The following is a 55,441-nucleotide window of genomic DNA, read 5'->3' on the forward strand; positions in this document are numbered from 1 at the left end:
CCGACCTGCTGCGGCTCGACCCGCGCGCGGGGGCCGGCGCGGTGCCGGCGGCGCTCGGCGGCGGGCTGCGCGGCGCGCGCGACGCCAAGCCGGCCGGCACTGCCGGCTCCTGGACGCTGCCGGGCGGCAGCGCGGCGACGACCAGCAGCGACGGCGCCGAGGTGACGCTCACGTTGGCGCCGACCGCCGCCCTCGCGCGGCGTCTCGCCCGCTAGGCGACCGCGCGCTGCGCGGAGACGGCGGCGCCGCGCACCGCCAGCAGGCGGCCGAGGTCGGCCGCCTGGCAGCGGATCTCGGGCACCGCGGTCGTCTCCCACAGCTGGCCGCGCCGCAGCGCGCCGAGCGTGAAGAGTCGGGTGGAGGGGTGGCCGTCGCAGTCGCGCAGCTCGCCGTCGGGCCCGCAGTCGAGTCCCAGCCCGAGCGGCCCGGCGCGGCCGAGCCTGTCCTCGATCAGGCTGGAGAGCAGCGGGTCGCCGTCGGCGCCGGGCGCCGGGTCGGGGCCGGTGCAGTTGACGACGGCGCCGACCTGCAGCTGCTCGACGCCGGTCTCGGTGCGGTAGGCGACCTCGATCGCGTCGTCGGAGAGCGGCTCGATCCGCTGCAGCGAGCCCGCGCGCAGCGACAGCCGGCCGCTGTCGCGCAGCTCGCGCACGCGCGCGGCGACGCCGGGCGCCATGCGGTGGCGGTGGATCTCCCAGCGGCGCGCGTGGCGGGCGAGGAAGCGCGCCTGCTCGCCGAGCGGCAGCGCTTGCCACAGCGCCTGCGTGTGCGGTCGCACGCCGTCGATCGCGGAGCGCCAGTCGCCGCCGGCGGCGACTTCGGCGAGCGCGGCCGCCTCGACGTGCGCCGCGAGGCGGTCGGCGGTCAGCGGGCCCAGCGGCGGGCGGAACTGCGTCACGTGCGCGGGCGGGGTGGAGCGGTGGGCGCGCGGCAGCACACCGCGGCGCGAGAGCGCGATCAGCTCCGGCGATTCGTCGTGCTCGCCGCCGAGCGTGACCGCGACGTCGACCATCGTCAGCCCGCTGCCGACGATCAGCACCCGCTCGTGGCGCGCGAGCGCGGCGATCCGCGCGTGGTCCCAGGGGTCGGCGACGTAGCCGGGGTGGTCGAGCAGGCCGTCGGCGGCGCCCGGGGGAGTGCGCGGCCGGTTGACGCCGACCGCGACGACGACGGCGTCGGCCGTCAGCTCGCCGCTGGCACGCGTCACGACCGTCGCCGGGCGCTCGTCTCTGCCGTCGACGATCCGCAGCGCCTCGTCGTCGCGGCGCTGGAAGGTCACGACTCCCGGAAGCCGGGCGGCGGCTCCGGCCAGCAGCTCGCGCAGGTACGCGCCGTAGGCGAGCCGCGGCGCGAACGTGCCGGCATGGGCGGTCGCGTCGCGCGCGTGCAGCCAGTCGAGGAAGTCGCGCGGCGCGTCCGGCAGCGCGCTCATCCCGGCGGCGGTGACGTTCAGCAGGTGACGCGGATCAGGGGTCGAGAAGGCGACGCCGGGCCCGAAGTCGCGCGTCCGCTCCAGCAACGTCAGCTCCAACGGCCCGCCCTGCCACGCGCGCAGCAGTTGGACGGCGGTCGCCGAGCCGGCGAACCCCGCACCGATGACGACGACGCGGTACGGGGTGGAGGGAGCGAGCACGACCCAAAGTAGATCAAATGGATCGGCTAGGGGCACTCTTGGTCACCCCGCGCGCCGTCGCCAGCGGCCCAAGAACGACGAAAGCCCCGCCGTGGCGGGGCCTTCGTGGAAGGTGGCCCAGCTAGGACTCGAACCTAGGACCAACAGATTATGAGTCTGCTGCTCTAACCAACTGAGCTACTGGGCCCTGCAGGAAGCGACGCTACCAGAGCGGGCCGGCGCCGACACTGTTCAACTGTCCTCGGAGCTGGAGCCAGCCTCCGCGGCGCGGCGCGCCTCGTTCTCGCGCACCGCTCTGTCGGCCGCTCTGTGGCCGACGAACGGCACCAGCGCGCAGTAGACGAGCTGGGGGAGCATCTCGATCAGCTCCTCCGCCGAGTTGCGCAGCAGGCGCGTGTAGATGATCTCGTAGATCCCGCCGACGACTATGTCGGCCGCCAGCTCCGGCACGACGACGTCTCTCGGCGCCTGCTCTCTGCCCGGCTCCAGGAAGTCGACGAAGACGCGCATCGCCGCATCGCGCCGACCGCGCGCCTCCGGGCCCGCGGCGACGACCTCGACGATGCACATGCGTGCGAACGCCGGCTCGTCGACGAGATAGTTGACGAACGCCTCCAGACCGTCGTGGACGCGGCTGGTCCACTCTCTGCCGGCGTGCTCGTACGCGTGCCCGACGCCCGTGAGCATCTGCTCGACGACGGTGTCGTAGGCGGCGAGGAAGCACTCCTCCTTGTCGGTGAAGTGCTCGTAGAAGGTGCGGCGCGAGAGACGGGCGCGGGCGATGATGTCCGCGACGGTCGTGTTGGCGTAGCCCTGCTCGGCGACCGCCTCGGCGACCGCGAGCAGCATCCGCTCCCGCTGGTTGTGGACGATGAAGCGGCGCGGAAGCCCGTGACGGCCGCGCGGAAGGCGCTGCGGTGATCGATCTGAGGCTGCGGCCACCTGGCGACCATAGACACGCTCTGAAAACATCTATGTCCTGCCCGTTCGTCCGAGGTCGGGTGCGACGGCCAGCAGCGGGCCGGCGGCGGGCGCGATCCGCCGCGCCGCGGCCGCTCGCGCGGCGGCGGCGCGGGTGACGCCGATGAACGGCACCAGCCACACGTACAGCACGTCTGGGACCAGCTCCGGCAGCGTCGCCGCCTGGCGGTTGAGGATCCGCGCGTAGATCACCTCGTAGATCCCGCCGACGACGACCTCCGTCATCACGTGCGGGACGGCCGGCCGGTCGTCGTCGCTGCGACTCTCCTCGAGGAAGAGGGCGAAGCGGCGCATCGCCTCATCCCGGCGCGCGAGCGCGCGCGGCCCGGCCGCGAGCACCTCGACGACGCACAGCCACGCCAGATCCGGCTCCGCCGCTGCGAAGCCGAGGAAGGCGGCGAAGCCGGCCTCGAGCGCGGCGCGACGCGAGCTGGTCGGCAGCGTTGCGGTCCGCACGCGCGCCATCACCCGCTCGACGGTCGCGTCGTACGCCGCAAGGAAGCACTCCTCCTTGTTCGCGAAGTGCTCGTAGAAGCTGTTGCGCGAGACGCCCGCGCCCGCGACCACCTTGCTGACCGATGCCGCGCGATAGCCGTCCTCGGCGACGACATGCGCCATCGCCGCGATCAGTCGCTCGCGACGCGATTGCGCCGTAAAGCGGAGCGGAGGTGACGGCACCGCCGGCAGGGGATCGAGCTGTGGTCCCACGAGGCCGACAGTAGCCGCTGTGCAGCGCGTTGACAACAGAAGACGGAGACGTTTATAGTTTTTCTGCGCATCGGCGGCACGGGGCCATGCAAAGCGACACGACGGAGTCGTGCGGGCGTACGACACCTCGGTACCTCTCGTCCGAGCGCTGTGCGCCCGCAGGGTTCCCTCCCCCGGGAACACCCGGTGTGAGGCTACGTGCCAGCCTCACGCTCGACGCGGCCGGGGCGTGCGGATGGGATCCGCCCCGGCCGCGTCATTTAACTGACAGCGCCCCGACCAGCGGGGCGCCGTGCCAACTCTCCTGACCGTCGGGTCGGGCTCAGACGCGCGCGATCTCGCGGGCGAGCCCGGCATCCCCGACGGCCGACCGCTCCGGCAGATCGGTGCGTCGCAGCATTCCGATCAGACGGCCCTCGTCGGTCACCGGTGCGCTGTCAAGGTCGCCCTCGACGAGCGTCGTCCACACATCGCTGAGCGGCGCGTTGGCGTCGACGACGGAGACGCGGTGGGCGAGCAGCCCGATCCGCACCGAGTCGGGGTCGCGGCGCTCGGCGACGACGCGGACCACGTCGCGCTCGGACAACATGCCGACGACGTTGCGGTCGTCTCCGCAGATCGGGAGCGCCTCGACCCCGAACGCGGCAAGCTTTCTCGCGCCTTCGAGCACCGTCTCGTACTCGCTGACGCACTCACCGATGCCGGTGACGAACTCCCGTGCCGTCTTGCACATACTGCTCCTCCTGTATTGCGCCCCCCAATTGCACTTGCACGAACTTGGCGGTGTCACAGCAGGTTCTGAACGCAAAGGTCCCCACCTTTGCCTGCTGGCACACCCGCCAAACGGCGGACCGGCCGGTTGACGCGACCTCCTCCAGGAATCGTGCGGATGGGAGAGATCAGCTTGTCAGTCAAGACGCTCACGTTCAAGTGGCAACCGTCTCGAACTGTTCAGTGGTGAGATGGGCGCGCCCAGGCGCCACGGGCTCGCCGGCCCGCGAAGACGGCGCGCCCGCGCTTACACGGGCTGCTTGGAGAAGATCTGCAGCTCGCTGATCGCCGCGTGGTCTGACCCGGCGGGCAGCCCGGTGACCCAGATCAGCACGAACCGCGCGGTCGTCCCGGCCGGCAGCTCGATCGTCGTCTTGCCGGGCGAGTTGGTCTTCGTCGCGACGTGCGACCAGCCGGCGGCGGTGATCGACTTCGGCGGACCGCTTCTGGCCGTGTAGACCTCGAACGACATCCCCGGCGTCGGGGTGCTCAGCACCAGCTTGGTCAGTCTCTCCGCGCCGGCCAGGTCGACGTAGACGCCGAGCTGGGGATGAGCCGCGGGATCCTCGAAGACGGGCGTTCTCCACGACGTCGAGGTCGAGCCGTCGACGATCGCGCCGGCGTCACCGAGATCCTCGTCGCCGCTCGCGTACGGGGCGTAGGGGACGGCGACCGCGCCGAGCGCGATGTTGGTCTCTCTCAGTCTCGGCTGCGCCGGTCTTCTCTCGGTCGCTCTCTCGTCGCCGCTGTCGTCGGTGACGCTGCCGTCATCGCTGTCGACGTCCTCGTCGGAGTCGTCGGGCGGCGGCGGGTTCGGCGTCGAGGTGTCGACGTCGTCGGAGTAGTCCGGGACGGTGTTGTCGACGGGCGGGGTGGAGGTGCCACCTCCGCCGGAGCCGATCCCGCCACCTCCGCCACCGCCGCCGGTTCTGTCGGCGCTGCTGTCGGGAAGCGTCAGGTCGTCGCTCGTGTCGGGCAGCGTTGTGTCAGCGGGCGGAGGCGTCTCGACCGAGGGGGTCGTGACCGGCGGCGGCTGCTGCGCGACCGTCGTCGCCGGCGGCGGCGGCTGCTTGCCGTCCTGCAGCAACGTGAAGCCGGCGGCCGAGGCGGCGCCGACGAGCACGGTCAGCGTGGTGGCGATGCCGACGACCGGCTTCAGCGTCGAGCGACGCGAGGTCTGCGGCAGCTCAGCCCCGCATTCGAGGCACCAGCGCTGGTTCTCCTGGGCGGGCGCCGAACAGCTCGGGCAGGGGCGCTCGGGCGAGGACTCCATCGGTCACACGCTACCCGATCGCTCCGGCGTGTTCGCCACCAGCGTGTGAACGCCGCCCACGCGTGCGGCCACGGCGCATGCGCGCGCAGTCGTGGGATAAGCTCCTGCACATGTTGACGTTTGCGATGTCCACCGCCACCAGTTACACGATCGCGCTGCTGATCACCTTCCTCGGGATCGGCGTCGTCGCGAACGTCCTGATCGTCTACGCCGTCGCGCAGGTCGCCGGCGAGCGCGCGCAGAACGCAGAGCTGCGCAACGCCCCGATCGAGGGCTGACCGCCTCATCGCATCGGCCGGCGGCGTCGCCGCCGGCCTTTCTCGCAGCTCAGAAGGGCAGCGTGCCGGCCACGTCGGACAGCCGCGGGGCGTTCGCGTCGCGCTCGGAGACGATCGGCTCGACACCGGCCGGCCACTCGATCCCGACCTCGGGATCGTCATAGGCGATGCCGGACTCCGTCGCCGCGTCGTAGTAGTTCGAGCACTTGTAGGCGACGTCGGCGACCTCGCTCGTGACGATGAAGCCGTGCGCGAAGCCGACCGGCACGAACAGCTGGCGCATCGTCTCGTCGTCGAGCACGACCGCCTCCCACTCGCCGAAGGTCGGCGACGCTCTGCGCAGGTCGACGACGACGTCGACGATCGAGCCGCGCGAGCAGCGGATCAGCTTCGCCTGGCCGGGGGAGGTCTGGAAGTGCATGCCGCGCAGCGTGCCGCGGTGCGAGCGCGAGTGGTTGTCCTGCACGAACTCGACGTCGACGCCGGCCGCCGCCCACGCGTCGGCGCGGAACGTTTCCGCGAAGAAGCCGCGGTGGTCGCCGAAGACGCGCGGCTCCAGCAGCCGCAGGCCGGAGAGCTTTGTGGGAATCGTCTGCATCGGCCGGCCAGCTTAGAGACTGTCGTCCTGGACCGGCGCCGCGGGAGCGCGCGCGGAGAGGTCGGTGAGCGCACATCGTGCAGGAGCGGCCCGGCGTGCGTCGAAACCTTCGCTGCCTATGAAGCGAGCCACCGCCACGACTCCCACAGCGCCGCCGCCACCGCACGGCCACCAAGCGCTCTCCGACTACATCACCGCCCGCTTCGACGAGTTCTCGCGCTCTCAGAAGGATGTCGCGCAGTACATCGTCGACCACCTCGACGAAGCCGCCTTCCAGACGGCCGAGGAGCTGGCCCGCCGCGCGTCCACGTCGTCGAGCACCGTCGTGCGCTTCTCGCAGGCGCTCGGCTTCGAGGGCTTCCCGGAGCTGCAGCAGGCGGCGCGCGACGAGTACCGTCGCCGTCCTGCCGGCGCCGGCAGCGTGCCGGCGGCCGACGCGGCCGCCGCCGCGCCGCTCTTCTCGCTCGACCAGACCGAGTACGAGACGGCGCTCGCGACCGACCACGTCAACGTCGAGGAGACCGCGCGCAAGCTCTCGCGCAGCGAGGTCGAGGCGGCGATCGAGGCGATCGCGACCGCCGGCAAGGTGCTGATCGCCGGCACCGACCAGATGGCCTTCTTCGCCAGCTATCTGCGGCACCTGCTGTCGCTGCTCGACATCCGTGCCGAGGTCGTCGCCAGCCCCTCTCAGGAGGCGCTCGGCCGGCTCTCGCGGATCGATGAGACGACGCTCGTGATCGGCCTCTCCGCCGGTCGCCCGCATCCGCTGATCGCGCGCACGATGAAGCTCGCGCGTCATCGCAGAGCGCCGACGATCGCGATCACCGACGCGACGCTCTCCGAGGTCGCTCGGCTGGCGCGGGTGCGGCTCTACTACTCCTCCAACAGCCCCGCCTACGTGCGCTCGCACACGGCGCTGCTGTCGTTGATCCAGGCGCTGGCGTACGGCGTCTACTCGCGCGATGCGCAGCAGTACGACATGCGCATCAAGGCCTACCGGCTGAAGTAGTCCTCACGTCGCCGGGCCTGCGCAGGCTCGCGCTCAGCGCTCGGCGACGTACAGACCCTGCAGCCCGCGGCCGAGCCGTCCGCGGACGTCGAACAGCACGCTCTCCGCCAGGCCCGCCCCAGCGGAGCCGATCCGCGTCTTCGCGTCGAGGCCGACCCACTCGCCGTCGGGCAGCCGCTCGACGTAGACGGTCAGGTCCGGGTTGATGAAGAGGTGGCTGCTCCACGGCACCGCCGCGCTGATGCCGTTGCCGAAGTCGGCGGCGGAGACGAGCCGCTGCAGCGGGCTGGTCGGCTCACCCGCGACCAGCGGCGCGCGCAGGCGGAACCAGGCGACCGCCGGGCCGACCTCGTCGAAGAGGCCGCGCGCCATCCGCACCTCCATGCCGTCGCGCGCGAACATCGTCGGCCCTTGCTCGAACAGCGCCATCCGCACGGGGTCGCTCTGCTCCGGCCCCGGCACCCGCGGCGCGGGGTCGATCCCCTCCGGCGCCGCGACGCCGGCCGTGCGAACCCGCAGCGCGACGGCGCGGCAGACGACCGTCTCGCCGGCGTGCAGCAGCGCCTCGACGAGCTGGACGCGGCCGCCCGGGCGCGCGATCCGCGTCTCCACCCGCAGCTCGGTCAGCGGCACCGGCCGTATGAACTCGTAGGTCAGGCGGACGACGGCCATCGGCACGTCGCTGGGAATGAGCTCCAGCGCGCCCGCGAGCAGGCCGCCGGGAGCACCGCCGTGCTGCGCGCCGGGATCCCACGGACCGCGTGCCAGCTCGGTCGGCTGGTAGCGGCCGTCGCCCCGTGGCAGGAAGATCGCTGCGTCGGACACGGCCGGCGATGCTAGCGGTGCTCCACGGCGGTGCGTCGAGGCAGTCCGCGTTGGACGCTGGCGGAATGCCTCTGGCCGAGGGTCGCAGCTATATTCCGAGCAATGCGCGACGAAGCAACGTTCACTGTCAAGGCCGGCCTCGCCGAGATGCTCAAGGGCGGCGTGATCATGGATGTGGTCACCCCCGAGCAGGCGAGAATCGCCGAGGCCGCAGGCGCCTGCGCCGTGATGGCGCTGGAGCGCGTCCCGGCCGACATCCGGCGCGACGGCGGCGTCGCTCGCATGTCCGATCCCGAGATGATCAAGGGCATCCAGGAGGCCGTCACCATCCCCGTGATGGCGAAGGCCCGCATCGGCCACTTCGCCGAGGCGCAGGTGCTCGAGTCGCTCGAGATCGACTACATCGACGAGTCGGAGGTGCTGACGCCCGCCGACGAGACGCACCACATCGACAAGTGGGCGTTCAAGGTCCCGTTCGTCTGCGGCGCGACCAACCTCGGCGAGGCGCTGCGGCGGATCGGCGAGGGTGCGGCGATGATCCGCTCCAAGGGCGAGGCCGGCACCGGCGACATCGTCGAGGCCGTGCGCCACATGCGCAAGATCAAGGGTGAGATCAAGCGCCTCCAGGGACTCGACGACGCCGAGCTGGCGACCGCCGCCAAGGACCTGCAGTCGCCGCTGGACCTCGTCCGCTCGGTCGCCGCCAACGGCAAGCTGCCCGTCGTGCTGTTCTGCGCCGGCGGCATCGCGACCCCGGCCGATGCCTCGCTGATGATGCAGCTGGGCGCCGAGGGCACCTTCGTCGGCTCCGGCATCTTCAAGTCGGAGAACCCGGAGCACCGTGCCCGCGCGATCGTCGAGGCGACGACGCACTTCGCCGACGCCGAACGCGTCGCGGCGGCGTCGACCGGTCTCGGCCAGGCGATGTTCAGCCTCGAGACCTCGAAGCTCGAGTCCGAGCAGCTCCTGTCGCAGCGCGGTTGGTAGAGGACCGCTTGAGCGCCCTCGTCGGCGTCCTGGCGCTGCAGGGCGACTTCGCGGCGCACGCCGCGATGCTGCGCGGTCTCGGCGCCGAGGTGCGCGAGGTCCGCGTCCCGGCGGACCTCGATGACCTCGACGGTCTCGTGATCCCGGGCGGCGAGTCGACGACGATGACGCTCGGGATCGAGCGCGAGGGCCTCGGCGATCCGCTGCGGGCCTTCGCCGCCTCCGGCGCACCGGTGTTCGGCACCTGCGCTGGACTGATCATGCTCGACCGCGACCACCTCGGGATCATGGACGTGCTCGCGACCCGCAACGCCTTCGGCCGCCAGGTCCACTCGTTCGAGGAGGACCTGGAGATCGCGGGCGTCGACGGCCCGCCGGTGCGGGCGATCTTCATCCGCGCGCCGTGGGTGGCGGAGCGCGGCGAGCAGGTCGAGGTGCTCGCCGCTGTCGACGGCCACCCCGTCGCCGTTCAGCAGGGGAGCCTGCTGGCGATCTCATTCCACCCGGAGCTGAGCGGCGAGACGCGCCTGCACGAGCGCTTCCTCGCGCTGATCAGATCGGCTGGCGATCGCGGTCGCGCGCGTAGCGCCTGAACGAAGCCTCGAACGCGTCCCAGTCCCAATCGAGCGGGGGAGGCTTGGGGCCGCGGCCTCCGCCGCCTCCGCCACCGCCTCCCTCGTCCTCGTCGGTCCCGGGGGAGTCGCCGCGGCCGAGCCAGCCGGCGGCGCAGACCAGTTCGCTGGCGACCGTCAGCGCCAGCACGCCGGCGACGACTGAGCCGGAGACGAGCGCCAGCGCCGCGATGCCGTAGCAGAGCAGTCCGATCGCGACCATCGCCCCGCGTACGCGCAGATCGACCGCTCTGGCCGGTGGCGGCGCGAGGTATGCGAGCAGCAGCGACCCGATCAGCACCAGCGCGAGGGTCAGCTTGAGAGCCGTCGCCATGGACTATGTGTACCCGTTTCGCAAACGGGGTGCACAGTCGGATGGCGCGTGCGCGCGCCCTCGGCTCACAGGAAGTCCAGCTCGATCGGCCCCATCGGCTCACCGCCCGAGACGGCGATCCGGCACCGTTCGACCAGCTCCCGCTCCAGCTCGAGGTCGCAGCTGCGGCGGTGGAAGCGCGGCAGCTCCTCCTCGGCGCGGTCGAGCAGCAGGTCGGCGCGCGCGCCGCCGCCGCTGAGCGCGCCGAGCACGAAGGTGCGCACCCGCAGCCAGGGATGCTCGCCGAGCAGCAGGCGGCCGCGCACGTCGTCGATCCGCGCCGAGATCGCGCGCGCGTCGACGCCGCACGCCCGCTCCAGCTCGGCGATCCCGAGCTGCGCGTGGATCCAGCCGACGACGTGGCCGTGGCGCAGCGCGTCGGCGCTCGCGCGCAGCAGGTGGCTCTCGGCCTCCGCCAGCCTGCCTTGGCGCCGCAGCGTCTCGCCGATCCCCAAGTGGCAGGCGACCTCGCCGTCGGCGTTGCGGTGGTCGCGGCGGGCCGCCATCGCGTGGAAGCGCGCGAGCGCGTCGTCGAGCTCGCCGAGCGCGAGCTGGGCGCGGGCGACCGCGCGATCGGCCGTCACGGCGACCCATGGATGTACGCCGCCGCCGCGACGGGCGCGGCGGGCGGCGGCCGCGGCGACCTCGTAGGCGCCCTCGAAGTCGCCCGCGAGGCGCAGCGACTCTGACAGGATCACGCGCCCCCACAGCGGCAGCGCCTCCTGCGGCCGCTGGTCGGGGCTGCGGTTGGCCTCCTCCAGCTCTTCCAGCGCCCCCGCGTAGTCGCCGGCACGGCGGAGCTGCTCGGCGCGCAGCCGGTGCAGGCCGCTGACGGAGAACCAGGCGCCGGCCCAGCCGTTGATGACGGCAGCGGAGAGCGGGGGAGGGTCGAGCACGGTGGAGTCGCGCTCGAGCTGCTCCAGCTCCTCCAGCAGCTGCTCGCAGAGCACGCCGGCGACCGACAGCGCGCCCATCCAGGTCAGCGTCAGCGAGCGCTCGGCACCGGCCTGGACGGCGAGGTGGAGCGCGCCGGCCTCACGTGCGGCCAGCTCGAGCTGCGCCCACGACTCGCACGCGACGACCGCGCGGCCGCGCGCGCGGTCGCGCAGCGCACGGCTGAAGATCACGGCGACGCCACCGCTGTCCAGCGCCCCGTCTGCTGCCATCCACTCTGCGGCCGACATCAGCACCCCCTGTGCCCCGTTGCTGCCCCCGTGCGCCCCTCACGCCCATCCTGACCGCGCGAAGGCGCGGTGTCCAGCGAACTTCTGCCGCGCGGGCGTTCACGCGCTCGCGCGCTCGCGCTCCGTCTCCTCGCGGGGAGGCATCGCAGCGGCCTGCTCAGCGGCCGCGCGCGGGCCGAGAAACGGCGCCAGCGCGCAGAACAGCAGCTGCGGCAGCAGCTCCGGCAGCTCTGCCGTGCTCTCCTGCAGCACACGCGCGTAGATGATCTCGTAGACGGCGCCGACGATCGCCTCGGGCATCAGCGGCGGGATCGGCGCCTCGTCGCCGGCCGCCTCGTAGCCGGGGGAGAGGAACTGCATGAACTCGCGCAGCGCGCCGTCGCGCCGCTGCAGCGCGCGCGGCCCGGCGGCGAGCACTTCGACGAAGCCGACGCTCGCCTCATGCGGGTTGGCGGCGAGCGCTCTGAGGCCCGCGTCGAGGACGGCGTGCAGGCGCTCTGGCCACGAGCCGCCGGTCTCGTAGGCGGCGCGCGCGCCGTCGAGCGCGTGGTCGAGCAGCTGGTCGAAGGCCGCGAGGAAGATGTCCTCGCGGTCCTGGAAGAACTCGTAGAAGGTCTTGCGCGAGACCCCGGCTCTGGAGATGACCGCGCTGACGGTCATGCCGGCGTACCCCTCAGAGCCCGCTATCAGCACCGCCGCGCCCAGCAGGCGTGATCGCTGCGAGTTGACCACGTACTCCCGCGGCAGCCCGTGGCGACCGCTGGGGAGCTGGGCCGGTGTCCAATCCATGTCCTGCTCCTTCACCTGACCCATTGCACGTCAGCGCGAGAAGTTAACACAACCTCCCGGCGTTTCCGACGCCGGTCGCGGAGGCCCCGTGCGCTGGGGTCAGACCGGACGCCGGGGCGTTCCGAGCAGCATGAAGGTGTAATGCAGCAGCTCGTCGCTCAGCTGCGGGAGGCGCCCGTACTCGCCCCGGACGATGTGCGAGTAGAGCAGTTCGTAGATGCCGCCGACGATCGCTTGGGCGACCAGCTCGGGGGGCGGTTCGGCGCTACCGCCGAGCTGTCCGCGACCGGCATGGATGAAGGCGGCGAAGCGTTGCATCGTCGCGTCGCGACGGGCGAGGCCGCGCGGACCCGCGGCGAGCACCTCGACGACGCAGAGGCGGGCGAAGGCAGGTTCGGCGGCTAGCAGCTCCAGCAGTGCGTCGAGCGCTTCCTCGATCCCCTCGCTCCACGTCTCGGCGGCGTCGAAGGCGTCGGTCACGCGACCGAGGCACAGCTCGACCATCAGGTCGTAGGCGGCGAGGAAGCAGTCTTCCTTGTCGGCGAATCTCTCGTAGAAGGTGCGGCGCGAGATGCGCGCGGCGCGCAGCACGTCAGCGACCGAGGTGGCGATGTAGCCCTGCTCGGCGACGGTCGTCGCCATCGCGTCGATCAGCCGCTCGCGCTGCGAGGCCGGCAGAAACTGCCGCGCCGCCGTCCCGCCGTCGCCTTCCCCGCTCTCGTCCGCCCCGGTCATGGTGTCTCCGACGTACAAATACGTGCGCGTTTACAATATCCGATGCGGGCCGCTGATCGCTGGGCGAATGCGCCGCTGAATGTGCAAGATCGCTTTAGCAATCAGACAGATCTCGACCGTTTCTCTCCGTCACAGCTGGCATTTCTGGCTGTTCAGCCAGGCGTTCAGCGAGTGGACATGACAATGAGAGTCATGTAGGTTTCTAGGGGACGCTGGTGTTTCAGACCGGCACTGGGCTTGGGGGTGCAAGCCCGTCACTGGTCGGCTGAAGAGGCGTGCCCGTCCATCCACGGGTGCGCCGGCGTCGCGTTGAGCTGACGAGAGGGGATCAGTCGTGCAGCCATGCGAACTGTCGGGCATCAGACGACGGCGGCAGTGGTCGCCGGACGCTCGTGCTCTGGGGGTGATCGGGGACCGTTGGATGTTGTTGATCGTGCGCGAGCTGGCGTTCGGGCCCAAACGCCTGTCCGAGCTTCAGCGCGCCTTTCCGGGCCTGTCGACCGGTGCGCTGGAGCAGCGCCTGAACCGGATGGCGACCGAGGGGCTCATCACGCGTGAGCGCTTCGCCGAGGTGCCGCCGCGGGTCGAGTTCGACCTGACCGACGCCGGTCGCGACCTGCTCGCGATCCTCGGTCCGGTCGTCCGCTGGGCGATGCGCTGGGCGTGGTCGCCGCCGAACGCCGACGAGTGGGTCGACGTGACCGCGCTCTTCCGGCTGGCGGGCTGCGTCGTCGCGCCGCCCACCGGCGTCGACGGCGAGGTGGAGCTGATCGTCGAGGACGACCTAGAGGTCGCGCTCGACCTCTACACCGTCGCGCTGAGCGACGGCGAGGCGGCCGTCACGCACAGACCGGCGCAGCGCGCGGACGCGGTGATCAAGGCGACGCCGGGCGCGTGGGCGCGCGCGTTCGGGCCTGACCAGGCCTGCGCCGACCTGCGCATCAGCGGCGACGCGCAGCTGGCCGAGCTGTTCCTCGCCAGCTTCCAGACGCCACGTTCGGAGTTGCAGTAGCGCGGCCGTCGCGCCGGCCGCGCACGGGGGACGAGGCGCGACGGCGCGGAGGTCTTTGGGGAGACCTCCGCGCCGCCCCTCGAAGCGCGCCGACCACGCGCGCGTGCGGCTCGCCGCGCCTCGCCGCGGGCCCGCAGCGCGCGCGGCGCGTGAGGCGCCGGGCGGCGCGTGTGATTCACTGAGCCCGTGGCCGTCGAACCGACTCGCAGCGCTCCCCTCAAGCCGTGCACCTACGGTCTCTGCGACGGCAGTGGCATGGTCGTCGACTGGGAAGCGAACGAGACCTACCGTTGCCGCTGCTGGCCAGAGCAGGTTCAGCGCCGCCGCTCCAGACGGCTCTCGCGCGAGATCCCCAAGCGCTTCCGCAACATCGGCTTCGAACGCGAGCCAGTGCCGTCGATCGCGCGCACCGCGCCGGACGTCGTGCGCGCCGTGCGGCGCTACAGCGAGCGCGTCGACGAGATGCTCGACAGAGGCGAGGGGATGTGGTTCCTCGGCAGCCCGGGCACGGGCAAGAGCCACCTCGCCTACCTGATCTCGCAGGCGGCGCTCGCGGCCAACCGCTCGGTCGCGATCTACACGGGCCCGCGGCTGCTCGACGAGATCCGCCGCACCTACGGCGACGAGGACTCCGGCAGTACGCTGGACCTGATCGACCGCCTCACCTCGGTCGAGCTCCTGCACGTCGAGGACCTCGCCGTCGCGCGCCCGACCGACTGGGTGCTGGAGCAGCTGTACAACATCATCAACGGCCGCTACGAGAACGAGAAGTCGATCGTCTTCACCTGCGACCTGACCGGAGACGCCGAAGAGGGCTCCGACGCGATGGACCCGCGCTGGCTCGCCAGACACATCACCGAGCGGAACTTCTCGCGGCTGGTGGAGATGTGCGGCGACCCGCAGCTGCTGATGGGGCCCGACAGCCGCGTCGGCTACCGGCCCCACGCGTGGGAGTCGTGAAGGACCGTCGCCGGCAGCGCCCGCACGACTGGACGCCAGATCAGGACCTGCTCGACCAGCAGCTCGAGATCGCGACCGACCCCTCGCGCGTCGAGCGGATGCGCGGCGAGCTGGAGATGGGCTTCAGGGCGCTCTCCGACGTCACCAACGGGGTTGCCGTGTTCGGCTCCGCCCGCACGTCGGAGGACGATCTCGAGTACGCGCTCGGGCGCGAGCTGGGGCGGAGGCTCGGCGAGGCCGGCTGGGCCGTCGTCACCGGCGGCGGCCCGGGCACGATGGAGGCCGCCAACCGCGGCGCGCAGGACGCCGGCGCGCTGTCGGTCGGCCTCACGATCGACCTGCCGTTCGAGGCCGGCCAGAACGACCACATCGACCTCGCGCTGAACTTCCACTACTTCTTCACGCGCAAGGTGATGTTCGTTCGCTATTCGCGTGCGTTCGTGGTGATGCCGGGCGGCTTCGGCACGCTCGACGAGCTGTTCGAGGCGCTGACGCTGATCCAGACGCGCAAGATCCTCAGCTTCCCCGTCGTGCTCGTCGGCCACGACTTCTGGGATCCGCTCGTCGACTGGCTGCGCGACACGCTGCTGGCCGGTGACAAGATCTCGCTGGACGACATGGAGCGGTTCGTCGTCGTCGACACCGCCGAGGAAGCGGTCGCCTGCGTCGAGGAGACGTGCGGCCCGGCGCGCGCGGGCGCCTAGCGGCGGGTCAGCGCCGCGCCTGCACCGAGGCGACGCCGCCGAGCAGGGTCGCCGGCCAGCTCGCGACACCGGTTCCAGCGCGGTCGGCGTGCAGCACCTCCAGGCCGAGCGCGCGCAGCCGCTCGACGAGCGCCTGCTGCGGGATCCGCACCCGCTGCGCCGACGCGGCGGCGCCGCCGCGCAGCCGCTCGGTCAGCGCCGGCAGCCCCGCAGCCGGCTGGGCGACGGTCAGCAGGCCGGCCGGCTTCAGCAGCGCGGCAGCGTGCTCCAGCGCCGTCCGCGGCTCCGGGACGCGGCCGAGCGACTGCCAGAAGACGATCGCCGCGTAGCGCCCGCCCAGCTCGGTGATGTCGATGCCGGCGTGGACGTTGAGGACCGGCCCGGGCGGCGCCATTCGCTCGACCCGCCGGGCGATGCGGCGATGAGCGTGACCGCGCAGCGTGGCCGCGAGCGCGCAGCGTGACAGCGCGGCGTCGTCGAGGCCCGTTCCGGCGGCGGCGAGCGCGGTGTCGCCTGCGTGGCCGGCGTCGAGCCGCCGCGGCAGCGTCAGTGCCGGCCAGACGCCCGTGCGCGACCCGCACGCAGCGCAGCGGCGCGTCACGCCGGCGGGCCCGAGGGCGCCGTGCAGCGGCCGCTCGCACCAGGCACAGACCAGCATCTCCTGCATCGCGTCGGGGGAGTCCGCGATCACGTGGCTGACGCTACAGCGGTCGTGCGGGCGGTGCGCCGGTTTGGGAGCTTCAGGACCAGGTTCAGGCCGGTGCGGAGAGCGCTTCGAAGCGCACGACGCCATCCTGCTCGTGCTCCTGCACGCTGCCGTCGCGACGCAGCAGGTCGACGTGCCCGAGCACCTCGGACAGCGTCAGGAATGCCTGCGTCACGGCGACGTTGCCCCACATCCGCTGGGCCAGCTCGTAGGCCGTCAGCGGCCGCTCCTGCAGGAGGCCGAGGATCTTGCGGGCGCGGCGCTCGGTCATCACGGCGCGCTCGTCGATCAGCGAGACGTGGTCGGTCACCGGTTCGCCATGCCCCGAGAGCACGATCCGCGCCGGCAGCTCGCGCGTCTGCGCAAGCGAGTCGAGGTAGCTGCGCAGCGCGTGCGGCCGCTCGTCGCTCGGCCGCTCGCCCGGCAGCGGCAGCGGGCGCGCCACGAGCGGGTTGGAGGAGATGTGCTTGATCAGGTGGTCGCCGCCGATCAGCAGCTGCCGCTCGGCATCCCAGAAGACGGTGTCCGACGGGCTGTGGCCGGGGCGGTGCAGCACTTCGAAGGTGCGGTCGCGCAGTCTCAGCGTCGCGCCGTCGGCGAGCGGCCGCGTCAGCTCCGCGCCGCTGCCCCAGCCGCGGAAGGCCGTCGAGACCGCTTTCAGCGCCTGCGCGACGTCGGCCGGGATGCCATGGCGGTTCATCAGCGCGACGGCGAACGCGTCGTCCAGCTCCGCCGCCGCGACGTAGTCGCCGAGGTACGCGCCGAGCCGGTCGATCGCCGCGACCTCCGCGCCGGAGCGGCGCACGAGCACGTCGACGAGGCCGATGTGGTCGAGGTGCTGGTGGGTCAGCACGATCAGTCTGAGGTCCTCGACGCGGTGACCGTGGCGCGCCAGCGCCCGCTCCAGCTCGTCAAGCGCCTTGCCGGAGTTCGGTCCGCAGTCGACGAGCGTCAGCGGCTCGTCCTCGATCAGCCAGCAGTTGACCCTGCCGACGAGGAAGGGCGTCGGGATCGCCAGCTCGTGGATGCCGGCGCGCGCCGCCTCGGCGCGCGCCTCCTCCGCTGTGAGCAGCTCCCCGTCCATCCGGCTGATCAGCCGCGGATCAGCGCGAGGACCTCGTCGCGGCGCCGCTCCATGTCGGCCTCCGAGACGAGCGATTCGAGGTTGAGCCGCAGCAGCGGCTCGGTGTTCGACGCGCGCACGTTGAAGTGCCAGTCGTCGTAGTCGACCGAGAGACCGTCGAGGTGCTGGATGCGGCCGTCGGACCAGCGCCGCTCGATCGCTCTCATGATCGCCTCGGCGTCACCGACGGTCGAGTTGATCTCGCCCGAGATGAAGTATCTGCTCTGCAGCGGCTCCAGCAGCTCGCTCAGTCTCTTGCCCGTTCTCGACAGCAGCTCCAGCACCAGCAGCGCCGGGATCGTGCCCGAGTCGGCGCAGTAGAAGTCCTGGAAGTAGTAGTGGCCCGAGACCTCGCCGCCGAAGATCGCCGCGGTCTCTCGCATACGGGTCTTGAAGAAGGCGTGGCCGACGCGGTTCATCAGCGCGGTGCCGTGGCTGGCGCGCACGACGTCGCGGACGGCGCGGCTGGCGCGCACGTCGTAGAGGACGGTCGCGCCCGGCGCCTTCTCCAGCAGCGACTGCGCCAGCAGCGCCGTGAGGAAGTCGCCGTCGACGAAGCGGCCGGTGTCGTCGATGAAGAAGCAGCGGTCGGCGTCGCCGTCCCAGGCGATCCCGAGGTCGGCTCTCTCCTCGATCACGCGTCTGATGATGAACTCGCGGTTCTCCGGCAGCAGCGGGTTCGGCTCGTGGTCGGGGAAGTTGCCGTCCGGTCTCCAGTAGGAGGTGACGAGGTCGAGGCCGAGCTGCTCCAGCAGCGGGCCGACCATCGGTCCGGCCATGCCGTTGCCGCCGTCGACGACGACCCGCAGCGGCTTCACCTGTCTGGGGTCGATGAACGACAGCGCCGCCTGCTGGAACTCGTCGTAGATCTGGACCGAGTCGCAGTCGCCGCCGCCGAGCGGATCGGGGATCCCGGTCTCGATCAGACGGCGGATGTCCTGGATGCCGCTGTCGCCCGAGAGCGCGAGCGCGCCCTTGCGCACGAGCTTGGCGCCCGTGTACGCCTTCGGGTTGTGCGACGCGGTGCACATCAGGCCGCCGTCGAGGTCACGAGAGCCGACGAGCCAGTAGAGCATTTCGGTGCCGACCTGACCGGCGTTGAAGACGGTGACGCCCTCGTGGACGAGACCGTCGCGATAGCGGGCGGCCAGCTCAGGGGCGGTGAGCCGCATGTCGCGGCCGAGGGCGACCGTCAGGTCGGTGACCTTCTTGCCGCTGAGGTCGGCGAGGACATGCGCGAACGCGCGACCGATCAGCTCGGCCACGTCGCCGTCGATGTCCTGCTCGTAGAGCCCGCGGATGTCGTAGGCCTTGAAGATGTTCGGTGAGACTTCGCGCATGTGTACCGGGCATCCTATGGGGCGCGGGCGCGGAAGTGCTTTGACATGATCTCGCCCCCATGGAGCCGGGCGAGCTGACCGTCGTGATCCTCTGCGGGGGACGCGGCACACGACTGCAGGAGCACACGCAGTCGATCCCCAAGCCGCTCGTCGAGATCGGCGGCCGCCCGATCGTCTGGCACGTGATCGAGCTCTACCGCGCCTACGGCTTCCGCCGCTTCGTGCTCTGCACCGGCTACAAGGGCGAGCTGATCGAGCGCTTCGCCGCCGCCGGACCGTGGCCGGCGGGCGTCGAGGTGAACTGCCTCGACACCGGCTTGGAGACGCCGACCGGCGGGCGCGTGCGCCAGGCGCTGCTCGATCCCGCCGGCGTCCCCGCGGGCGCGCCCTTCTGCGCCACGTACGCCGACGGCGTCGCCGACATCGATCTGCGCGCGCTGCTCGCCGCGCACGCCGCCAACGTCGCCGCGGGCGGGCTGGCGACGATGACGGTCGTGCGCCCGGAGCTGCAGTTCGGCGTCGCCGAGCTGGACGCCGACGGGCGCGTGCGCGGCTTCCGCGAGAAGCCGCGCGCCGAGCACTGGGTCAACGGCGGCTTCTTCTGCTTCGAGCCGGACCTGCTCGACGTGCTGGAGCAGGACAGCGTGCTGGAGCGCGAGCCGCTGGAGCGGCTGGCCGCCGCCGGCGCGCTGCACGCGCACAGACACGAGGGGTTCTGGGACTGCATGGACACGTACAAGGACGCGATCCTGCTGAACGACCTGTGGGCGGCGGGACGTCCGCCGTGGGTCCCGGCCGCGGTGCGCGCGTGAGCAGGTCGGTCTTCGTCACCGGCGGCTACGGACTGCTCGGCGCCTGGCTCGTGAGAGCGCTGGCAGAGCGCGGCGACCGCGTCGTCGTGCTCCAGCGCGACCGCACGCCGCGCAGCGCGCTGCTGCTCGACGGCGGGCTGGAGCAGGCGCTCGACGTCGTCCACGGCGACCTCAACGAGCCCGGCCTCGTCGCACGGGCGCTCGGCGAGTACGAGGTCGACACCGTCTTCCACCTCGCGGCGCAGACGATCGTCGGGACGGCGAACCGCTCCCCGCTGGCGACCTTCGAGACGAACGTGCGCGGCACCTGGACGCTGCTGGAGGCCTGCCGGCTGCACGGCGCCGAGCGCGTCGTCGTCGCCGCATCCGACAAGGCATACGGAGCCAGCGCGACGCTGCCCTACCGCGAGGACCACCCGCTGGAGCCGCGCTTCCCATACGACGTCAGCAAGGCGGCGACCGACCTGATCTCCCGCTCCTACTGGCACACGTACGGGCTGCCGGTCGCCGTCACGCGCTTCGCCAACCTCTACGGCGGCGGCGACCTCAACCGCTCGCGGCTGGTGCCGGAGGCGATCGGCGCCGCGCTCGCCGGGCGGGCGCCGGTGATCCGCTCCGACGGCACGCCGGAGCGCGACTTCCTCTACGTCGAGGACGCCGTCGCCGCCTACCTGCAGCTCGCCGACGCGCTCGACCGCGACGCCGACGCCGCGCCGGGGGCCGAGCGGGCCCGCGGCGAGGCGTTCAACGCCGGCGGCGGCGCTCCGCACGCGGTCCTCGACGTCGTCGCGCGGATCTGCCGCGTCGCCGGCACCGACGTGACGCCCGACGTGCGCGGGGCCGGCACGCCGGCCGGCGAGATCGACCGCCAGTACGTCGACCCGTCGAAGCTGCGTGAGCTGACCGGCTGGAAGCCGGCGGTCGGGCTCGACGAGGGGCTGGAGCGCACGGTCGCCTGGTACCGCGCGCATCCCGCCGCGCTCGCCTGAACCGCGCCGGGGCGCTACTCGACGGTGATGCTGCCTTCCATCCCCGGGTGGATGGTGCAGACGTAGTGGATCGAGCCGGATCTCGTCGGCGTGAAGGAGAAGCTCTCGCCGTTGGGGAACAGCTCGGACTCGATTCTCTCGCCGTCGGTCGAGACGACGTCGTGCAGCACGTCGTCCTCGTTGACCCAGGTGATCTCCTGGCCGACTCTGACGGTGATCGTCGAGGGGCTGTACGCGATGCCCTTCATGACGACCTCGACGCCGTCGCCGGAGTTGGTCGCGGGCGCGTCGGAGCCGGCCGTCGTCGACGTCTCGGCGGGCGCGCTCGTCGTGCCGCCGGAGCCGCCGGAGTCGTCGTCGCCGCAGCCGGCCAGCGCGAGGGCGCCGACGGCGAGCAGGAGGGGGAGAGAGAGGAAGCGCTGCATGGGGGATCACTTTCGTCGGACGGGCACATACAATCACGCCCATGGCCGGACATTCGAAATGGGCGGGAATCAAGCACAAGAAGGCGATCGTCGACGCGAGACGCGGCGCGGCCTTCACGAAGCTCGCGCGTGCGATCACGGTCGCGGCGCGCGAGGGCGGCGGCGACCCTGAGCTGAACGCGACGCTCGCGAACGCGGTCCAGAAGGCGAAGGACGCCTCGATGCCGAAGGACAACATCGAGCGCGCGATCGCGAAGGGCACCGGCGAGGGCGCCGACGCCGACGCGATCGAGTCGATCCTCTACGAGGGCTACGGCCCCGGCGGCGTCGCGCTGCTGATCGAGGCGCTGTCGGACAACCGCAACCGCACCGGCGCCGACGTCCGTCACATGCTCTCCAAGCACGGCGGCAGCCTCGGCGAGCCCGGCTCGGTCGCCTACCTGTTCGACAGACAGGGCGTGATCGTCGTCGACGCCGACAGATACTCCGAGGACGACCTGATCGTCGCGATCGACGCCGGCGCGCTCGACATCGAGCAGGACGAGGACGTCTTCGAGATCCTCACGGAGCCCTCCGACCTCTCGGGCGTCCGCAAGGCGCTCGAGGAGGCCGAGGTCGCGATCCAGAACGCCGAGGTGACGCAGCGCCCGAAGACGCGCGTCAACCTCGACGAGGACGCCGCGACGAAGCTGCTGAGACTGATCGACGCGCTCGACGAGAACGACGACGTCAACGAGGTCCACGCGAACTTCGACGTCGACGCGGACGTTCTGGAACGAATCGCCGGCTGAGCGCGGGGGAGGCGTCCGCCTCCTGCCGCAGAATACGAACAGATGATCGTCTTGGGCATCGACCCCGGCACCGCCAACACGGGTTACGGCGTCGTCGCCAGCCGGCGCGGACGCACCGTCGCGCTCGACGGCGGCGTGATCGAGACGGCGGCCGGCCTGCCGCTGGAGCGCCGCCTCGCCGCGATTCACGCGCGCGTCTGCGAGCTGATCGCCGAGCACGCGCCGGCGGCGCTCGCGATCGAGGACCTCTACTTCGGCGCCAACGCGAGGTCGGCGATGGCGGTCGGCCAGGCGCGCGGCGTCGTGCTGCTGGCCGCGGGCCAGCACGATCTGCCGTGCAGCTCCTACACGCCGCAGCAGATCAAGAACGCCGTCTGCGGCAACGGGCGCGCCGAGAAGCTGCAGGTCCAGCAGATGGTCCAGCGCCTGCTGGCGCTGACCGAGCTGCCGCGCCCTGACCATGCCGCCGACGCGCTCGCGGTCGCGATCTGCCACACCAACCGCGCGCCGCTCGCCGCCGCGCTGGTGACCGCGTGATCGCGCTCGTCCGCGGGGAGGTGGCCGGCCGCCGCCCGTCGCCGCCGAGCGGGGGCGACGTCGTCGTCGACGTGCAGGGGGTCGGCTACCGCCTGGCCGTCTCCAGCGAGACGCTCAAGCAGGTGCCGGCGGCCGGCAAGTCGGTCACGCTCCACAGCCACCTGATCGTGCGCGACGACGCGCTGCAGCTGTACGGCTTCGCGACCGAGGAGGAGCGCGACCTCTTCCTGATGCTGCTCGGCGTCCAGTCGGTCGGCCCGAAGGTCGCGCTGGCGGTGCTGTCGGGCGGCACGCCGCGCGAGCTGCTCTCCGCGCTCGCCGGCGGCGACGCGAAGCGCTTCCAGGCCGTTCCTGGGATCGGCAGACGGACGGCCGAGCGGATCATCGTCGAGCTGCGCGAGAAGGCCGGCGTGACGCTGCCCGAGGACGCGATATCGGTGACCGCCTCCGACGACCCGCGCACGCTCGCGCGCGAAGGGCTCGTCGGGCTCGGCTTCTCGCCAGAGGAGGCCGAGAGGCTGCTCGCCAGAGCCCCGGGCGAGACTCCTGAAGAGCTGATCGCCCACGCGCTGCGGACCTCGCGCAGATGAGCGGCGGGCGGATCCAGACGCCGGGCGCGCTGCCCGAGGAGGACGAGGCCGAGACGACGCTGCGCCCGCGGCGGCTGGACGACTTCGTCGGGCAGGAGGCGGTGCGCGAGCAGCTGGCGGTCTCGATCGAGGCGGCCTCGGCGCGCGGCGACGCGCTCGACCACGTGCTGCTCGCGGGCCCGCCCGGGCTCGGCAAGACGTCGCTGGCGCAGATCGTCGCCGAGGAGCTGGGCGTGCCCTTCATACAGACGGCCGGTCCGGCGCTGGAGCGCAAGGGCGACGTCGCCGCCTTCCTGACGGCGCTTGAGCCGCGCGCGGTCTTCTTCGTCGACGAGATCCACCGGCTGCCGCGGGCGCTGGAGGAGACCTTCTACCCGGCGATGGAGGACGGCCAGCTGCCGATCACCGTCGGCCAGGGCGCGGGCGCGCGCGTGGTCACGCTCGACCTGCCGAAGTTCACGCTGGTGGGCGCGACGACCCGTGCCGGGCTGCTGAGCACGCCGCTGCGCGACCGCTTCGGGATCCAGCACCGCCTCGAGCACTATGGTCCCGACGACCTCGGCCGGATCGTGACTCGCTCCGCGTCGTTGCTGGGGATCGAGATCGAGCCGGCCGGCGCGCGCGCGATCGCCGCCCGCAGCCGCGGCACGCCGCGCGTCGCCAACCGTCTGCTCAAGCGCGTGCGCGACTACGCCGAGGTGCGCGGCGACGGCGTCGTGACCGAGGCGATCTCGGCCCACGCGCTCGACCTGCTGCAGGTCGACCACGAAGGCCTCGACCGGCTCGACCGCGAGCTGCTGCGCGCGATCTGCGAGATGTTCGGCGGCGGCCCGGTCGGCCTCTCGACGCTCGCCGTCGCGGTCGGCGAGGAGCAGGACACCGTCGAGGACGTCTACGAGCCGTACCTGCTCCAGCGTGGCCTGATCGAGCGCACCCCGCGCGGCCGCGTCGCGACCCGCCGAGCGTGGACGCATCTCGGCATCGAGCCACCCGCCGACGCCGTCAAGCTGTTCTGACAACAACTTCTGCGCGACGTGCGCGAACGCCGGATCGGCCGCCATGCGCCGAACTTCGGATTCGTGCCTGTCGCGCTTTAGGTCGCCTTGAACGGTTCCCAACCCGCGCTTCAGTCCGACCCACGTATCCTAGGCACGCGATGGCCCATCTCTTCATCTGCCCGAACTGCGGGAACCGCACCTCGGAGAGCGATCGAAATGCTGGCTTCACACGCGTCCCGAAGGGGTGCGCGAAGTGCGGCTTCGGCTTTCTCTTCGAGCTGCTGGACGACTACTACCCGGCGCCGAACGCCGCCTTCTTCGTCTGCGACCGCGAGGGTCGCGTGATCGGCTGCGGGCGCGGCTCCTTCGAGCTCACCGGGCTCGACGACGAGAGGGTCATCGGCCGCTCGGTGCGCGAAGTGCTCGGCCTCGACTTTCCCAACGGCGACGATCCCGTCGGCACGGTCCTCGAATGGGGCGTGCGCGCTCTAGGGAGACCGGTCACCGTCAACGCGGAGGGCGACCTCCCCGCGCAAGCTGTTGCCGACTTGTTTCCCGCCTACGACGACGACGGCGGCTTGCTGCTCGTGCTCACTCCCTCCAAGTAGCATCACCGACCAATGAACGAACGTCGCCGCACTGGCCTCATCCTTCTCCTCGTCATCGGGCTGCTCGCAGCTTCGGGCATCGTCATCGCGACGAAGGACACCAAGCTCGGCCTCGACCTCGAAGGCGGCGTCGAGCTCGTCTACCAGGGCGAGCCGACCCCGCAGGTCCCGAGAGTGACCGCAGAGGCGGTCGACCGCGCGGTCGAGATCATCCGCGACCGTGTCGACCAGCTCGGCGTCGGCGAGCCGGAGATCGTGCGCGCAGGCAGTGACCAGATCTCTGTCGGCCTTCCCTCGGTGCAGGACATCGAGCGCGCGAAGGCCCAGGTCGGCACGCCGGCGCAGCTCTACTTCTACGACTGGGAAGAGAACGTCCTCGGGCCCGACGGCAGATTCGTCGCCCCGCAGCTCGCCTCCCAGGAGCCGACGGCGACCGGCATCAGCCAGGCCGGTGGCGACGCATCGCGCGGCCAGACGCTGCTCGACGCCGTCAGACTCGCGTCGAGACAGAGAGCGTCGACGGACTCCAGAGGCGGCTCCCGCGAGGGCTCGGCGTACTACGCCTTCGACAGAGACGGCAGATACCTCGCCGGTCCGGAGAAGACCGAGAGAGACCTCGTCTCCGCGATCGACAGCAGAGCGACGTCGCTCCCGGCCGGCACCCAGGTGTTCGAGGTGCCGCAGGGCTGGGTCGTGCTGCAGGCCGTCACGCGCGGCGCCGGCGAGAGAATCGAGATCGACGACCCCGCCGCGCGCTTCTACGTGCTGCGCGACAACGTCGCCCTCTCCGGCAACGACATCAAGGACCCGGCGCAGGGCTTCAACCAGTCGCAGCAGCCGGACGTCGAGTTCAGATTCACCAACAGAGGCAAGGACGCGTTCCAGAGAGTCACGCGCGAGATCTCGCAGCGCGGCCAGAGCCTGGCGCTTCCCGGCACGACCTCGGCGACGGTCGCCCAGCACTTCGCCGTCGCGCTCGACGGCAAGCTGATCTCGGTCGCATCGATCGATCCGCAGCGCCTCCCCGACGGCATCGACGGCGAGAACGGCGCGATCATCGAGGGCGGCTTCACGATCCAGTCCGCACAGGACCTCGCCAACCTGCTGAAGCTCGGCGCGCTCCCGATCGGCCTCGAGCTGATCTCGCAGTCGCAGGTCTCCGCGACGCTCGGCAAGCAGGCGCTCAACGAGGGCCTGCTGGCGGGCGCCGTCGGCCTCGCGCTCGTCGCGCTGTTCCTCGTCGCCTTCTACCGCATCCTCGGCGTGATCGCGACGGTCGCGCTCCTGATCTACGGCGTCTACTTCTACGCGCTGATCAAGCTCGTCCCGATCACGATGACGCTGCCCGGCATCGCCGGCACGATCCTCACGATCGGCGTCGCGGCGGACGCGAACATCGTCATCTTCGAACGCGTGAAAGAGGAGGTACGGGCCGGGCGGTCCGTGCCGGCCGCGATCTCCGTCGGCTACCGCAAGGGCCTGACGGCGATCATCGACGCCAACGTGGTGACGGTGATGGTCGCGTTCATCCTCTTCATGCTGGCGACCGCCGGCGTCAAGGGCTTCGCCTTCACGCTCGGCGTCGGCACGCTCGTCTCGCTCTTCACCGCGGTCCTCGCGACCCAGGCGATACTCACGACGATGGGCAAGACGAGACTGCTCGCGCGCCCATCCGCCCTCGGTGCCGGCGGCGAGGGCCACAGATGGAACGCCGACTTCATGGGGCTTTCCAGATGGTTCTTCTCGCTGTCGGGAATCATCCTCCTGATCTGCGCCCTGGCGATCGGGTCGAAGGGGATCAACTTCGGCATCGACTTCACCTCCGGCACGCGCGTCACCACCAACCTGGTGCAGCCCGCCGACGAGAGCGAGGTGCGCGCCACGCTCGAGTCCGTCGGCGCCTCCGACGCGAAGATCCAGAGAGTTCAGAACGAGGCGCTCGGGCCGAACGTGGTCCAGATCTCGACCGAGCAGCTGGAGCCGACGCAGGTGCAGGAGCTGAGAACGGCGCTGGAGAGAGACTTCGGCGGCGTCACCAACTTCACCAGCTCGTCGGTCGGGCCGAGCTTCGGCGAGACGATCGCCAACAACGCGATCGTCGCGATCATCGCGTCGCTGTTCGTGATCTCCGCCTACATCGCGCTCCGTTTCCAGTGGAGATTCGCGGTGCCGGTCCTGATCGCCGTGGCGCACGACATCCTGATCGTGAGCGGCATCTACGCGTTGACGGGCCGGGAGGTGACGGCGTCGACGGTCGCGGCGCTCTTGACGGTCTTGGGCTACTCGCTCTACGACACGATCATCGTCTTCGACCGAATCCGCGAGAACATGCCGCGCATGCCGCGAGCCGCCTTCTCGCAGATCGTCAACCGCTCGATGTCCGAGGTGCTGACGCGTTCGCTGGTCACCTCGCTGTCGACCGGCATCCCGATCCTGGCGCTGATGATCTTCGGCGGCGAGACGCTGCAGGACTTCGCCTTCGCGTTGCTCGTCGGCGTGCTCTCCGGCGCGTACTCGTCGGTCTTCATCGCCGGTCCGGTGCTGTGGCACTGGAAGGAGCGCGAGCAGGTCTACACGACGCGTCGTCGTCGCATCAAGGCCGAGAACGGCGGGATCGTGCCGCCGTACGCGCTCGCGACCTCCGGCGCGCCGGTAGACGTCGAGCCGGAGCGCAAGGTGCGCAGACGCGGTCGCCTGACGGCGCCCGACGATCCGGAGCGCGGCGTCAGCGCCGACGAGTTCGAAGAGATGAAGCGCGACATCGACGTCGAGGACGGCGCGGCGGCGGTCACCCGCCCGCCACGCCGCGCCCGCACGGCGACGGCCTCACCGCCGCCCCCGCCGCCGCCGGCGCGCGATCCCGACGGTCGCGCACCCGACGAACCTGAGAACGATGGCATGGTGAACGAGCCGAGAAGACCGGCACCACCGCGCCGCCGCCGCCATGGGAGGCCGCGCTGATGGGCATGCTCGTGTGGGTCATGATCGGACTTGCGATCTGGCACTTCACCATCTTCCTGCCGGACCACTACTGGGGCGGGATCGTCGGAGCATTCCTGGCGGCGATGATCGGGGCCTCGCTGTTCGGCCTGATCGTCAACGGCTTCAGCGTGCCCGGCAACGACGACGTCTCGATCCTGACGGCCGCCGAGGGCATCCCCGGCGCGCTGATCGGCCTCGGCCTCTGCTATTTCGAGGGGCTGCGGCGCGAGAGAAAGGCCGGCTGGAGCCCTGTGGACGCGTAACGCGCCCGCATGAATCTGAAGCTGGATCGACGCGCCCCTACAAGGGGCGCGTCGTCGTTTCAGGGCTAGAAGAACTCCGGCGTCCACGGCAGCCGCGGGACGCGCAGGGCGGCGTCGAAGCGGTCGAGCGCGCCGGGCGTCAGTTCGACGACGCGGCCGGCGTCCGCGAGGATCGTCACCGTCGTGCCGCCGAGGTAGGCGGCGCCCAGCGCGGCGACGTCGAGCGCGAGGTCGGCGGCGCCGTCACCCCGCGCGCAGCGTGACGTGCCGTCGGCGCTGACCTGCAGCCGCCAGCGCCCGGCGTTGAGCGGCAGGCGCGCGTCGGCGACCTCCAGCGTCAGGTCGAGCGAGCCGTGCCAGGCACGCGCCTCCAATGCGACCGGCAGGTCGAGCAGCCGCAGCCACAGCGCGTCGGGCCACGCCGGCTCGACCGGCCACGGCTGGCGGAAGTCGGCGTAGCGGTACGGCAGCGGATCGTCGAGCGGCCGGTCGAAGGCGTCGATCCGCGAGACGAGGTCGATGCTGCCGAGATAGCCCCACAGCGCCGCCTCGGCCTCCGGATCGGGCGCGATCAGCTCCAGCGCCTCGAGCACGGGATCGGTGTGGGGCCCGCCGCCCCTGGCGCGGTAGATCGCATAGCCCTGCGGCGCGCCTGCGTCGTCGCGCACGAGCGCGAGCCGTTTCGGCATCGCGCCATGACGCTCCTCCTCGAAGTCGGTGAGGATTCGGCGCGTCCACCACGCTCGCGTGCGCGCCGGGATCCCCGGCCGCCGCGCCCGCAGCCGCTCCCACAGCGGGTCGAGCAGGTCGGCGGCGCCGTCAAGCGGCAGCAGCTCGATCGTGTGGGCGGACGTCGACGCGTGCGCGGGCGCCGAAGCGTGGGCGGGCGCCGCGCGGTCAGGCGCGCTCGCGGCGTCAAACCGCGGCCGCGGCGCGGCGGCGCCGCCGGGCAGCGAGAGGCGCTGGCGACGCGAGGCGACGCCGTAGCCGAAGCGCTCGTAGATCCCGCCCTCGGCGGCCCACAGCGACGCGAGCGGCTCGCCGGCGGCCTGCGCCTGCTCGATCAGCTCGGCCATCATCCGCGTGAGGATCCCGCGGCGGCGATGGGTCGGCCGCACCGTCACGACGGTCACGCCGGCACATGGCAGCTCGCCGCCGGGGATCGACAGCCGCTGCGCGTAGGCGCCCGAGGTGCCGACCAGCTGAGGCCCGTCGAACGCCGCGACGGTGCGGTCGAGGTCGAGCAGCGCGCGCCATCTGTCGCGCTTGGCCGCGGTCGAGGTCTCGTGGAAGGCGAGGTCGAGGTTGTCGGCGAAGGCGTCGAACTCTGCCGGCGCCAGCGGGCGGTAGTCGATCGGTGTCGGGGGCACGGGAGTCAGGCTAGAAGGTCGCGAGCGTTGCGGCGCCCGCCGCCCGCTGCCGCCGGCGCCAGCCGTGAAGCGGTCCGTCGGGGGTGCGCCGTAGCCTGGGTGTCCGTGTCCGCCACGCTGCCACCGCTCGCCGCTTCACCCGTCTCGCCCGAGCTGGCCCCCGACGCGACCCCGTGCGCCCCGCCGGAGCGCCGGATCGCGCTCGCGCCGTGCGACGTCGCGGCGGTCGAGGCGCTGCGGATGGCGCTGCGCTGCAGCCGCACCCTCGCGCAGGTGCTGGTGCGGCGCGGCTACGCCGACCCCGAGGCGGCACGCGCCTTCCTCGCCGCCGAGGAGCAGCATCCCTTCAGCGCCTTCGCGGGGATCGACGTCGCCGTCGAGACGATCATGCGCCACGTGCGGGCCGGCACCCGCATCACGATCCACGGCGACTACGACGTCGACGGGGTCGCCTCGACCGCGATCCTGCTGCGTGCGCTGCGGCGGCTCGGCGCCGACGTCGACTGGTTCCTGCCGAGCCGGATCGACGATGGCTACGGGCTCTCGCCGGGGACGGTCGACCGGCTCGCCGCGCGCGGGACGAGACTGCTGGTGACGGTCGACTGCGCGATCACCGCGGTCGCGGAGGTCGCGGCGGCGCGGGCCGCCGGGCTCGACGTCGTCGTCACCGACCATCATCAGCCGCGCGCCGACGGCAGGCTGCCGGACGCGCCGATCGTCCACCCGGGGATCTGCTCGTATCCGTTCCCCGACCTCTGCGCCGGCGGCGTCGCCTACAAGCTCGCGCAGGCGCTCTACGCCGCGGCCGGGCAGGATCCGGCGGCCGCCGACGACGACCTCGACCTCGTCGCGCTTGCGACGGTCGCCGACCTCGTGCCGCTGCGGGGCGAGAACCGCCGCCTCGTGCGCGCCGGCCTGCGCGCGCTCGCCTCGACCGGCAAGGTCGGCCTGCGCGCGCTGATGAAGGTCGCCAGAGTCGACCCCAGCGGCCTCGACGCCGGCGCTGTCGGCTATCGGCTCGCGCCCCGCATCAACGCCGCCGGCCGCCTCTACCGCGCCGACGCCGGCGTCGAGCTGCTGCTGACCGAGGACCCTGACCGCGCCGCCTCGATCGCCGAGGAGCTCGACCGCGCCAACGCCGAGCGGCGCATGACCGAGCAGCGGATCCTGTGGGAGGCCGAGGCGCAGGTGCGCGAGCTGGGCGAGCGGCCGGCGTATGTGCTGGCCGGCGAGGGCTGGCATCCCGGTGTGATCGGGATCGTCGCCTCCAGAGTCGTCGAGAGAACCAACCGCCCCGCGCTGCTGATCGCGCTCGACCCGGACAGTGGCAGAGGGACCGGCTCGGGCCGCTCGATCCCGCGTTTCGACCTGCTCGGCGCGCTGCACGCCGCCGCGCCGCTGCTGGAGCGCTACGGCGGCCACCGCGCCGCCGCGGGCGTCACGATCGGCGCCGACAGGGTGGAGGAGCTGCGCGCCGCCTTCGAGGCGCACGCGGCGACCCACCTCAGCGCCGAGGACCTGATCCCCGTCGAGCGCGTCGACGCCGTCGTCGGCGGCAGGGCGCTCGGGCTCGCGCTCGCCGACGAGCTGGCGCGGCTGGAGCCGACCGGGATGGGCAACCCGAAGGTCAACCTGCTCGTGCCCGGCGCCGAGTTCGGCGAGCTGCGGCCGATGGGGCAGGAGGGCAGACATGCCCGCTTCAGCGTCAGCGCCGGCGGCGCCCGCTGCCGCGCGGTCGCGTTCGGCTGCGAAGGCAGGCTCCCGGTGCCGGAGCAGACGCCGTCCGACGCGACCTTCCGGCTGGAGCGCAACGAGTGGAACGGGGCCGTCGAGCCGCGGCTGCTGCTGCGCCACGCCTCCGTTCCCGAACGGGAGCCGATCGTCGTGCTCGCTGCGGCGCCGGTCGATCCGACGGCGTGGCTCGCCGCGACGCTGACGGAGCTCGAGCGCCTGCGCGGCCCGCGCGCCACGGAGCCGCCGGAGGCGCCGTCGCCGTTCTCCTACGGCCTCGTCGCCGACCGCCGCGGCGAGAGCGGCCTGGCGGTCGTCAGCGACCTCGTCGCCGGCGGGGCCGCCGTGCTCGCGGTCTGTGCCGACGTGCCCCGCCGGCTGGAGGCGCTGGCCGCCCGCGCCGGCGGTTTCTCGCTCGTCTCGCACGCCGACCTGGAGCGCGCTCCGGAGCTGGGACAGGGCTTCGATCACGTCGTCGTGCTCGACCCGCCGGCGTCCCGGCTGCAGGACGCGCGCATGCGCGCCAGCAGCCTCCAGGGGGCGAAATCGTGGACGCATCTGACGTGGTCCGACGCTGAGCTACGATTTGCGGTGCAGATCCATGAGTCGGAGTACGGCATCCGTGCTGCGCTCGTGCCGCTCTACCGGGCCCTTCGGGACCGCGGGGGAGTGGCCGGCGAGGAGTTCGGGCGCCTGCTTCGCGGGGATGGGCACGGCCGTTCGGTGCAGTCAGCCGCTCGGCTGGTGACGATCCTCGAGGAGCTGGAGCTCGTCAGCCTCGACCGGGAGCTGCAGGCCCTTGCGGTCGTGAGCGGTGAGCGCACAGAGCTCGAACGTTCCGCGACCTTCCGGGCCGCCACAGCGCGATACGAGGACGGCCAGCGATTTCTGCTCGAGACGGCAACGACACCAACGGACGGACCACCGCCCGCCTGACGCGGGCAAACGGCCGCGCCAACGGCGAGGCCGCGGTCGCCCATGCCGAGACCGAGGTCGGCGGCGGTCGCATGCCCGTCGACGGCGTCGATCATCCGATCGTGCCGAGCCCGGTCGACGCGGCCGGCCTCTCCGCCTCCGAGCGCGAGCTGCTCGGCGACCTCTTCGCGATCGTCGAGGAGCACGCCGCCGAGAGCCCGCTGGAGATCGACCGCGCGCAGGTCGAGCGAGCGTTCGTCTACGCCTGCGAGCACCACGCCGACCAGCGGCGCAAGTCGGGCGAGGAGTTCATCATCCACCCCGTCGGGGTGGCGAAGATCTGCGCCGGGATGCGGCTCGACACCGAGACGCTGTGCGCGGCGCTGCTGCATGACACCGTCGAGGACACGAGCGCGTCGCTCGAGGACGTGCAGGAGAAGTTCGGCGAGGAGATCGCCGGGCTCGTCGACGGCGTCACGAAGCTGACGGGCCTGACCTTCCAGTCGCGCGACGAGGCACAGGCCGAGAACTACCGCAAGATGATGGTCGCGATGGCCTCGGACATCCGGGTCATCCTGATCAAGCTCGCCGATCGCCTGCACAACATGCGCACGATCGAGGCGATGTCGAAGCAGAAGCAGATCGAGAAGGCGAAGGAGACGCTCGACATCTACGCGCCGATCGCGCACCGCCTCGGCATCCACGCGATCAAGTGGGAGCTGGAGGACCTCGCGTTCGCGACGCTGCACCCGCGCAAGTACAACGAGATCAAGGGGCTGGTCAACCAGCAGCGGGCCGAGCGCGAGCGCTACGTCAACGAGGCCGGCGCCTTCGTCGCGCGCGAACTGGACGCGCTCGGCATCCACGCCGAGATCTCCGGGCGCGCGAAGCACTTCTACTCGATCTACTCGAAGATGACGAGAAAGGGTCGCGAGTTCAACGAGATCTACGACCTCACCGCCATGCGCGTGATCGTCGACTCGGTGAAGGACTGCTACGGCGCGGTCGGCGTCATCCACTCGCTCTGGAAGCCGCTGCCCGGCCGCTTCAAGGACTTCGTCGCGATGCCGAAGTTCAACATGTACCAGTCGCTGCACACGACCGTGATCGGGCCCGAGGGACGCCCGCTGGAGATCCAGATCCGCACGCGTGAGATGCACGACATGGCCGAGTTCGGCATCGCCGCGCACTGGATCTACAAGCAGGACCCGACCTCCAACGAGGGCGACGGCAAGCTCAAGTGGCTGCGCCGCCTGCTCGACTGGCAGCAGGAGATGTCGGACCCCAAGGAGTTCATGGACACCTTGAAGGTCGACCTCTTCGAGGACGAGGTGTTCGTCTTCACGCCGAAGGGCGAGGTCAAGTCGCTGGCGGCCGGCGCGACGCCGCTGGACTTCGCCTACGAGGTCCACACCGATGTCGGCCACCGCTGCGTCGGCGCGAAGGTCAACAACAAGATCGTCCCGCTCTCCTACGAGCTGCGCTCCGGCGACATCGTCGAGGTGCTGACCTCCAAGCGCGAGCGCGGCCCGTCGCGCGACTGGCTGGCGCTCGTCAAGACGACGCGCGCGCGCAACAAGATCAAGCAGTGGTTCAAGAGCGAGTCGCGCAAGGACACCGAGCACGCCGGCCGCGAGCTGCTGCAGGAGCACCTGAAGAAGCAGGGGCTGCCGGCCCAGCGGATCGTCGGATCGCCGCTGCTGGCGGACATCATCCGCGAGATGGGCTTCCGCAAGGGCGACGAGTTCTACATCGCCCTCGGTGCCGCGAAGGTCTCGCCGAGAACGGTCGTCAACAAGGTGATGCAGCGGCTGAAGCAGGGCGAGGCCGCCGAGGGCACGCCGACCGCCGCCGACGACCTGCTGAAGACCAACCCGCAGCGCGAGCGCCGCCCGACGACCTCATCGACCAGCTTCGGCATCTCCGTCGACGGCATCGGCGACGTGATGCTGCGGCTGGCGAAGTGCTGCCGCCCGGTCCCGGGCGACCAGATCGTCGGGTACGTCTCGCTCGGGCGCGGCATCACGATCCACCGCGAGGACTGTCCCAACGTGCAGGTCCTGCGCAAGGATCCCGACCGCTTCACGCCCGTCTCCTGGGACGGCGAGGCGGCGACGTCGTTCAAGGTGGAGATCCACATCGACGGCTGGGACCGGCACCGCCTCCTGGAAGACCTCGCGCGCACGTTCAGCGAGGCGGGCATCAACATCGTCGATGCGCGCTGCACGTCGAATCCGCCGATGATCCGCAACCGCTTCGTGATCGAGGTCGCCGACACCAAGACGCTCGACACGACGATCACGAAGCTGCGCAACATCGAGGCGGTCTTCGACGCCTACCGCGTCACCCCGGGCGCGGGCGCCTGAGCGGCGCCCGCACGGCGTCGTCTCAGGTTCCCATCCCTACGACCGCGGGGGCGAAGGCAAAGTTCGCCGTCAACTGCCCGGCGTCGAGGTTCGCTATTGGCAGCAGCGCACACGACGCGCCCACCAGGTTGCGAACGGTGAGCAGTAGCGGTATCGGTCTCACTAGCGAGGCGGGGAACTGTATGTTCGGCACGTTCACTAGCACTCTGTGCAACGGCTCCGCCGCGAAGACGTGATCGGCTAGCGGAATCCCGTTCATGTCGAACTGGCAGCCCAGAATCGACAGATGCAACCCGCCCATCGGCACGATCATGTCGAGCGTGAACGACCGGATGCGGAGGGCCCCCGAGTCTAGGTGGCGGAATATGCCGGACCATGCGACCGGTTGAGTGACCGCGATCGCGACTCCCATCACCTGACATCCGTTGAACACGGCGGTCCCAGCCGCGACGCTGAAGTTGCCGACCGGCGTTATCGCTGCCGGGAGCTGTATGGCCGCACAGGTCGCTATGTGCGGGCCGGTGGCGGTGTTGATCCGTATCGATGCGTTGTTGGCGGTCATCGTCGTCAACGGCGTGTTGATCGTGACCGGCTGCGCCCCGCTCGCTGCGGCTCCGGGGCTGCATGCCGCGAGCGCGCCCGCCGCAAGGCTTGCGGCGATCGCTGCGCGCACGTGTCTCATCGTCGAACTCCTTCGTCGAGGTCGTCCAGCGCACGGCTCAGCACGGGGACCTCGCATCCCCCTTTCCCGTCCCCGAAATCCAGAAGATTAGAGCATCATGAGAGGGGCGCGGCGCCGCTTCGCGGGCGCGCAACCGTGACCGTCCGGCCCGACCGCCCGCCGCGCTGCTCAGCGCGCGGCGTTCACGACTTCGAAGTCGCTGCCGCTGATGCGGTCGAGGGCATGCAGCTGGTCGTTGTCCCAGCCGGAGTGGGGCGCGCCGCTGACGTACCACGGCGAGCCGTTGTCGGCCAGCAGCAGGCCGTAGCGCTTCATCGCGACGGCGATCACGCGCGCCTGCGGCGGCAGGCCGCGCAGGCTGACCGAGCGCTTGAGCCGGACACGCAGGCCCATCGGCGGCAGCGCCGGATCGCTGGAGTCGGAGGCGAAGTGACGGGCGGGGGCGATGAAGCTGCTGCGCGTGCGCGGGGCGGTGAAGCGCAGCGCGTGCTCGATCGCGCCGGCGGCGACCTCCTCGTAGCGCGCCAGGCCGGGCAGGATCGGCAGCCCGGCGGCGTCGGCCGATGTCCAGCCGCGCGGCCGCTGCGCGTCGCCGCCGCGCAGGTCGAAGATCGCGCCCGAGCCGGCGCGCCAGCGGGCGCCGCCGGAGAGCGGATGGGAGTCGAAGGTCTCGTAGAGCTTGCAGGTCGAGCGGTCGACGACGAGCACGTGGCGGTCGCCGTCACCGCCGCGGCCGCCCTCGATCGGCGCTGACGGCGGGATCGGGTAAGGACCGCGGTCGGACTCGTCGCTGTAGCCGAAGCTCAGCGGGACGCGCTTCTGGCCGGCGCCGACGGTCGTCCACGGGATCCCGATCGGCGCGCCTTCCCAGCGGCCGGAGCCGAAGTCGGCGTGGAAGCCCGCGCTGAGGCCGATCGAGCGGATCAGCGTCGCCGAGTTCTTCGCGACGGGCGCTCTGTCGACGCGCTGGTTCCAGGCCGAGGAGGGTGACATCACGGGGCAACCGGCGATCGTCGGGGGAGCGGCGTTCGCGGGCGTCGCCGCTGCGCCGACGACGACGGCGGCGAGCGCGACGGGGAGGGGGACGCGCACCCTCAGGCGACGATCTGGAGGCCGTGGTGGTCGACGCCGAAGGTCGCCTCGGGCACGAAGCCGAGGTAGTCGCCGTCGACCTGGAGCGGCAGCTCGCGCTCGTCGCGCGAACGGATCGTCAGCTCCTCCACGCCGGAGAAGCCGCTCACGCGGCGGTGCTTGACGATCCGCGCGCTGGCCGACAGCGCGCGGAAGGTCACCGTCGGCATGTCGAGCAGGCTGGCGCGCTTCAGCACGACGCCAGCGAGCGTCCCGTCGTCGAGCTCGACCCCTTCGGCGAGCTCGATCGGCCGTCTGGCGAAGTAGGTGTACGGCATCGTGTTCTGCACCATCGCCGTGACGCCGTCGATCGTCTCGCCGCCGATCTCGGCGACGAGCTTGGGCGGCCGCACGACGTAGTCCTTCGTGAAGGCGCCGACGGCGGCGGAGGCGTAGAACCACGGGCCGAAGCGGGCCTTCAGCCGCGGGCGCGCGTCGACGCGGCGGGTGACGCTGGCGTCGAGGCCGATGCCGGCGGTGAAGAGGAAGCGGCGCTCGTTGACGATGCCGAGGTCGATCGGGCGCGGTCTCCAGTCGTCGGCGAGCCGCAGCATGTGCTCGGTCGCGTCGACGACGTCGTTCGGTATCCCGAGGATCCGCGCGAAGACGTTGGTCGAGCCGCCCGGCAGGCAGGTCAGCGGGGTGCCGGAGCCGGTCAGACCGTTGGCGGCCTCGTTGACGGTCCCGTCGCCGCCGAAGGCGCAGACGACGTCGTAGCCCTCCTGCGCGGCTTCGCGGCACAGCTCGGTCGCGTGACCGCGCGCCTCCGTCTCGACGGAGTCGACCTGGTAGCGGCCCTGGAGCGCGTAGACGACGAGGTGCTTGAGACGGTCGGACACCGTCGTCGCGTACGGGTTGACGATCACCAGCATGCGCTTGCTCGGCTTCGTCGACCCCATCGTTCCGGCAAGGCGCTCGAGCGCGTCGAAAGTGGTGGCGGTCACAGTTCTTTTGTACTCCGCCACGCGGTCGGTGTTACGCACGCGTGAAAGACGGTCGCGTCCGGACGGCGCGACGCGCGCGGACGCGCCAGCTCACAGCCAGTTGCGCTTGCGGAAGAAGGCGATCATGCCGCCGCCGACGCCGAGCATCACGCCGATCACGACCCAGAACGGCGCGATGTGACCCTCGCCGGGCACATGCACGTTCATGCCGAAGATCGAGGCGATCAGCGTCAGCGGCAGGAAGACGACGGAGAGCACGGTCAGGATCCGCAGGACGTCGTTGAGCTGGTGGGAGAGGACCGACTCGTTGGTCGCCTCGAGCGCCTCGACCGTCTCCTTGTAGGTCTCCAACATCTGCCAGACGCGCTCGGAGGCGTCGTTGATGTCGTCGAAGTAGACGTCCATGTCCTCGGCGAGGTAGCGCTGCTTGGTCCGCTCGAGGTCGCCGAAGACGGCGCGCTGCGGGCGCACGACCTTGCGGAAGTTGATGATCTCCTGCTTGACGTTGGAGATGTCGCGCACGACCTCCGACGAGTTGCCGGCGAAGATCTCGTCCTCGACCCGCTCCAGCTTGTTGCCCATCTTCGCCAGCATCGGGAAGCTCGCGTCGACGCAGGCGTCGATGATCTTGTAGAGCAGGTAGCCGGTGCCCTTGCCGAACCAGTTCTCGCGCAGCTCGTCGTTGGTGCGGACGCGCTCGAACAGGTACTCGACCGGCTGCAGCGGCTGGTTGGGCAGCGTGATCAGGAAGTCGGGCCCGACGAAGAGATCCAGCTCGGCCGCGTTCAGGCGGCCGACCTGCTTGTCGAAGCGCGGGAAGTACAGGACGATGAAGAGGTAGTCGTCGTACTCGTCGATCTTCGGCCGCTGGTTGCGCGAGGAGACGTCCTCGTAGTCGAGCGGGTGGAAGTCGAAGCGCTCCTCCAGCCACGCGCGGTGGCTCGGCTGCGGCTGCTCGATGTGGATCCAGCGGACGCCGGGGCCTTCGACGACCTCGGGCTGAGCGTTCTCGGGCTCAGCGGGCGGAAGCGAGACGGAGCCGCGACCGCGGGTCCCGCGCGTGAAGCGGGGCTTGGGCAAGCTCGGCATGACTTCGCGGCTCGTCGCCCATTGGTTCGCTGCTCGTCTCGCCCGGCATGCCGGTCATTCTACCCCTGTGCTGGCGATTTCCGGAATGTCGCGTTGCAGCTTCGTCACACGACTGCGTATACTTCCCCGGCACATAGCAGTACGCATCCAGAGGGGTGGAGGGTTATGGCCCGACGAAGCCCCGGCAACCCCCCGTAAGGGGAAGGTGCCAATTCCATCAGGCAAGCAACAAGCCTGGGAGATGTGGTTCGGCGGTTCTTCAGACCTCTGCCACGGAAACCCGGCGGAGGTTTTTCTATATGCCGCCAGAGTCATTGACATGCAAGGAATGCAAGGCCGTCTATCCGCTCGAGGCGAAGTACGTCTGTGAGCGTTGTTTCGGCCCGCTCGAGGTGGCTTACGCCGCCACGACCGACGTCGACGCCGAGGAGCTGCGTCGTCGCATACAGGCCGGGCCGCACTCGCTGTGGCGCTACCGCGACTTCCTGCCGTTGACGCAGGCGCCGCCGCGCGACACGCTGCCGGCCGGCTGGACGCCGCTGCTGCGCGCCGACCGGCTCGCCGAGCGCCTCGGCCTGCGCGAGGTCTGGATCAAGAACGACGCGGCCAACCCGACGCACTCGTTCAAGGACCGCGTCGTCGCCGTCGCGCTCGCACGCGCGAAGGAGCTGGGCTTCCAGACGATCGCGTGCGCCTCGACCGGCAACCTCGCGAACGCCGTCGCCGCCCACGCCGCGGCCGCCGGCCTCGACTCCTACGTGCTGATCCCGTCGAACCTCGAGGAGCAGAAGATCCTCGCGACCGGCGTCTACGGCACCCACCTGGTCGCGGTCAGAGGCAACTACGACGACGTCAACCGCCTCTGCACCGAGATCGCGGGCGAGCACGAGTGGGCGTTCGTGAACATCAACATGCGCCCGTACTACTCCGAGGGCTCCAAGACGATCGCGTACGAGATCGCCGAGCAGCTCGGCTGGGCGATCCCCGACCGGATCGTCGCGCCGATCGCCTCCGGCTCGCTCTTCACGAAGGTCGCCAAGGGCTTCGAGGAGTGGATCGAGCTCGGTCTCGTCAACGGCACCGTGCCGACGATGAACGGCGCCCAGGCCGCCGGCTGCTCACCGGTCGCGACGGCCTTCGCCGAGGGGACCGACATCTGCCGCCCGGTTAAGCCCGACACGATCGCCAAGTCGCTCGCGATCGGCAACCCGGCCGACGGCCCCTACGCCGTCGAGCTGGCGCGCCGCACCGGCGGTGGCGTCGACTCGGTCACCGACGACGAGATCCGCGCCGGCATCAAGCTGCTGGCCGAGACGACCGGCATCTTCACCGAGACGGCCGGCGGCGTCACGACGGCGGTGCTCGCGAAGCTCGCCGAGCGCGGCGACATCGACCCGGGCGAGAGAGTCGTCGCCGTCATCACCGGCGAAGGCCTGAAGACGCTCGACGTCGTGCGCGACACGTTCGAGACGTACGAGATCGACGCCACCTACGAGGCGTTCGAGGCGAAGGTCCCCGGCGCGGTGGCCGCCTGATGGCGATCACGGTCAAGATCCCGACGCAGCTGCGCGCCGCCACCGGCGGCGCGTCGACGGCCAGCGTCGACGGCTCGACGGTCGGCGAGGTGCTCGACGCGCTCTACGCCGAGTTCGGTGAGCTGCGCGAGCGGATCGCCGACGACGGCGGCCTGCGGCGCTTCGTCAACGTCTACATCGGCGGCGAGGACATCCGCTTCCTCGACGGCCTCGACACGTCGGTCTCCGACGGCGACGAGGTGACGATCCTGCCGGCGGTGGCCGGCGGCTGATCGACAGGTCACAGGAGTTTCGACGTGCCAGACGGCGGCCAATGGCCGCCGTTTTTCGTGGCTGAAGCTCCATTTTGCTGCGCAGTTCGACTGCAATATCGGAGTTCCGGGGAACATGGCGGTCAGTCAGTCAACCCTGACTATCAAGACATATCTTTTCTGGTCGATGATCGACGGAAAAGAAGGTTCATACGATCATCCGCTGGCCCTCGGGAGGGGCTGGGGATTGGGAGGTTCCCGGATGTTACGTTTCCCGCGCACGGCGGCAGGGGTTTCCGTTGCCGTGCTCGCCACGACCGCGATCGCCCCACCGGCGATCGCCGCAGCACAGGCACCGACGCCGCCGGACTCCGGGTACCAGACCCGGGGATTGCTCGACGACCTGCTCGGCACCGTCGGTGATCTGCTGGGCGGTCTGCTCGGCGCCAGAGAGCAGGATCAGCTGGCCGAATTGCTCGGGCTGCTGCAGGGCGGCGCGGCTCCGACCACTGAGCTGCTCAGACCGCTGACCGACATCCTCGACCAGCTCGGCGGCTCCTCGGGGCTGCCACTGCCGACGAGAGACCTCGTCGACCAGCTGACCGGCCTGCTGCAGAGCGGCAGAGCCGGCGAGCAGCTGGCGCCGGCGCTGCTGGCGCCGGTCGCCAACCTGCTGCGTCAACTGGCCGCGGCCGACGGTCTGCCCGACCCGGCCGAGTCGCTGCTCAACCAGCTCGCAGGCGTGCTCGACGGGGCGGGATCGGGGGCCGGGCTGCCGCTCGACGACCTCGACCTGCTGCCCGACGTGATCGACGGGCTCAACAGAGTCCTGACCGGGCTGACGAGCGGCAACGGCACGCCGACGGCCGACCTGCTCGCGCCGCTGATCCCGCTGCTCAGACAGGTCGCGGCGGCACCGCTGCCGGAGGCGCTGAGAGATCTCGTCAACCAGTTGATCGAGATGCTCGGGAACACCACGGGCGCGCTCGACCCGCTCCTCACGACGCAGATCAGCACCGTCCTCAGACTGGTCGGCAACACGCCGGGCGTCGACAGAGAGACGAGAACGATCATCGAGAGAACGACGACGATCCTCGACAGAGCGACCAGCGCGGGCGCCGGCGGCAGCGGCGGCGCGGGTGGCGGCGGCGGCTCCGGCGGCGGCACCTCCAACGGCAACGGCACCGGCGCCGGCGGCACGGGCGGCACCGGCCTCACCGTCAGACGTGCGGCGACGGCGAGAGACAAGGCCGTCATCAAACGCGTCGCGGTCAACAAGCAGAAGACGGTCGCCTCGGTGCGGATCGCCTGCCCGAGCAGCGCTCCGGCGGTCTGCTCCACGACGCTGCGCGCCGCGGTCGCGGGCAAGTCGTCGAAGGCCGCCACGACGCGGATCGGCCAGAGCAAGTCCAAGCTCGTCAAGCTGAAGCTGACGAAGAAGGCGACCAAGCAGCTGAAGAGACGCGGCGGCAGCGTCAGCGTCGTCGCCACGACGGCGTTCGGCACGCAGAAGTTCAGCGCGAAGGCGACGTTGAAGGTGAAGAAGGCGAAGGCGCGTCGCTGAGGCGGCCGCTCCCTTCGCGGGAGCTGCGGGCAGGCCGTCTCGTCTCACGGCGAGGCGGTCTGCGCGCCATCTTCGATCGACGCCCGCTCGCACCGACCCGGTCGCGACCCTACGATGCGCGGCAGCACGATGCTGTCGAACGAGGAGCACTGGATGCGCTGGAGGACCGTGGTCGCAGCATTCGCCGCCGTCTTGGTCGTGATGAGCGGGCTGGCCGTCGCGGCGCCGGCCGCGCGCAAGGCGCCGACGCTCGAGGTCAGACCGAGAGCCGCGGTGCGCGGCGGCAGAGTGGTCTTCTACGGCAGCGGCTTCCCGCCGCTGGTGCGCGTTTCGCTGCTCGCCGGTCTGCCCGAGACCGAGGCCGTCCGGATCGGCTCCGCGAGAACGAACGCTGACGGCAGCTTCGTCGCGCCGATCGCGATCGAGCGGGCGGTGGCGCCGGGGCGCTACGTCGCGCTCGCCTGCCGGCACAGATGCCGCATGAAGGCGACGGCCGCCTTCCGCGTCCGCTGACGCGCGCTCAGCGCGGCTCCAAACGGCGCGCGGGAGGGAGGCGCGCCGGCGGCGCGTCTACGCGTCGTCGTGCCGCTGGTCGGCGAGCGCGTGGGTCTGCGCGCTGGCGGAGGCAGCGGCGCGCGCGGCGGTGCGCGCCTCGCGGGCGGCCTCGCGCAAGGCGGTCCGCTCCTCGCGCGCGTGCACGATCAGCTGCTCGGCGGCCTCGCTGAGCGCCAGGTTGGCGCTGCTGAGCCGTTCGAGCTGCTCCGCGAGGCGGGCGAGCGGGTCGTCGGCGGGAGCGGGGGCGGCCATGCGCCTTCAGTCTCGCACGTGCCGCCCCCGCTGGCCAGCCGTCCGCGAGGGGGATGCGGACGGCAAGCGGGGGATCAACCCCCGGATACAAGGGCGGAACCCCGCTGTAGCGGGTATGATCCCCGTTGGAGCGAGTGGAATGCAACTGGCAACCCTTGCAGGGTTGTGCGGTGGCCGATTCGCTCCACAGAGAACGCCGCGCGCTCGCCGTCGCCGTGCGTGAGCTGCGCGCGCGAAAGGCGCTCAAGCAGGAGGAGGTCGGCGAGGCCGCAGGCCTCGGCCGCAACTACCTGACGACGCTGGAGAGCGGGCGCACCAATCCCTCCTTCGACGCGCTCGTGCGCCTCGCCCGCGGCCTCGGCGTGCCGCTGTCGGAGCTGATCCTGCTGTACGAGGAGCGGCTGCGCGACTGAGCCCCGTGCCGCGGCGCACGGTAAGCTGCGTGATCACGCGCCCGTAGCTCAGTGGATAGAGCGCTTGCCTCCGGAGCAAGAGGTCGCAGGTTCGAATCCTGCCGGGCGCGCTGACCGGAAGCCCCGCACTCGCGGGGCTTCCGCCTTTTCGGGGCGGTCAACTCGCGCGCAGGACCATGCGGAAGACGCGTTCGACGTGCGCCGGGTCGGCTGGCTCGCCGGCGATGACCTCTTTGTAGACGAAGGACTCGCTCAGACGGACGATGAGATACGCGAGGTCCGCGGTCGGGAGGGCGGGTGCGAAGCGCCCGGCAGAGATTTCGGCGTCGATCTCGCGCGTCCAGTACTCGGTGATGCGGGCGGCGGTTGGTCCCTCGGCGGTCGTGAGCACACGCAGCGCGAAGTCGGGCTCGGTGCGCAGCAGGTGCTGCATCGGTGGGAAGGCCATCAGCGCCTGGACGAGGTGGGTCGCCACGCTGACGAGCGCGTCCGCGCCCGTCCCCGTCGTCCGCTGCCGTTCTGCGCTCGCGGTGTCGATCGCGAGCCTGGCCATGACCTCGCCGAGGAGCGCCGCGCGGTTGCCGACCCAGCGGTAGAGCGTGACGCGGCTGACCCCGAGCTCCTCCGCGATCGACGTCATGTCGACCCGTTGCGAGCGCAGGAACGCGCGGCGTGCGGCACGGAACGCGTCGAGCGGCTCTGGTCCGGGCGGGTCTTGAGCGCCGTCGAGCACGCGCGTGAGTCGCGTCGTCGCAGGCCGTGTTACATTTCTGCTGTCTGTTTCATCCATAAAACAGTCAGTCGAAAGGTATCGCATTGGCTGAGTCGCTCGTTCGTTCTGTGCTCGTCACGGGCGCGAACGCGGGGATCGGGAAGGAGCTGGCCTGCCAGCTGGGCTCGCGCGCCGAGGTCGACCGCGTCGTGCTCGCCTGCCGCGACCGGGAGCGCGCCGAAGCGGCGCGACGCGAACTGGAGCAGCGGACCGGTCGCGCGATCTTCGAGGTCGCGGACCTCGACAGCGGCGATCCGGCATCCGCCCGCGCCCTGAGCGCGGCGCTCGCGGTCCCCGTCGATGCGGTGGTGTTGAACGCCGGCGGCACCGGCGGCTCGCGACCAGAAGCGCTCACCGCGAGCGGCACGACGACGATCTTCGCCGTCAACGTGCTCGGCCACGTCGCGCTCGTCGATGCCCTGATCGAGCAGCGGAAGCTGACGCGGGTGGTGGTGATGACGGGCAGCGAAGCGGCGCGTGGCGTCCCGGCGCTGCTCATCAAGCGGCCGCGGTTCGCCCGCACCGACGAGCACGACCTCACCGCCGCGATCGACGGAAGCTGCTTCAGCGGCAGACGGTTCGACGCCTCGCTCGCGTACGCACAGGCCAAGTACGTCGGAGCGCTCTGGATCGGCGCCATGGCCCGACGCCATCCGCACCTGCGGTTCGCGACCGTGAGCCCCGGCGGGACGGCCGGCACCCGCATCGGGCAGGACATGCCGGCCCTCCAGCGGCTCGTGTTCGAGCGCGTCGTGATGGGACCGGTCGGCGCGCGGCTCGGGCTCGCCCATCCGCTCTCCGTGGGGACCGCGCGCCTCACCACCGCCGTGCTCGACCCGTCGTTCGACGGCGGGCGGTTCTACGGCAGCGGCGCGCGGTCGCTGACCGGGCCGCTGGTCGACCAGGCCACGATCTTCGGCGACCTCGCCGTCGTCGCGTTCCAGGACAGCGCCGACGCCGCGATCCACCGCTTTCTCAACGGCTGACCGGGCTTGGCGATCCGCCTCCGCGCGCAGGCCATCGCGCCAGCGGGAACCGTGCCGCGAACGGCTCCCGCGGACGCCGGCGGCGGCGCTTCGGTCATCATGCGACGCCGATGCGACTGGCGATCATCTCCGACACGCACATGCCGAAGGGCGACCGCGCGCTGCCGCCGGCCTGCGTGCGGCTGCTGGGGGAGGCCGACCTGATCCTCCACGCCGGCGACCTCGTGCGCGCGGAGGTGCTCTATGAGCTGCGCGCCTACGGCGAGCTGCTCGCCGTCCACGGCAACGTCGACGACGCCGAGGTGCGCCGTGAGCTGCCGGCCGAGCGAGTCGTCGAGCTGCCCGGCGGGGTGCGGATCGCGATGACGCACGACGCCGGCCCGTCGCAGGGGCGCCTGCAGCGGATGCGGCTGCGCTTCCCCGACGCCGACGCGCTCGTCTTCGGCCACTCGCACATCCCGCTGCACGAGACCGACCCGGCCAGCGGCTTCCAGCTGTTCAACCCCGGCAGCCCGACCGAGCGACGGCGGGCGCCGCGCCACACGATGGGGATCGCCCGCGTGGAAGGCGGTCGCGTCGCCTTCGAGCACGTCGTGCTCGACACGCGCGACGACGCGCCGGACCCCGGTTCGACCGCCTAAGCTCACAACGCTGCCATGGACCTCTCGCTCTTCTTCGCCGGCACCGCCGGCTCGGTGCCGACCGCCCGCCGCGGGCTGCCCGCGATCCTGCTGCGCCGCGGCGCGGATCGGATCCTCTTCGACTGCGGCGAGGGGACGCAGCGCCAGCTGCTGCGCTCCGCCGGCCTGCCCGACATCACCGACGTCTTCATCACCCACTTCCACGCCGATCACTGGCTCGGCCTGCCGGGGATGCTGAAGACCTTCGACCTGCGCGCGCGCGACAAGCCGCTGACGATCTACGGCCCGCCCGGGCTGCGCGCGCTGATGACGTCGATGAAGCACGTCTGGGGCGGCTGCGGCTACGAGATCGCGCTCGTCGAGCTGCCGCCCGACGCGATGGTCGAGCGCGACGAGTACGTGATCGAGCCGTTCCCCGTCAACCACCGCGGCCCCGCCTACGGCTACGCGATCACCGAGGACGACCGGCTCGGCAGATTCGACGCCGAGCTGGCGGAGCGGCTCGGCGTCACGCCCGGCCCTGACTTCGGCCGCATCCAGCGCGGCGAGACCGTCAACGGCGTCGCGCCGGAGCAGGTGATCGGCGAGACGCGATTCGGGCGCAAGCTCGTGATCTCCGGCGACACCGGCCCTTGCGAGGAGCTGATCGACATCGCCCATCGCGCCGACGTGCTCGTGCACGAGGCGACGTTCGCGCAGGACGAAGCCGGCCGCGCGCGCGAGACGCAGCACTCGACCGCCGCGCAGGCGGCGAAGGCGGCCGCCGAGGCCGAGGTGAGGCTGCTCGCGCTCGTCCACCTCTCGACCCGCTATGGCGGTCGCGAGATCCGCGAGGAGGCGACCGCCGTCTTCGCCGACACCGTCGTGCCGCGTGACTTCGACGCGATCGAGGTGCCGTTCCCCGAGCGCGGCGCGCCCGCGCTGGTGCGCTGGGATCCCGGTCGCGTGCCGCCGCCGGCCGCCGCGGAGGTCGCCGCCGTGGAGCCGGGACCGTGAACGCGATGAGACGGCCCGCGAGCTGGACGGCCGTCGCGCTCGGCACCGCCGCCGGCTTCCTCGTCGGCGTGCTGTTCGTCGTCGCGCTCGGGATCGGCGAGGCGCAGGAGGCGCCGCCGCCGCGCACCGTGACGGTCCTCTCCAGAGTGCAGGCGCCGACCGGCGACGAGACCGTCGTCACCAAGACCGCCGTGCCCGACGTCGTCGGCGAGCGGCTCGACGTCGCGCACGAGCGGCTGGAGCGCGCCGGCTTCATGGTGAAGGAGGAGGAGGGCGGCTTCTTCGGCTCGATCGTCGACTCCAACTGGGAGGTCGTCGAGCAGGACCCGGCCGCCGGCATCGCGCTCGAGCGCGGCTCGACGGTCCAGATCAAGCTCGACCGCCGCTGAGCGGCGCCGCGCGAGCCGCGCGGACCCGCGCGGCCACCCGGGCGCCGCCGCGTCCCACACCGTTGCTAGGGTTGCCGCAGTCCCTTTAACCCGGTCCCGTGAGGCCAGGAAGGCACAGTGTGAGTGAATCGAAGGTCGTCCTCGACCGCGACGACATGCGGCGTACGCTCGTGCGGATCGCGCACGAGATCGTCGAGAAGAACCCGGCTCAGCAGCTCGCCATCGTCGGCATCCACCGGCGTGGCGCGGTCCTCGCGGCGCGACTGCACCAGCTGGTCTCCGAGCTGCTCGACGGCCCGCTTCCGCTGGGCGACATCGACATCGCCTTCTACCGCGACGACCTCGCGACGCGCCCGAGCGCGCCGGTCGTGCAGGCCTCGCACATCGACTTCAACCTCGACGGGCTCACCGTCGTGATCGTCGACGACGTCCTCTACACCGGCCGCACCGTGCGCTCGGCGATCGAGGCGATCTTCGACTACGGGCGGCCCGCCCGCGTCCAGCTCGCCGTGCTCGCCGACCGCGGCCACCGCGAGCTGCCGATCCGCCCCGACTACGTCGGCAAGAACCTTCCGACCGCGCGCGAGGAGCGCGTCAACGTCCGCGTCGAGGAGCTCGACGGCGTCGACGAGGTCACGATCACCGACACGCGAACCGCGGAGGTCCCCGCATGAGACACCTGCTGTCGATCGACGACCTCGACCGCGCCGGGATCGAGCGCGTGCTCGACCGCGCCGCCTCCTTCGCCGAGGTCGCCGGGCGCGAGATCAAGAAGGTCCCCGCGCTGCGCGGCCGCACCGTCGTCAACCTCTTCTACGAGGCCTCGACGCGCACCAGCAGCTCCTTCGAGCTGGCCGCCAAGCGCCTCTCCGCCGATCTCGTCTCGATCCGCGCCGCGACCTCCGCGGTCGCCAAGGGCGAGTCGCTGAAGGACACGATCGCGACGCTGACCGCGTACGACCCGGCCGCGATCGTGATCCGCTCGCCGCACGCCGGCGCCGCGCAGCTGGTCGCCGGCTGGACCGACGCCGCCGTCGTCAACGCCGGCGACGGCAAGCACGAGCACCCGACGCAGGCGCTGCTCGACGTCTTCACGCTGCGCCAGCGGCTCGGCTCGCTCGACGGCGTCAAGATCTGGATCGTCGGCGACGTGCTGCACTCGCGCGTCGCGCGCTCGGACATCCTCGCGTTCACGCGGATGGGAGCGCAGGTCACGCTCAGCGGCCCGCCGACGCTGATCCCGCGCGGGATCGAGGCGCTCGGCTGCACCGTCGAGCCGACGCTCGACCGCCTGCCCGAGGCCGACGTCGTCTACGTCCTGCGGATGCAGCACGAGCGCATGCAGGAGGCGTACGTGCCGTCGCTGCGCGAGTATGCGATGCGCTACCAGATCGGCATGGACCGGCTGCAGCCGCACCAGCTGCTGATGCACCCCGGCCCCGTCAACCGCGGCGTCGAGCTGTCGGGCGACGCGATCGACTCGCCGCAGGCGCTGATCGGCCAGCAGGTCGAGGCCGGCGTCGTCGTGCGCATGGCCGTCCTCTACGAGCTGCTGGCCGGAGCAGGCGCCGCGAGAACCACACCCGCCCCGATCGAGGTCGCCGCATGAGTGTCAAGGGACTGTTCTTCCGCGGCGGTCGCGAGGCCGAGCTGCTGATCCGGGGCGCGCACCTGCTCGATCCGCGCAGCGGGCTCGACGGCCCCGGCGACGTGCTCGTGCGCGCGGGGGAGATCGCCGAGATCGGCGCCCCTGGCACGCTCGTCGCGCCGGAGGGGACGGAGACGATCGAGGCCGAGGGGCTGCACCTCTTCCCGGGCTTCGTCGACCCGCACGTCCACTTCCGCACGCCCGGTCAGGAGCACAAGGAGGACCTCGCGACCGGCACCGCGTCGGCCGCGGCCGGCGGCTTCACGGCCGTGATCGCGATGCCGAACACCTCGCCGACGGTCGACGACGCGCCGGTCCTGCGCTCGCTGCGCGACGCCGCCGAGCTGCAGGCGCGCGTGCCGGTCGGCTTCCTCGCCGCGATCACGAAGGGGCTCGGCGGTGAGGTGCTGACCGAGATGGCGGAGCTGCGCGACGCCGGCGCGCTCGGCTTCACCGACGACGGCAGACCGGTCTCCTCGGCCGGCATGCTGCGCAAGGCGCTGCAGTACCAGCGCCTCGCGGGCGGCGTGCTCGGCCTGCACGAGGAGGACACGACGCTCTCCAACGGCTGCGTGATGCACGAGGGCGAGGTCTCCGCCCGCCTCGGCCTCGCCGGCTACCCGTCGATCGGCGAGTCGACGATCGTCGCGCGCGACGCGGCGCTGGCGGCCTTCGAGGGCGGGCGGATGCACTTCCAGCACCTCTCGGCCGCCGAGTCGGTCGAGGCGCTCGCGTACTGGAAGGGGAGAGGGGCGCAGGTCACCGGCGAGGCCTCGCCGCATCACCTGACGCTCACGCACGAGGTCGTCCGCACGCTCGACACGCGCTACAAGATGAACCCGCCGCTGCGCGCCGAATCCGATCGCCAGGCGCTGATCGCCGGCCTCAAGGACGGCACGATCGACTGCATCGCGACCGACCACGCGCCGCACGCCAAGCACGAGAAGGAAGTCCCGTTCGAGGAAGCGCCCAACGGCGTCACCGGGCTGGAGACCTCGTTCGCCTCCGTCTACACCGAGCTGGTGAAGCCGGGGATCCTGCCGCTGCCGCTCCTGGTCGAGAAGCTGACCTCCGGCGCCGCGCTGTTCGACCTCTGCACGCCGAAGATCGAGGTCGGCCTGCCGGCCAACCTCGCGCTCGTCGACCTCGGCGCCGAGTGGGTCGTCGGCGAGCACGGTTACGCGAGTCGCTCGCAGAACTCCTGCTTCTTCGGCCGCACCTTCAACGGCGTCGTGCGGCTGACGGTCGCCGCCGGCACCGTCGCCCACCGCGCGCTCGCGGGCGCCGAGGTGACGGCATGAGCGCTCCGGCCCGCACGCTCGACCGCGGCCGCACCGCGCTCGTCGTGATCGACGTGCAGGACGGCTTCGAGAAGGCCGTGCCGGAGTTCGGCGCGGTCGCCGAGCAGACGGCGATCCTCGTCCAGGGCGCGCGCATCCTCGGGCTGCCGGTGGTCGTCACCGAGCAGTACCCGAAGGGGCTCGGCGAGACGACCGCGACCGTGCGCGACGCGCTCGACGGCACGCCGCGGCTGCCGAAGACGGTCTTCTCGGCCGCGCGCGCCGACGGCTTCGACCTCGACGGCCGCGATCAGGCGCTCGTCTGCGGGATCGAGGCGCACATCTGCGTCAGTCAGACCGCGCACGACCTGCTCGGCCAGGGCGTCGAGGTCCACGTCGCGAGCGACGCGGTCTCCTCCCGCACAGCGGCCAACCGCGAGCTGGGGCTGCGCAAGATGCAGGAGAGCGGCGCGATCGTGACCTCGGTCGAGACGGCCCTCTTCGAGCTGCTCGGCGCCGCCGGCAGCGATGAGTTCAAGGCGATCCAGAAGCTGGTGATCTGACATGAGCAGTGCTGACGCGACCGCCTACGTCCTGCTGGAGGACGGTGAGCGCTTCGACGGGATCGCCTGCGGCGCCGACACCCACGCCGTCGGTGAGGTCGTCTTCACGACCGGCATGACCGGCTACCAGGAGGCGATGACCGACCCGTCGTTCGCCGGCCAGCTGATCACGTTCACGACCGCCCACGTCGGCAACTACGGCGTCTCGGCGGCGGCGATGGAGTCCTCCGGGATCCACGCGCGCGCGGCGATCATGCGCGCGGCGACCAACCGTGACGACGCGCCCGGCGCCGACCAGGGCTGGCTCGACTGGCTGCGCGAGCACGGGATCCCGGGGATCACCGACCTCGACACGCGCGCGCTGGTGCGACACATCCGCGACCGCGGCGCGATGCGCGGCGGCCTCTTCCCGGCGGCCACGTCCGAGGACGAGGCGCAGGCGCTGATCGCCGCCGAGCCGTCGATGACCGGCCGCGACCTCGCGCGCGAGGTGACGCCCGCGTCGATGATCCGGCTGGAGCCGCTCGGCAGCGGCGTCGTCGGCTCCGACGGCCCGACGATCGCGATGATCGACACCGGCGTGAAGTCCTCGATCGTGCGCAACCTGCGCGAGCGCGGCGCGACCGTCGAGCTGCACCCGTGCACGACGAGCGCGCAGGAGCTGCTGGCCGGCGACGCCGACGCCTTCTTCATGGCCAACGGCCCTGGCGACCCGGCCGCGCTCGGGTACGTCGTCGAGACGCTGCGCGAGCTGGTCGGCAAGAAGCCGGTCTACGGCATCTGCCTCGGCCACCAGCTGCTCTGCCGCGCGGTCGGCCTGGAGACCTACAAGCTGCCGTTCGGCCACCGCGGCTCCAACCACCCGGTCAAGGACCTCGAGACCGGCCGCGTCGAGATCACCAGCCAGAACCACGGCTTCGCCGTGCTCGGCCCGGGCGGCGAGCAAAAGGTCGAGACCGACGAGGCGGTCCGCTGGGAGACCGACTTCGGCGCCGCCGAGCTGACGCACGTCAACCTCTACGACCGCACCGTCGAGGGGCTGACACTGCGCGAGGTCCAGGGCGCCACCGTCCAGTACCACCCAGAGGCGGGCCCCGGCCCGCACGACTCGCTCTACCTGTTCGACCGGTTCATCAAGGAGATCGCCGGCGCGTAGCCGGGAGACGCCATGCCCAAGCGCACCGACATCAGAAAGATCCTCATCATCGGCTCCGGGCCGATCGTGATCGGACAGGCGGCCGAGTTCGACTACTCCGGCACGCAGGCGTGCAAGGTCCTCATGGAGGAGGGCTACGAGGTCGTGCTCGTCAACTCCAATCCGGCGACGATCATGACCGACCCGGAGATCGCCACCGCGACCTACGTCGAGCCGCTGCTGCCCGGCCCCGTCGCGCAGGTGATCGAGCGCGAGCGCCCCGACGCGCTGCTGCCGACGCTCGGCGGCCAGACGGCGCTCAACCTCGCCAAGGCGCTCTACGAGGACGGCACGCTGGAGAAGTTCGACGTCGAGCTGATCGGCGCCAACTACGACGCGATCGACCGCGCCGAGGACCGCGACCGCTTCCGCGAGACGATGGAGACGGCGAGACTGCGCGTGCCGCGTTCGGCGATCGCCACGACGCTGGAGGAGGCGCGCCTCGCGCTCACCGACATCGGCCTCCCGATGATCATCCGCCCGGCCTTCACGCTCGGCGGCCGCGGCGGCGGCATCGCCCGCACCGAGGAGGAGTTCGTCGCGATCTGCCAGCGCGGCATCGAGGCCTCGCCGATCGACCAGATCCTGATCGACGAGTCGGTCCTCGGCTGGGGCGAGTTCGAGCTGGAGGTGATGCGCGACCACGCCGACAACGTCGTGATCATCTGCTCGATCGAGAACCTCGACCCGATGGGCGTCCACACCGGCGACTCGGTCTGCGTCGCGCCGCAGCAGACGCTCACCGACAAGCAGTACCAGGCGCTGCGCGACCAGGCGATCGCCGTGATCCGCGCGGTCGGCGTCGAGACGGGCGGCTCCAACGTCCAGTTCGCCGTCAACCCGGCGACCGACGAGATCATCGTGATCGAGATGAACCCGCGCGTCTCGCGCTCCTCGGCGCTCGCGTCGAAGGCGACCGGCTTCCCGATCGCGAAGATCGCCGCGCGCCTGGCGGTCGGCTACACGCTGCAGGAGATCGACAACGACATCACGCGCGCGACGCCGGCCTCGTTCGAGCCGACGATCGACTACACGGTCGTCAAGTGGCCGCGCTTCGCGTTCGAGAAGTTCCCCGGCTCCGACGCCGGCCTGACGACGCACATGAAGTCGGTCGGCGAGGCGATGGCGATCGGCCGCACCTTCAAGCAGGCGTTCTCGAAGGCGCTGCGCTCGCGTGAGCTCGACTCGCCCGGAGTGCCGCCGGAGGATCTCGAGGAGCTGCTCAGCTCGCTGGAGCAGGGGGGACCGGACCGCTTCGACCTCGTGCTGGAGGCGTTCCGGCGCGGGGTCGAGGTCGAGACACTGCACGCCCGTACGCAGATCGACCCGTGGTTCCTGCGCGAGCTGCAGGAGCTGGCGCTCGATCCCGCGGCCGCCGAGGCCGGCGAGCGCACCTTCAAGTCGGTCGACACCTGCGCTGCCGAGTTCGCCGCGCGCACGCCGTACTACTACTCCGCACGCGAGCGCCCGCGCAGATCGGGCGTCGTCGAGAACGAGGTCGTGCGCGGCGACAGACCGAGCGTCGTGATCCTCGGCGCCGGACCCAACCGCATCGGCCAGGGGATCGAGTTCGACTACTGCTGCGTGCACGCGGCGATGACCGTGCGCGAGTCCGGCAAGGACGCGGTGATGGTCAACTGCAACCCGGAGACGGTCTCGACCGACTACGACACCTCGGATCGCCTCTACTTCGAGCCGCTGACGCTGGAGGACGTGCTCGGCGTCTGCGAGATCGAGAAGCCCGAAGGCGTGATCGTGCAGTTCGGCGGGCAGACGCCGCTGCGGCTCGCGGCCGGCCTGGAGGCCGCCGGCGTGCCGATCCTCGGCACCTCGATCGACGCGATCGACCACGCCGAGGACCGCGGCCGCTTCGGCAGGCTGCTGGAGTCGCTCGGCATCTCGGCGCCGCCGTACGCGACCGCCCACTCGCCCGAGGAGGCGCTCGCGAAGGCGCCCGGCGTCGGCTTCCCGCTGCTGGTGCGCCCGAGCTACGTGCTCGGCGGCCGCGCGATGGAGATCGTCTACTCGATCGACGGCCTGCAGGACTACCTGACGCGCGTCGGCGCGGCGCACGGCTCCGGCAAGGAGATCTTCCTCGACCGCTTCCTGGAGGACTCGATCGAGGTCGACGTCGACGCGCTCTGCGACGGCGACGACGTCTGGATCGGCGGCATCATGCAGCACGTCGAGGAGGCCGGGATCCACTCCGGCGACTCGGCCTGCGTGCTGCCGCCGCACTCGCTCGGCCCCGACGCGCTGGCGCAGATCAGGGCCCACACGGAGGGGATCGCCAAGACGCTCGGCGTCGTCGGCCTGATCAACATCCAGTACGCGGTCGACAAGTCCGGCGACCTCTACGTGATCGAGGCCAACCCGCGCGCCTCGCGCACCGTCCCGTTCGTCTCGAAGGCGATCGGCCTGCCGCTGGCGAAGCTCGCCTGCCGCCTGATGCTCGGCGAGAAGATCGCCGACCTCAACCTGCCGGCCGACCCGGTCGGCGACGTCGTCTGCGTCAAGGAGGCGGTGATGCCGTTCGACCGCTTCGCCGGCGCCGACTCGCTGCTCGGACCGGAGATGCGCTCGACCGGCGAGGTGATGGGGATCGCGCACGACTTCCCGACCGCCTTCGCGAAGGCGCAGGCGGCGGCCGGCTCGGTGCTGCCGTCGGCGGGGACGGTCTTCATCACCGTCACCGACGGCGACAAGCCGGCGGCGGCCGGCGTCGCGATGGCGCTGCACGGGCTCGGCTTCAGGATCGTCGCGACGCACGGGACCGCCCAGGCGATCAAGCGCATGGGGATCCCGGTCGAGGCGCTGGAGAAGATCGGCGACGGCTCGCCCAACGTGCTGGAGCTGATCGAGCGCGGGGATGTCCAGCTCGTCGTCAACACGCCGGTCGGCACCGGTGCCCGGATCGACGGCTGGGAGATCCGCTCGGCCGCGATCGCCGCCGGCATCCCCTGCATCACGACGATGACTGGCGCGATGGCGGCCGCTCAGGCGATCGCCGCGGGCAGCAGGGGGGAGCCCACCGTCATCTCCCTCCAGCAGCTCCAGCGGGTCGCCGCGCCGGCCTCCACGCACGCCGGCTGAGCGGCTCGACCGCTCCTTCACACCGTTCTCACGCCGGGCGCTTCAAGCGCCCGGCACCGACCCCTTTCGAGGAGCGTTGCAAACTCTCTTGCGGCGCCCCTCGGACTGAATGCGGGAGCCGCCGCGCCGATCACACGGCGGCATGCGCCTGCGGGCTGGGAGACGCCTTGCAGGACCCGCTCAACGCTCCGCCGGGAACGCACGAGTTCTGGCACCAGAACATCAGGCCCACCTTCGACCGCTCGGGAAAACTCCTGCAAACCAATGCGATCTGATACTCGACTCTCGACATCGCTGAACCTCAACTTGAGGTCGAGACGAATTCGTCCCTTGCCGCTTGTGAACCCCCTCCCAAGATGTAGACTCGCCGCCATGCCGCCGGCCACCCCCACCGCCCCCAAGCACGCGACCGCGCCGGAGCGTTCCCTCAACCAGCGCATGGACGCGCTCAATCGCGCCAACGAGATCCGCACGAAGCGGGCTCAGCTCAAGCGGGACCTCAAGGCCGGGCGCGCGGCGATCCACGAGCTGCTGATGGAGCCGCCCACCTACATCGAGACGGCCAAGGTCTTCGACCTGCTGCTCGCCGTCCCCAAGTACGGCCGTGTCAAGGCCAACAAGGTCCTGACGCAGTGCCGCATCTCGCCGAGCAAGACGATCGGCGGGCTCTCCCAGCGTCAGCGCGCCGAACTCGTCGCGCTACTGCGCCGCTGACCACATCGCTGCCCTCGGCTGCGATCCTCGCCGCGAGCGCGGTCCGGCGCGGCGGGCAATGACTTTCGCAAATAGCAGCTAGAATCAGAGGTCAATGACCTCTCGAAAGGCCACGTCTTGATCTCTCCCCGCATCGACCGCCTTCTCCAGCACGTCGATTCCGACTACGCGAGCGTCGTCGTCGCGGCCAAGCGCGCGCGCCAGATCAACTCGTACTACCACAACCTCGGCGAGGGCACGTTCGACGAGTTCCCGCCCCCGATGGTCGAGACGCGTTCGAAGAACTACCTCACGATCGCGCTCGAGGAAGTGGCCGACGGCAAGATCAAGTACCACTACCGCTAGCCCGGCGGTAGAGGGGGACGGACGGTCGTGGCCCGGATCCTGCTCGGCGTCAGCGGCGGGATCGCGGCCTACAAGGCGCTCGAGACGATCCGGCTGGCGACGAAGGCCGGCCACAGCGTCCGTGTCGTGCAGACGCCGACGAGCGAGCGGTTCGTCGGCGCCGCCTCCTTCGAGGCGATCACCGGCGCACCGGTGCTCAGCAGCGAGTTCGAGCCCGACCCCGCCCGCGGCGCCTTTCCCGGCGACGCACCCCCGGAGCATGCGCCGATCAGCCACCTCGCGCTGGTCGGCAACGCCGACGTCTTCCTGATCGCGCCGGCCTCGGCCAACACGCTCGCCAAGCTGGCGGGCGGCTTCGCCGACAACCTCCTCACCAGCGCAGCGCTCGCCGCGCGCTGTCCGCTGCTCGTCGCGCCGGCGATGAAC

General features: G+C 71.3%; 58 protein-coding genes, 2 tRNA genes, 1 pseudogene and 1 riboswitch (1 of these 62 cut by a window edge). Of the genes and pseudogenes, 38 read left to right on the forward strand and 23 right to left on the reverse strand.

Annotation, left to right across the window (positions count from 1 at the left end):
• A pseudogene (locus tag R7226_RS12340) lies at positions 1–215 on the forward strand (hypothetical protein); the annotation flags it as partial.
• Here the strand turns inward: R7226_RS12340 and R7226_RS12345 are convergent.
• From R7226_RS12345 to R7226_RS12370, 6 genes are all read right to left on the reverse strand, one after another.
• The gene (locus R7226_RS12345; protein WP_318597466.1) at positions 212–1,633 is read right to left on the reverse strand and encodes an FAD/NAD(P)-binding protein; all 1,422 of its coding nucleotides are present in this window, start codon (positions 1,631–1,633) and stop codon (positions 212–214) included. The pseudogene R7226_RS12340 and the gene R7226_RS12345 overlap by 4 nt on opposite strands.
• A 113-nt stretch (positions 1,634–1,746) precedes the next feature.
• Positions 1,747–1,820: transfer RNA gene (locus tag R7226_RS12350), tRNA-Ile, on the reverse strand.
• Positions 1,821–1,864: 44 nt separating this feature from the next.
• Positions 1,865–2,575, reverse strand: coding sequence for a TetR/AcrR family transcriptional regulator (locus tag R7226_RS12355; RefSeq protein ID WP_318597467.1), 711 nt, complete (start codon positions 2,573–2,575; stop codon positions 1,865–1,867).
• Between the two features lie 30 nt (positions 2,576–2,605).
• Positions 2,606–3,232: a TetR/AcrR family transcriptional regulator gene (locus tag R7226_RS12360; protein WP_318597468.1), complete on the reverse strand. Its 627-nt coding sequence runs from the start codon at positions 3,230–3,232 to the stop codon at positions 2,606–2,608.
• Between the two features lie 412 nt (positions 3,233–3,644).
• Entirely contained in the window at positions 3,645–4,055 is a 411-nt protein-coding gene (locus R7226_RS12365; RefSeq protein ID WP_318597469.1) for a CBS domain-containing protein, read from the reverse strand.
• A gap of 285 nt (positions 4,056–4,340) precedes the next feature.
• Complete coding sequence (locus R7226_RS12370; protein ID WP_318597470.1) at positions 4,341–5,366, reverse strand: hypothetical protein; 1,026 nt, start codon at positions 5,364–5,366, stop codon at positions 4,341–4,343.
• A gap of 125 nt (positions 5,367–5,491) precedes the next feature.
• On the opposite strand from R7226_RS12370, the gene R7226_RS12375 reads away from it, so the two are divergent.
• Positions 5,492–5,644, forward strand: coding sequence for a hypothetical protein (locus tag R7226_RS12375; RefSeq protein WP_318597471.1), 153 nt, complete (start codon positions 5,492–5,494; stop codon positions 5,642–5,644).
• Positions 5,645–5,693: 49 nt separating this feature from the next.
• Here the strand turns inward: R7226_RS12375 and rfbC are convergent, their stop codons facing one another.
• The gene (rfbC, locus tag R7226_RS12380) at positions 5,694–6,242 is read right to left on the reverse strand and encodes a dTDP-4-dehydrorhamnose 3,5-epimerase (protein WP_318597472.1); all 549 of its coding nucleotides are present in this window, start codon (positions 6,240–6,242) and stop codon (positions 5,694–5,696) included.
• Between the two features lie 118 nt (positions 6,243–6,360).
• Between rfbC and R7226_RS12385 the strand changes: the two genes are divergently transcribed.
• The gene (locus tag R7226_RS12385; RefSeq protein ID WP_318597473.1) at positions 6,361–7,251 is read left to right on the forward strand and encodes a MurR/RpiR family transcriptional regulator; all 891 of its coding nucleotides are present in this window, start codon (positions 6,361–6,363) and stop codon (positions 7,249–7,251) included.
• Between the two features lie 33 nt (positions 7,252–7,284).
• On the opposite strand, the gene R7226_RS12390 is transcribed toward R7226_RS12385, so the two are convergent.
• Entirely contained in the window at positions 7,285–8,076 is a 792-nt protein-coding gene (locus tag R7226_RS12390) for a thioesterase family protein (protein ID WP_318597474.1), read from the reverse strand.
• Between the two features lie 102 nt (positions 8,077–8,178).
• On the opposite strand from R7226_RS12390, the gene pdxS reads away from it, so the two are divergent.
• Positions 8,179–9,063, forward strand: a complete 885-nt coding sequence (gene pdxS / locus R7226_RS12395; protein WP_318597475.1) for a pyridoxal 5'-phosphate synthase lyase subunit PdxS — start codon at positions 8,179–8,181, stop codon at positions 9,061–9,063.
• 8 nt (positions 9,064–9,071) lie between these two features.
• Positions 9,072–9,656: a pyridoxal 5'-phosphate synthase glutaminase subunit PdxT gene (pdxT, locus tag R7226_RS12400; RefSeq protein WP_318597476.1), complete on the forward strand. Its 585-nt coding sequence runs from the start codon at positions 9,072–9,074 to the stop codon at positions 9,654–9,656.
• On the opposite strand, the gene R7226_RS12405 is transcribed toward pdxT, so the two are convergent.
• From R7226_RS12405 to R7226_RS12420, 4 genes are all read right to left on the reverse strand, one after another.
• Positions 9,616–10,008 (reverse strand): hypothetical protein, encoded by a 393-nt coding sequence (locus tag R7226_RS12405; RefSeq protein WP_318597477.1) that lies wholly within the window; start codon positions 10,006–10,008, stop codon positions 9,616–9,618. The genes pdxT and R7226_RS12405 overlap by 41 nt on opposite strands.
• Before the next feature lie 65 nt (positions 10,009–10,073).
• The gene (locus R7226_RS12410) at positions 10,074–11,231 is read right to left on the reverse strand and encodes a tetratricopeptide repeat protein (RefSeq protein ID WP_318597478.1); all 1,158 of its coding nucleotides are present in this window, start codon (positions 11,229–11,231) and stop codon (positions 10,074–10,076) included.
• Between the two features lie 99 nt (positions 11,232–11,330).
• Positions 11,331–12,020, reverse strand: coding sequence for a TetR/AcrR family transcriptional regulator (locus R7226_RS12415; protein ID WP_318597479.1), 690 nt, complete (start codon positions 12,018–12,020; stop codon positions 11,331–11,333).
• A gap of 99 nt (positions 12,021–12,119) precedes the next feature.
• Complete coding sequence (locus R7226_RS12420; RefSeq protein WP_318597480.1) at positions 12,120–12,755, reverse strand: TetR/AcrR family transcriptional regulator; 636 nt, start codon at positions 12,753–12,755, stop codon at positions 12,120–12,122.
• 403 nt (positions 12,756–13,158) lie between these two features.
• Here R7226_RS12420 and R7226_RS12425 point away from each other — a divergent pair, with 403 nt between their 5' ends.
• The 3 genes from R7226_RS12425 (at position 13,159) to R7226_RS12435 (ending at position 15,431) form a co-directional block, all read left to right on the forward strand.
• Positions 13,159–13,767, forward strand: coding sequence for a winged helix-turn-helix transcriptional regulator (locus R7226_RS12425; RefSeq protein ID WP_318597481.1), 609 nt, complete (start codon positions 13,159–13,161; stop codon positions 13,765–13,767).
• Between the two features lie 186 nt (positions 13,768–13,953).
• Positions 13,954–14,727: an ATP-binding protein gene (locus tag R7226_RS12430; protein ID WP_318597482.1), complete on the forward strand. Its 774-nt coding sequence runs from the start codon at positions 13,954–13,956 to the stop codon at positions 14,725–14,727.
• On the forward strand, positions 14,715–15,431 hold the full coding sequence (locus R7226_RS12435) for an LOG family protein (protein ID WP_318597483.1): 717 nt from the start codon (positions 14,715–14,717) through the stop codon (positions 15,429–15,431). The genes R7226_RS12430 and R7226_RS12435 overlap by 13 nt, the downstream gene beginning before the upstream one ends.
• Before the next feature lie 7 nt (positions 15,432–15,438).
• Here R7226_RS12435 and R7226_RS12440 read toward each other — a convergent pair whose 3' ends face one another.
• From R7226_RS12440 to R7226_RS12450, 3 genes are all read right to left on the reverse strand, one after another.
• A complete protein-coding gene (locus tag R7226_RS12440; protein WP_318597484.1) occupies positions 15,439–16,122 on the reverse strand; it encodes a methyltransferase domain-containing protein in 684 nt (227 codons plus the stop codon).
• 61 nt (positions 16,123–16,183) lie between these two features.
• Positions 16,184–17,221 (reverse strand): MBL fold metallo-hydrolase, encoded by a 1,038-nt coding sequence (locus R7226_RS12445; RefSeq protein WP_318597485.1) that lies wholly within the window; start codon positions 17,219–17,221, stop codon positions 16,184–16,186.
• A gap of 8 nt (positions 17,222–17,229) precedes the next feature.
• Complete coding sequence (locus R7226_RS12450) at positions 17,230–18,600, reverse strand: phosphomannomutase/phosphoglucomutase (protein WP_318597486.1); 1,371 nt, start codon at positions 18,598–18,600, stop codon at positions 17,230–17,232.
• Between the two features lie 59 nt (positions 18,601–18,659).
• Here R7226_RS12450 and R7226_RS12455 point away from each other — a divergent pair, with 59 nt between their 5' ends.
• Both R7226_RS12455 and R7226_RS12460 read left to right on the forward strand, forming a co-directional pair.
• Positions 18,660–19,412, forward strand: coding sequence for a sugar phosphate nucleotidyltransferase (locus tag R7226_RS12455; RefSeq protein ID WP_318597487.1), 753 nt, complete (start codon positions 18,660–18,662; stop codon positions 19,410–19,412).
• Positions 19,409–20,401, forward strand: coding sequence for an NAD-dependent epimerase/dehydratase family protein (locus R7226_RS12460; RefSeq protein ID WP_318597489.1), 993 nt, complete (start codon positions 19,409–19,411; stop codon positions 20,399–20,401). The genes R7226_RS12455 and R7226_RS12460 overlap by 4 nt, the downstream gene beginning before the upstream one ends.
• A gap of 14 nt (positions 20,402–20,415) precedes the next feature.
• On the opposite strand, the gene R7226_RS12465 is transcribed toward R7226_RS12460, so the two are convergent.
• Positions 20,416–20,826, reverse strand: a complete 411-nt coding sequence (locus R7226_RS12465; protein ID WP_318597490.1) for a cupredoxin domain-containing protein — start codon at positions 20,824–20,826, stop codon at positions 20,416–20,418.
• Positions 20,827–20,867: 41 nt separating this feature from the next.
• On the opposite strand from R7226_RS12465, the gene R7226_RS12470 reads away from it, so the two are divergent.
• From R7226_RS12470 to R7226_RS12500, 7 genes are all read left to right on the forward strand, one after another.
• Positions 20,868–21,617 (forward strand): YebC/PmpR family DNA-binding transcriptional regulator, encoded by a 750-nt coding sequence (locus R7226_RS12470; RefSeq protein WP_318597491.1) that lies wholly within the window; start codon positions 20,868–20,870, stop codon positions 21,615–21,617.
• A gap of 42 nt (positions 21,618–21,659) precedes the next feature.
• The gene (gene ruvC / locus R7226_RS12475) at positions 21,660–22,154 is read left to right on the forward strand and encodes a crossover junction endodeoxyribonuclease RuvC (protein WP_318597492.1); all 495 of its coding nucleotides are present in this window, start codon (positions 21,660–21,662) and stop codon (positions 22,152–22,154) included.
• The gene (gene ruvA, locus R7226_RS12480) at positions 22,151–22,744 is read left to right on the forward strand and encodes a Holliday junction branch migration protein RuvA (RefSeq protein ID WP_318597493.1); all 594 of its coding nucleotides are present in this window, start codon (positions 22,151–22,153) and stop codon (positions 22,742–22,744) included. The genes ruvC and ruvA overlap by 4 nt, the downstream gene beginning before the upstream one ends.
• Positions 22,741–23,760, forward strand: coding sequence for a Holliday junction branch migration DNA helicase RuvB (gene ruvB / locus R7226_RS12485; RefSeq protein WP_318597494.1), 1,020 nt, complete (start codon positions 22,741–22,743; stop codon positions 23,758–23,760). Before ruvA ends, ruvB begins: the two co-directional genes overlap by 4 nt.
• 140 nt (positions 23,761–23,900) lie before the next feature.
• Positions 23,901–24,350, forward strand: a complete 450-nt coding sequence (locus R7226_RS12490; RefSeq protein WP_318597495.1) for a PAS domain-containing protein — start codon at positions 23,901–23,903, stop codon at positions 24,348–24,350.
• Positions 24,351–24,362: 12 nt separating this feature from the next.
• On the forward strand, positions 24,363–27,311 hold the full coding sequence (gene secD / locus R7226_RS12495) for a protein translocase subunit SecD (RefSeq protein ID WP_318597496.1): 2,949 nt from the start codon (positions 24,363–24,365) through the stop codon (positions 27,309–27,311).
• A gap of 20 nt (positions 27,312–27,331) precedes the next feature.
• Positions 27,332–27,595, forward strand: coding sequence for a hypothetical protein (locus R7226_RS12500; RefSeq protein ID WP_318597497.1), 264 nt, complete (start codon positions 27,332–27,334; stop codon positions 27,593–27,595).
• 65 nt (positions 27,596–27,660) lie between these two features.
• On the opposite strand, the gene R7226_RS12505 is transcribed toward R7226_RS12500, so the two are convergent.
• Positions 27,661–28,965 (reverse strand): GNAT family N-acetyltransferase, encoded by a 1,305-nt coding sequence (locus tag R7226_RS12505; RefSeq protein WP_318597498.1) that lies wholly within the window; start codon positions 28,963–28,965, stop codon positions 27,661–27,663.
• A 105-nt stretch (positions 28,966–29,070) separates the two neighbouring features.
• On the opposite strand from R7226_RS12505, the gene recJ reads away from it, so the two are divergent.
• Both recJ and R7226_RS12515 read left to right on the forward strand, forming a co-directional pair.
• A complete protein-coding gene (gene recJ / locus R7226_RS12510) occupies positions 29,071–31,632 on the forward strand; it encodes a single-stranded-DNA-specific exonuclease RecJ (RefSeq protein WP_318597499.1) in 2,562 nt (853 codons plus the stop codon).
• A 71-nt stretch (positions 31,633–31,703) separates the two neighbouring features.
• Complete coding sequence (locus R7226_RS12515) at positions 31,704–33,977, forward strand: RelA/SpoT family protein (RefSeq protein WP_318597500.1); 2,274 nt, start codon at positions 31,704–31,706, stop codon at positions 33,975–33,977.
• 22 nt (positions 33,978–33,999) lie between these two features.
• Here R7226_RS12515 and R7226_RS12520 read toward each other — a convergent pair whose 3' ends face one another.
• From R7226_RS12520 to corA, 4 genes are all read right to left on the reverse strand, one after another.
• Complete coding sequence (locus R7226_RS12520) at positions 34,000–34,659, reverse strand: hypothetical protein (RefSeq protein ID WP_318597501.1); 660 nt, start codon at positions 34,657–34,659, stop codon at positions 34,000–34,002.
• A 168-nt stretch (positions 34,660–34,827) separates the two neighbouring features.
• Positions 34,828–35,751, reverse strand: a complete 924-nt coding sequence (locus tag R7226_RS12525; protein WP_318597502.1) for a hypothetical protein — start codon at positions 35,749–35,751, stop codon at positions 34,828–34,830.
• 2 nt (positions 35,752–35,753) lie between these two features.
• Positions 35,754–36,734: a diacylglycerol/lipid kinase family protein gene (locus R7226_RS12530; protein WP_318597503.1), complete on the reverse strand. Its 981-nt coding sequence runs from the start codon at positions 36,732–36,734 to the stop codon at positions 35,754–35,756.
• A 90-nt stretch (positions 36,735–36,824) separates the two neighbouring features.
• Positions 36,825–37,823: a magnesium/cobalt transporter CorA gene (corA, locus tag R7226_RS12535; RefSeq protein ID WP_318597504.1), complete on the reverse strand. Its 999-nt coding sequence runs from the start codon at positions 37,821–37,823 to the stop codon at positions 36,825–36,827.
• A 140-nt stretch (positions 37,824–37,963) separates the two neighbouring features.
• Positions 37,964–38,071: riboswitch (SAM riboswitch) on the forward strand.
• A 51-nt stretch (positions 38,072–38,122) separates the two neighbouring features.
• Here corA and thrC point away from each other — a divergent pair.
• From thrC to R7226_RS12555, 4 genes are all read left to right on the forward strand, one after another.
• Positions 38,123–39,358: a threonine synthase gene (thrC, locus tag R7226_RS12540; RefSeq protein WP_404827824.1), complete on the forward strand. Its 1,236-nt coding sequence runs from the start codon at positions 38,123–38,125 to the stop codon at positions 39,356–39,358.
• Positions 39,358–39,630 (forward strand): ubiquitin-like small modifier protein 1, encoded by a 273-nt coding sequence (locus tag R7226_RS12545; protein ID WP_318597506.1) that lies wholly within the window; start codon positions 39,358–39,360, stop codon positions 39,628–39,630. Before thrC ends, R7226_RS12545 begins: the two co-directional genes overlap by 1 nt.
• Before the next feature lie 283 nt (positions 39,631–39,913).
• The gene (locus tag R7226_RS12550) at positions 39,914–41,173 is read left to right on the forward strand and encodes a hypothetical protein (RefSeq protein WP_318597507.1); all 1,260 of its coding nucleotides are present in this window, start codon (positions 39,914–39,916) and stop codon (positions 41,171–41,173) included.
• Positions 41,174–41,287: 114 nt separating this feature from the next.
• Positions 41,288–41,686 (forward strand): hypothetical protein, encoded by a 399-nt coding sequence (locus tag R7226_RS12555; protein ID WP_318597508.1) that lies wholly within the window; start codon positions 41,288–41,290, stop codon positions 41,684–41,686.
• 57 nt (positions 41,687–41,743) lie between these two features.
• Here R7226_RS12555 and R7226_RS12560 read toward each other — a convergent pair whose 3' ends face one another.
• Complete coding sequence (locus tag R7226_RS12560) at positions 41,744–41,980, reverse strand: hypothetical protein (protein ID WP_318597509.1); 237 nt, start codon at positions 41,978–41,980, stop codon at positions 41,744–41,746.
• 170 nt (positions 41,981–42,150) lie between these two features.
• On the opposite strand from R7226_RS12560, the gene R7226_RS12565 reads away from it, so the two are divergent.
• Positions 42,151–42,393 (forward strand): helix-turn-helix domain-containing protein, encoded by a 243-nt coding sequence (locus tag R7226_RS12565; protein ID WP_318597510.1) that lies wholly within the window; start codon positions 42,151–42,153, stop codon positions 42,391–42,393.
• A gap of 37 nt (positions 42,394–42,430) precedes the next feature.
• A tRNA-Arg gene (locus R7226_RS12570) sits at positions 42,431–42,503 on the forward strand.
• A 47-nt stretch (positions 42,504–42,550) separates the two neighbouring features.
• Here the strand turns inward: R7226_RS12570 and R7226_RS12575 are convergent.
• On the reverse strand, positions 42,551–43,126 hold the full coding sequence (locus R7226_RS12575) for a QsdR family transcriptional regulator (protein WP_318597511.1): 576 nt from the start codon (positions 43,124–43,126) through the stop codon (positions 42,551–42,553).
• 107 nt (positions 43,127–43,233) lie between these two features.
• Between R7226_RS12575 and R7226_RS12580 the strand changes: the two genes are divergently transcribed.
• From R7226_RS12580 to coaBC, 13 genes are all read left to right on the forward strand, one after another.
• Complete coding sequence (locus tag R7226_RS12580; protein ID WP_318597512.1) at positions 43,234–44,151, forward strand: SDR family NAD(P)-dependent oxidoreductase; 918 nt, start codon at positions 43,234–43,236, stop codon at positions 44,149–44,151.
• 110 nt (positions 44,152–44,261) lie between these two features.
• Complete coding sequence (locus R7226_RS12585; protein WP_318597513.1) at positions 44,262–44,792, forward strand: metallophosphoesterase family protein; 531 nt, start codon at positions 44,262–44,264, stop codon at positions 44,790–44,792.
• A gap of 15 nt (positions 44,793–44,807) precedes the next feature.
• Positions 44,808–45,788 (forward strand): ribonuclease Z, encoded by a 981-nt coding sequence (rnz, locus tag R7226_RS12590; protein WP_318597514.1) that lies wholly within the window; start codon positions 44,808–44,810, stop codon positions 45,786–45,788.
• A gap of 5 nt (positions 45,789–45,793) precedes the next feature.
• Positions 45,794–46,177: a PASTA domain-containing protein gene (locus R7226_RS12595; RefSeq protein WP_318597515.1), complete on the forward strand. Its 384-nt coding sequence runs from the start codon at positions 45,794–45,796 to the stop codon at positions 46,175–46,177.
• A gap of 119 nt (positions 46,178–46,296) precedes the next feature.
• The gene (pyrR, locus tag R7226_RS12600; protein ID WP_318597516.1) at positions 46,297–46,851 is read left to right on the forward strand and encodes a bifunctional pyr operon transcriptional regulator/uracil phosphoribosyltransferase PyrR; all 555 of its coding nucleotides are present in this window, start codon (positions 46,297–46,299) and stop codon (positions 46,849–46,851) included.
• Complete coding sequence (locus tag R7226_RS12605) at positions 46,848–47,786, forward strand: aspartate carbamoyltransferase catalytic subunit (protein ID WP_318597517.1); 939 nt, start codon at positions 46,848–46,850, stop codon at positions 47,784–47,786. The genes pyrR and R7226_RS12605 overlap by 4 nt, the downstream gene beginning before the upstream one ends.
• Positions 47,783–49,126: a dihydroorotase gene (locus R7226_RS12610; RefSeq protein ID WP_318597518.1), complete on the forward strand. Its 1,344-nt coding sequence runs from the start codon at positions 47,783–47,785 to the stop codon at positions 49,124–49,126. Before R7226_RS12605 ends, R7226_RS12610 begins: the two co-directional genes overlap by 4 nt.
• Positions 49,123–49,668: an isochorismatase family protein gene (locus tag R7226_RS12615; RefSeq protein WP_318597519.1), complete on the forward strand. Its 546-nt coding sequence runs from the start codon at positions 49,123–49,125 to the stop codon at positions 49,666–49,668. Before R7226_RS12610 ends, R7226_RS12615 begins: the two co-directional genes overlap by 4 nt.
• A gap of 1 nt (position 49,669) precedes the next feature.
• Positions 49,670–50,824, forward strand: a complete 1,155-nt coding sequence (carA, locus tag R7226_RS12620) for a glutamine-hydrolyzing carbamoyl-phosphate synthase small subunit (RefSeq protein WP_318597520.1) — start codon at positions 49,670–49,672, stop codon at positions 50,822–50,824.
• A 12-nt stretch (positions 50,825–50,836) separates the two neighbouring features.
• Positions 50,837–53,956, forward strand: a complete 3,120-nt coding sequence (carB, locus tag R7226_RS12625) for a carbamoyl-phosphate synthase large subunit (RefSeq protein ID WP_318597521.1) — start codon at positions 50,837–50,839, stop codon at positions 53,954–53,956.
• 372 nt (positions 53,957–54,328) lie between these two features.
• A complete protein-coding gene (mihF, locus tag R7226_RS12630) occupies positions 54,329–54,670 on the forward strand; it encodes an integration host factor, actinobacterial type (RefSeq protein ID WP_318597522.1) in 342 nt (113 codons plus the stop codon).
• A 117-nt stretch (positions 54,671–54,787) separates the two neighbouring features.
• A complete protein-coding gene (rpoZ, locus tag R7226_RS12635) occupies positions 54,788–55,015 on the forward strand; it encodes a DNA-directed RNA polymerase subunit omega (protein ID WP_221243089.1) in 228 nt (75 codons plus the stop codon).
• Between the two features lie 27 nt (positions 55,016–55,042).
• Positions 55,043–55,441 carry the 5' portion of a bifunctional phosphopantothenoylcysteine decarboxylase/phosphopantothenate--cysteine ligase CoaBC gene (coaBC, locus tag R7226_RS12640; protein WP_318597523.1) on the forward strand. Its footprint extends 897 nt past the window's final position, so 399 of the gene's 1,296 nt are visible here — the first part of the coding sequence; it begins with the start codon at positions 55,043–55,045; its stop codon lies beyond the right edge, outside the window.

The sequence above is a fragment of the Conexibacter stalactiti genome (assembly GCF_033542075.1).
GTDB classification, from domain to species: Bacteria; Actinomycetota; Thermoleophilia; order Solirubrobacterales; family Solirubrobacteraceae; genus Conexibacter; species Conexibacter stalactiti.

Excerpts from the sequence above, each read along its gene's own strand:
- R7226_RS12360 (WP_318597468.1), bottom strand. The coding sequence starts at position 3,232 with ATGGCGCATGTCGTCGCCGAGGACGGCTATCGCGCGGCATCGGTCAGC.
- R7226_RS12365 (WP_318597469.1), bottom strand. The coding sequence starts at position 4,055 with ATGTGCAAGACGGCACGGGAGTTCGTCACCGGCATCGGTGAGTGCGTC.
- R7226_RS12370 (WP_318597470.1), bottom strand. The coding sequence starts at position 5,366 with ATGGAGTCCTCGCCCGAGCGCCCCTGCCCGAGCTGTTCGGCGCCCGCC.
- R7226_RS12375 (WP_318597471.1), top strand. The coding sequence starts at position 5,492 with ATGTCCACCGCCACCAGTTACACGATCGCGCTGCTGATCACCTTCCTC.
- rfbC (WP_318597472.1), bottom strand. The coding sequence starts at position 6,242 with ATGCAGACGATTCCCACAAAGCTCTCCGGCCTGCGGCTGCTGGAGCCG.
- R7226_RS12385 (WP_318597473.1), top strand. The coding sequence starts at position 6,361 with ATGAAGCGAGCCACCGCCACGACTCCCACAGCGCCGCCGCCACCGCAC.
- pdxS (WP_318597475.1), top strand. The coding sequence starts at position 8,179 with ATGCGCGACGAAGCAACGTTCACTGTCAAGGCCGGCCTCGCCGAGATG.
- R7226_RS12405 (WP_318597477.1), bottom strand. The coding sequence starts at position 10,008 with ATGGCGACGGCTCTCAAGCTGACCCTCGCGCTGGTGCTGATCGGGTCG.
- R7226_RS12410 (WP_318597478.1), bottom strand. The coding sequence starts at position 11,231 with ATGTCGGCCGCAGAGTGGATGGCAGCAGACGGGGCGCTGGACAGCGGT.
- R7226_RS12415 (WP_318597479.1), bottom strand. The coding sequence starts at position 12,020 with ATGGATTGGACACCGGCCCAGCTCCCCAGCGGTCGCCACGGGCTGCCG.
- R7226_RS12420 (WP_318597480.1), bottom strand. The coding sequence starts at position 12,755 with ATGACCGGGGCGGACGAGAGCGGGGAAGGCGACGGCGGGACGGCGGCG.
- R7226_RS12445 (WP_318597485.1), bottom strand. The coding sequence starts at position 17,221 with ATGGACGGGGAGCTGCTCACAGCGGAGGAGGCGCGCGCCGAGGCGGCG.
- R7226_RS12450 (WP_318597486.1), bottom strand. The coding sequence starts at position 18,600 with ATGCGCGAAGTCTCACCGAACATCTTCAAGGCCTACGACATCCGCGGG.
- R7226_RS12455 (WP_318597487.1), top strand. The coding sequence starts at position 18,660 with ATGGAGCCGGGCGAGCTGACCGTCGTGATCCTCTGCGGGGGACGCGGC.
- R7226_RS12465 (WP_318597490.1), bottom strand. The coding sequence starts at position 20,826 with ATGCAGCGCTTCCTCTCTCTCCCCCTCCTGCTCGCCGTCGGCGCCCTC.
- R7226_RS12470 (WP_318597491.1), top strand. The coding sequence starts at position 20,868 with ATGGCCGGACATTCGAAATGGGCGGGAATCAAGCACAAGAAGGCGATC.
- ruvC (WP_318597492.1), top strand. The coding sequence starts at position 21,660 with ATGATCGTCTTGGGCATCGACCCCGGCACCGCCAACACGGGTTACGGC.
- ruvB (WP_318597494.1), top strand. The coding sequence starts at position 22,741 with ATGAGCGGCGGGCGGATCCAGACGCCGGGCGCGCTGCCCGAGGAGGAC.
- R7226_RS12490 (WP_318597495.1), top strand. The coding sequence starts at position 23,901 with ATGGCCCATCTCTTCATCTGCCCGAACTGCGGGAACCGCACCTCGGAG.
- secD (WP_318597496.1), top strand. The coding sequence starts at position 24,363 with ATGAACGAACGTCGCCGCACTGGCCTCATCCTTCTCCTCGTCATCGGG.
- R7226_RS12500 (WP_318597497.1), top strand. The coding sequence starts at position 27,332 with ATGATCGGACTTGCGATCTGGCACTTCACCATCTTCCTGCCGGACCAC.
- R7226_RS12515 (WP_318597500.1), top strand. The coding sequence starts at position 31,704 with ATGCCCGTCGACGGCGTCGATCATCCGATCGTGCCGAGCCCGGTCGAC.
- R7226_RS12520 (WP_318597501.1), bottom strand. The coding sequence starts at position 34,659 with ATGAGACACGTGCGCGCAGCGATCGCCGCAAGCCTTGCGGCGGGCGCG.
- corA (WP_318597504.1), bottom strand. The coding sequence starts at position 37,823 with ATGCCGAGCTTGCCCAAGCCCCGCTTCACGCGCGGGACCCGCGGTCGC.
- thrC (WP_404827824.1), top strand. The coding sequence starts at position 38,123 with ATGCCGCCAGAGTCATTGACATGCAAGGAATGCAAGGCCGTCTATCCG.
- R7226_RS12545 (WP_318597506.1), top strand. The coding sequence starts at position 39,358 with ATGGCGATCACGGTCAAGATCCCGACGCAGCTGCGCGCCGCCACCGGC.
- R7226_RS12555 (WP_318597508.1), top strand. The coding sequence starts at position 41,288 with ATGCGCGGCAGCACGATGCTGTCGAACGAGGAGCACTGGATGCGCTGG.
- R7226_RS12560 (WP_318597509.1), bottom strand. The coding sequence starts at position 41,980 with ATGGCCGCCCCCGCTCCCGCCGACGACCCGCTCGCCCGCCTCGCGGAG.
- R7226_RS12585 (WP_318597513.1), top strand. The coding sequence starts at position 44,262 with ATGCGACTGGCGATCATCTCCGACACGCACATGCCGAAGGGCGACCGC.
- rnz (WP_318597514.1), top strand. The coding sequence starts at position 44,808 with ATGGACCTCTCGCTCTTCTTCGCCGGCACCGCCGGCTCGGTGCCGACC.
- R7226_RS12595 (WP_318597515.1), top strand. The coding sequence starts at position 45,794 with ATGAGACGGCCCGCGAGCTGGACGGCCGTCGCGCTCGGCACCGCCGCC.
- R7226_RS12605 (WP_318597517.1), top strand. The coding sequence starts at position 46,848 with ATGAGACACCTGCTGTCGATCGACGACCTCGACCGCGCCGGGATCGAG.
- R7226_RS12610 (WP_318597518.1), top strand. The coding sequence starts at position 47,783 with ATGAGTGTCAAGGGACTGTTCTTCCGCGGCGGTCGCGAGGCCGAGCTG.
- R7226_RS12615 (WP_318597519.1), top strand. The coding sequence starts at position 49,123 with ATGAGCGCTCCGGCCCGCACGCTCGACCGCGGCCGCACCGCGCTCGTC.
- carA (WP_318597520.1), top strand. The coding sequence starts at position 49,670 with ATGAGCAGTGCTGACGCGACCGCCTACGTCCTGCTGGAGGACGGTGAG.
- carB (WP_318597521.1), top strand. The coding sequence starts at position 50,837 with ATGCCCAAGCGCACCGACATCAGAAAGATCCTCATCATCGGCTCCGGG.
- mihF (WP_318597522.1), top strand. The coding sequence starts at position 54,329 with ATGCCGCCGGCCACCCCCACCGCCCCCAAGCACGCGACCGCGCCGGAG.